Origin of the sequence: Pseudoteredinibacter isoporae, from assembly GCF_040372805.1 — a bacterium.
GTDB lineage: Bacteria > Pseudomonadota > Gammaproteobacteria > Pseudomonadales > Cellvibrionaceae > Pseudoteredinibacter > Pseudoteredinibacter isoporae_A.
In genome coordinates this window covers 1-57,671 of the sequence record NZ_BAABWJ010000002.1, presented here as the reverse complement: position 1 = coordinate 57,671, position 57,671 = coordinate 1, and the positions used below count along the sequence as shown (strand labels likewise).

The 57,671-nt window shown below is 50.6% G+C and carries 46 protein-coding genes (1 of these 46 running past the window's edge); 32 read left to right on the top strand and 14 right to left on the bottom strand.

What is annotated here, in order from left to right; genetic code table 11:
* Both udk and ABWW03_RS06625 read left to right on the top strand, forming a co-directional pair.
* Positions 1 to 47, top strand: partial view of a uridine kinase gene (gene udk, locus ABWW03_RS06630; protein ID WP_353407203.1) — the 3' portion only. 595 nt of this gene lie to the left of the window's left edge; the window shows 47 of its 642 coding nt (coding positions 596–642); the start codon falls outside the window, past its left edge; its stop codon occupies positions 45 to 47.
* 43 nt (positions 48 to 90) lie between these two features.
* Positions 91 to 1,320: a NupC/NupG family nucleoside CNT transporter gene (locus ABWW03_RS06625; RefSeq protein WP_353407202.1), complete on the top strand. Its 1,230-nt coding sequence runs from the start codon at positions 91 to 93 to the stop codon at positions 1,318 to 1,320.
* 157 nt (positions 1,321 to 1,477) lie between these two features.
* Here ABWW03_RS06625 and ABWW03_RS06620 read toward each other — a convergent pair whose 3' ends face one another.
* From ABWW03_RS06620 to ABWW03_RS06600, 5 genes are all read right to left on the bottom strand, one after another.
* A complete protein-coding gene (locus tag ABWW03_RS06620; RefSeq protein WP_353407201.1) occupies positions 1,478 to 3,025 on the bottom strand; it encodes an AMP-binding protein in 1,548 nt (515 codons plus the stop codon).
* A 259-nt stretch (positions 3,026 to 3,284) separates the two neighbouring features.
* Positions 3,285 to 5,168: an MFS transporter gene (locus ABWW03_RS06615; RefSeq protein WP_353407200.1), complete on the bottom strand. Its 1,884-nt coding sequence runs from the start codon at positions 5,166 to 5,168 to the stop codon at positions 3,285 to 3,287.
* Between the two features lie 36 nt (positions 5,169 to 5,204).
* Positions 5,205 to 5,963 (bottom strand): helix-turn-helix domain-containing protein, encoded by a 759-nt coding sequence (locus tag ABWW03_RS06610; protein WP_353407199.1) that lies wholly within the window; start codon positions 5,961 to 5,963, stop codon positions 5,205 to 5,207.
* A 157-nt stretch (positions 5,964 to 6,120) separates the two neighbouring features.
* Positions 6,121 to 8,439: a YgiQ family radical SAM protein gene (locus tag ABWW03_RS06605; protein WP_353407197.1), complete on the bottom strand. Its 2,319-nt coding sequence runs from the start codon at positions 8,437 to 8,439 to the stop codon at positions 6,121 to 6,123.
* A gap of 86 nt (positions 8,440 to 8,525) precedes the next feature.
* Positions 8,526 to 10,763, bottom strand: coding sequence for a putative bifunctional diguanylate cyclase/phosphodiesterase (locus ABWW03_RS06600; protein WP_353407196.1), 2,238 nt, complete (start codon positions 10,761 to 10,763; stop codon positions 8,526 to 8,528).
* 364 nt (positions 10,764 to 11,127) lie between these two features.
* Between ABWW03_RS06600 and ABWW03_RS06595 the strand changes: the two genes are divergently transcribed.
* The 4 genes from ABWW03_RS06595 to ABWW03_RS06580 all read left to right on the top strand — a co-directional run bounded on the left by ABWW03_RS06595 (position 11,128) and on the right by ABWW03_RS06580 (position 15,568).
* Positions 11,128 to 12,597, top strand: coding sequence for a Ppx/GppA phosphatase family protein (locus ABWW03_RS06595; RefSeq protein ID WP_353407195.1), 1,470 nt, complete (start codon positions 11,128 to 11,130; stop codon positions 12,595 to 12,597).
* A gap of 197 nt (positions 12,598 to 12,794) precedes the next feature.
* Positions 12,795 to 14,735: a sensor domain-containing diguanylate cyclase gene (locus ABWW03_RS06590; protein WP_353407193.1), complete on the top strand. Its 1,941-nt coding sequence runs from the start codon at positions 12,795 to 12,797 to the stop codon at positions 14,733 to 14,735.
* Positions 14,736 to 14,841: 106 nt separating this feature from the next.
* Entirely contained in the window at positions 14,842 to 15,315 is a 474-nt protein-coding gene (locus ABWW03_RS06585) for a hypothetical protein (RefSeq protein WP_353407190.1), read from the top strand.
* Entirely contained in the window at positions 15,305 to 15,568 is a 264-nt protein-coding gene (locus ABWW03_RS06580) for a GIY-YIG nuclease family protein (protein ID WP_353407189.1), read from the top strand. The genes ABWW03_RS06585 and ABWW03_RS06580 overlap by 11 nt, the downstream gene beginning before the upstream one ends.
* A 5-nt stretch (positions 15,569 to 15,573) precedes the next feature.
* Here ABWW03_RS06580 and ABWW03_RS06575 read toward each other — a convergent pair whose 3' ends face one another.
* Positions 15,574 to 16,353, bottom strand: a complete 780-nt coding sequence (locus ABWW03_RS06575; protein WP_353407187.1) for a DUF599 domain-containing protein — start codon at positions 16,351 to 16,353, stop codon at positions 15,574 to 15,576.
* Positions 16,354 to 16,447: 94 nt separating this feature from the next.
* On the opposite strand from ABWW03_RS06575, the gene ABWW03_RS06570 reads away from it, so the two are divergent.
* Together ABWW03_RS06570 and ABWW03_RS06565 are read left to right on the top strand one after the other, a co-directional pair.
* Positions 16,448 to 17,083 (top strand): tRNA-uridine aminocarboxypropyltransferase, encoded by a 636-nt coding sequence (locus ABWW03_RS06570; RefSeq protein WP_353407186.1) that lies wholly within the window; start codon positions 16,448 to 16,450, stop codon positions 17,081 to 17,083.
* 437 nt (positions 17,084 to 17,520) lie between these two features.
* Positions 17,521 to 18,279, top strand: a complete 759-nt coding sequence (locus ABWW03_RS06565) for a class I SAM-dependent methyltransferase (protein WP_353407185.1) — start codon at positions 17,521 to 17,523, stop codon at positions 18,277 to 18,279.
* A gap of 65 nt (positions 18,280 to 18,344) precedes the next feature.
* On the opposite strand, the gene ABWW03_RS06560 is transcribed toward ABWW03_RS06565, so the two are convergent.
* The 3 genes from ABWW03_RS06560 to ABWW03_RS06550 all read right to left on the bottom strand — a co-directional run bounded on the left by ABWW03_RS06560 (position 18,345) and on the right by ABWW03_RS06550 (position 22,918).
* Entirely contained in the window at positions 18,345 to 18,536 is a 192-nt protein-coding gene (locus tag ABWW03_RS06560; RefSeq protein WP_353407184.1) for a DUF3604 domain-containing protein, read from the bottom strand.
* A 271-nt stretch (positions 18,537 to 18,807) separates the two neighbouring features.
* On the bottom strand, positions 18,808 to 20,583 hold the full coding sequence (locus ABWW03_RS06555) for an amidohydrolase (protein ID WP_353407183.1): 1,776 nt from the start codon (positions 20,581 to 20,583) through the stop codon (positions 18,808 to 18,810).
* 19 nt (positions 20,584 to 20,602) lie between these two features.
* A complete protein-coding gene (locus tag ABWW03_RS06550) occupies positions 20,603 to 22,918 on the bottom strand; it encodes a TonB-dependent receptor (protein WP_353407182.1) in 2,316 nt (771 codons plus the stop codon).
* A gap of 230 nt (positions 22,919 to 23,148) precedes the next feature.
* Here ABWW03_RS06550 and ABWW03_RS06545 point away from each other — a divergent pair, with 230 nt between their 5' ends.
* Positions 23,149 to 23,775: a TetR/AcrR family transcriptional regulator gene (locus ABWW03_RS06545; RefSeq protein WP_353407180.1), complete on the top strand. Its 627-nt coding sequence runs from the start codon at positions 23,149 to 23,151 to the stop codon at positions 23,773 to 23,775.
* 7 nt (positions 23,776 to 23,782) lie between these two features.
* Here ABWW03_RS06545 and ABWW03_RS06540 read toward each other — a convergent pair whose 3' ends face one another.
* Positions 23,783 to 25,417 carry a phytoene desaturase family protein gene (locus ABWW03_RS06540; RefSeq protein ID WP_353407179.1) on the bottom strand — a complete coding sequence of 545 codons (1,635 nt, stop codon included), beginning with the start codon at positions 25,415 to 25,417 and terminating at the stop codon, positions 23,783 to 23,785.
* Between the two features lie 187 nt (positions 25,418 to 25,604).
* Between ABWW03_RS06540 and ABWW03_RS06535 the strand changes: the two genes are divergently transcribed.
* Genes ABWW03_RS06535 through ABWW03_RS06525 form a run of 3 tightly spaced genes read left to right on the top strand, consistent with a single transcriptional unit; the run spans position 25,605 to position 27,237 of the window.
* Positions 25,605 to 26,156, top strand: a complete 552-nt coding sequence (locus ABWW03_RS06535) for a PadR family transcriptional regulator (RefSeq protein WP_353407177.1) — start codon at positions 25,605 to 25,607, stop codon at positions 26,154 to 26,156.
* Positions 26,156 to 26,281, top strand: coding sequence for a hypothetical protein (locus ABWW03_RS06530; RefSeq protein ID WP_353407175.1), 126 nt, complete (start codon positions 26,156 to 26,158; stop codon positions 26,279 to 26,281). The genes ABWW03_RS06535 and ABWW03_RS06530 overlap by 1 nt, the downstream gene beginning before the upstream one ends.
* 14 nt (positions 26,282 to 26,295) lie before the next feature.
* Complete coding sequence (locus ABWW03_RS06525) at positions 26,296 to 27,237, top strand: MBL fold metallo-hydrolase (protein WP_353407174.1); 942 nt, start codon at positions 26,296 to 26,298, stop codon at positions 27,235 to 27,237.
* 77 nt (positions 27,238 to 27,314) lie between these two features.
* On the opposite strand, the gene ABWW03_RS06520 is transcribed toward ABWW03_RS06525, so the two are convergent.
* Positions 27,315 to 28,322, bottom strand: coding sequence for an AraC family transcriptional regulator (locus ABWW03_RS06520; protein ID WP_353407172.1), 1,008 nt, complete (start codon positions 28,320 to 28,322; stop codon positions 27,315 to 27,317).
* Between the two features lie 80 nt (positions 28,323 to 28,402).
* Between ABWW03_RS06520 and ABWW03_RS06515 the strand changes: the two genes are divergently transcribed.
* The 16 genes from ABWW03_RS06515 (at position 28,403) to ABWW03_RS06440 (ending at position 48,620) form a co-directional block, all read left to right on the top strand.
* The gene (locus tag ABWW03_RS06515; protein WP_353407170.1) at positions 28,403 to 30,010 is read left to right on the top strand and encodes an FAD-binding protein; all 1,608 of its coding nucleotides are present in this window, start codon (positions 28,403 to 28,405) and stop codon (positions 30,008 to 30,010) included.
* A gap of 58 nt (positions 30,011 to 30,068) precedes the next feature.
* Complete coding sequence (locus ABWW03_RS06510; protein WP_353407168.1) at positions 30,069 to 31,727, top strand: acetolactate synthase large subunit; 1,659 nt, start codon at positions 30,069 to 30,071, stop codon at positions 31,725 to 31,727.
* 689 nt (positions 31,728 to 32,416) lie between these two features.
* Entirely contained in the window at positions 32,417 to 33,169 is a 753-nt protein-coding gene (locus ABWW03_RS06505) for an alpha/beta fold hydrolase (protein ID WP_353407167.1), read from the top strand.
* Between the two features lie 308 nt (positions 33,170 to 33,477).
* Positions 33,478 to 34,413, top strand: coding sequence for a lysophospholipid acyltransferase family protein (locus tag ABWW03_RS06500; protein WP_353407166.1), 936 nt, complete (start codon positions 33,478 to 33,480; stop codon positions 34,411 to 34,413).
* Positions 34,364 to 34,615, top strand: a complete 252-nt coding sequence (locus ABWW03_RS06495) for an acyl carrier protein (RefSeq protein ID WP_353407165.1) — start codon at positions 34,364 to 34,366, stop codon at positions 34,613 to 34,615. Before ABWW03_RS06500 ends, ABWW03_RS06495 begins: the two co-directional genes overlap by 50 nt.
* A 2-nt stretch (positions 34,616 to 34,617) precedes the next feature.
* Positions 34,618 to 36,027: an AMP-binding protein gene (locus ABWW03_RS06490; RefSeq protein ID WP_353407163.1), complete on the top strand. Its 1,410-nt coding sequence runs from the start codon at positions 34,618 to 34,620 to the stop codon at positions 36,025 to 36,027.
* Entirely contained in the window at positions 36,024 to 36,872 is an 849-nt protein-coding gene (locus tag ABWW03_RS06485; RefSeq protein WP_353407161.1) for a lysophospholipid acyltransferase family protein, read from the top strand. Before ABWW03_RS06490 ends, ABWW03_RS06485 begins: the two co-directional genes overlap by 4 nt.
* A 122-nt stretch (positions 36,873 to 36,994) precedes the next feature.
* A complete protein-coding gene (locus ABWW03_RS06480; protein WP_353407160.1) occupies positions 36,995 to 37,654 on the top strand; it encodes a response regulator transcription factor in 660 nt (219 codons plus the stop codon).
* A 4-nt stretch (positions 37,655 to 37,658) separates the two neighbouring features.
* Positions 37,659 to 38,990, top strand: coding sequence for a sensor histidine kinase (locus ABWW03_RS06475; protein WP_353407159.1), 1,332 nt, complete (start codon positions 37,659 to 37,661; stop codon positions 38,988 to 38,990).
* A 335-nt stretch (positions 38,991 to 39,325) separates the two neighbouring features.
* On the top strand, positions 39,326 to 40,213 hold the full coding sequence (locus ABWW03_RS06470; RefSeq protein WP_353407158.1) for a LysR substrate-binding domain-containing protein: 888 nt from the start codon (positions 39,326 to 39,328) through the stop codon (positions 40,211 to 40,213).
* A 162-nt stretch (positions 40,214 to 40,375) separates the two neighbouring features.
* Entirely contained in the window at positions 40,376 to 41,353 is a 978-nt protein-coding gene (locus ABWW03_RS06465) for an ornithine cyclodeaminase family protein (RefSeq protein WP_353407157.1), read from the top strand.
* Positions 41,354 to 41,362: 9 nt separating this feature from the next.
* Positions 41,363 to 42,748 (top strand): amidohydrolase family protein, encoded by a 1,386-nt coding sequence (locus ABWW03_RS06460; protein ID WP_353407156.1) that lies wholly within the window; start codon positions 41,363 to 41,365, stop codon positions 42,746 to 42,748.
* A gap of 24 nt (positions 42,749 to 42,772) precedes the next feature.
* The gene (locus ABWW03_RS06455; RefSeq protein WP_353407155.1) at positions 42,773 to 44,956 is read left to right on the top strand and encodes a TonB-dependent receptor; all 2,184 of its coding nucleotides are present in this window, start codon (positions 42,773 to 42,775) and stop codon (positions 44,954 to 44,956) included.
* Positions 44,957 to 44,966: 10 nt separating this feature from the next.
* Positions 44,967 to 46,142, top strand: coding sequence for a dipeptidase (locus tag ABWW03_RS06450; protein WP_353407154.1), 1,176 nt, complete (start codon positions 44,967 to 44,969; stop codon positions 46,140 to 46,142).
* A gap of 24 nt (positions 46,143 to 46,166) precedes the next feature.
* Positions 46,167 to 47,615, top strand: coding sequence for an amidohydrolase family protein (locus ABWW03_RS06445; RefSeq protein WP_353407152.1), 1,449 nt, complete (start codon positions 46,167 to 46,169; stop codon positions 47,613 to 47,615).
* Positions 47,616 to 47,759: 144 nt separating this feature from the next.
* Positions 47,760 to 48,620: a bile acid:sodium symporter family protein gene (locus ABWW03_RS06440; protein WP_353407150.1), complete on the top strand. Its 861-nt coding sequence runs from the start codon at positions 47,760 to 47,762 to the stop codon at positions 48,618 to 48,620.
* Positions 48,621 to 48,700: 80 nt separating this feature from the next.
* Here ABWW03_RS06440 and ABWW03_RS06435 read toward each other — a convergent pair whose 3' ends face one another.
* The 3 genes from ABWW03_RS06435 to ABWW03_RS06425 form a co-directional block, all read right to left on the bottom strand.
* Positions 48,701 to 51,058 (bottom strand): penicillin acylase family protein, encoded by a 2,358-nt coding sequence (locus ABWW03_RS06435; RefSeq protein WP_353407149.1) that lies wholly within the window; start codon positions 51,056 to 51,058, stop codon positions 48,701 to 48,703.
* A gap of 54 nt (positions 51,059 to 51,112) precedes the next feature.
* Positions 51,113 to 53,716, bottom strand: coding sequence for a TonB-dependent receptor (locus ABWW03_RS06430; RefSeq protein ID WP_353407148.1), 2,604 nt, complete (start codon positions 53,714 to 53,716; stop codon positions 51,113 to 51,115).
* 111 nt (positions 53,717 to 53,827) lie between these two features.
* Positions 53,828 to 54,667, bottom strand: a complete 840-nt coding sequence (locus ABWW03_RS06425) for an AraC family transcriptional regulator (RefSeq protein ID WP_353407146.1) — start codon at positions 54,665 to 54,667, stop codon at positions 53,828 to 53,830.
* A 554-nt stretch (positions 54,668 to 55,221) separates the two neighbouring features.
* Between ABWW03_RS06425 and ABWW03_RS06420 the strand changes: the two genes are divergently transcribed.
* The 4 genes from ABWW03_RS06420 to ABWW03_RS06405 form a co-directional block, all read left to right on the top strand.
* Complete coding sequence (locus tag ABWW03_RS06420; protein WP_353407145.1) at positions 55,222 to 55,695, top strand: hypothetical protein; 474 nt, start codon at positions 55,222 to 55,224, stop codon at positions 55,693 to 55,695.
* Between the two features lie 123 nt (positions 55,696 to 55,818).
* Entirely contained in the window at positions 55,819 to 56,469 is a 651-nt protein-coding gene (locus ABWW03_RS06415) for a tyrosine-type recombinase/integrase (protein ID WP_353407143.1), read from the top strand.
* 5 nt (positions 56,470 to 56,474) lie between these two features.
* The gene (locus tag ABWW03_RS06410; protein ID WP_353407142.1) at positions 56,475 to 57,224 is read left to right on the top strand and encodes a hypothetical protein; all 750 of its coding nucleotides are present in this window, start codon (positions 56,475 to 56,477) and stop codon (positions 57,222 to 57,224) included.
* Between the two features lie 174 nt (positions 57,225 to 57,398).
* Positions 57,399 to 57,671 (top strand): hypothetical protein (locus ABWW03_RS06405; protein WP_353407141.1); only part of this gene is annotated, 273 nt, incomplete at its 3' end.

The window sequence follows — 57,671 nt, the reverse complement described above, 5'->3', positions numbered from 1 at the left end:
TTCGTGACCACCTCGCTACCGTGGTTGGCACACAGGCATCGAGCTAACAAGGCTCACTCATAAGATCAAATAACAGCCAAGGAGCGTCCTTTGACTTCTTTGATACCTCTGGTAGGCATGCTATGCCTGCTGGCCGTTGCTTTTGCATTTTCGAAAAACCGCCGCTCTATCAGCTGGCGTACGGTAATCGCTGCCTTTCTCACCCAGATCGCCTTAGGCGCGTTGGTGCTTTACGTCCCTTTTGGTCAAACCATGTTGGCCAGCTTGTCTGAAACCGTTTCCAGTGTGTTGAACTACGCTCAGGATGGCATTAAGTTTTTGTTCGGCGATATTGGCCGCATGAAGATGGGCTTCATTTTTGCTTTCCACGTCTTGCCAGTGGTGATTTTCTTCTCTGCCCTGGTTGCGGTGCTGTATCACTGGGGGGTGATGATTTGGGTCATCCGCATTATCGGGGGTGGTCTGCGCAAGCTACTGGGCACCAGCCGTACAGAATCCATGGTGGCCGCGGCGAATATCTTTATCGGTCAGGCCGAAGCCCCACTAACGATCAAGCCCTACATCCCAACCTTGAGTCGCTCTCAGTTGTTTGCGGTCATGGTGGGCGGCACCGCCACCGTTGCCGGATCAGTGTTGGCCGGTTACGTAGGCCTCGGCGTCGAGCTGAAGTATCTTCTGGCGGCCAGTTTTATGGCCGCACCGGGTGCCCTGTTAATGGCCAAGATGCTGGAGCCGGAAACCGAAGAGCTGGATGCCGCGTCCGAAGAAGGCGAAATCTATAAAGAAAGCTACGTCAACGTCATTGATGCCGCCGCGAGCGGAACCTCGCAAGGCCTGATTCTGGCGGCGAATATCGGTGCTATGCTGATCGCCTTCATCGCTTTGATTGCAATGCTTAATGGTATTTTGGGTGCCGTCGGCGGCTGGATTGGTTTGGAGCAGCTGTCTCTGGAATGGATCCTCGGCCATGTGTTCCGAATTGTTGCCGTGCTAATGGGTGTGCCTTGGGAGGAATCCATTACCGCAGGCAGTTTGATTGGCCAAAAGCTGGTACTGAACGAGTTTATTGCCTACGCGAACTTCGCGGAGATTAAAGATCAGTTGAGCCCATACAGTCAGGCCGTGATCACGTTTGCACTCTGTGGTTTTGCAAACTTTTCTTCGATCGGTATTTTGTTGGGTGGCTTCGGTACGATTGCCCCGGAACGTCGCCAGGACGTTGCCAAGTTGGGCCTGAAAGCCGTTATCGGTGGCTTTATGGCGAACTTGATGAGCGCCTGTATTGCGGGCTTCTTTTTGTCTTTTACCTTAGCCGCCTAACTTTATTTGCAGCTGCTTACCTTCTGGTAAGGAGCTGCACCACTCTATTTGGCACCGCCCCTGACACTGACTTCAGCAAAGCATCGACCCTACTCGACTTCACACACGGCGTTCTGCCAACGAAACTCTCAAAGCAGAAACGCAGTTCTCGTTGCCATTAAATCTGACGTCCTGCACCTTCCCAATAAGGGTCTTTTAGACGCTTCTTAAAGATTTTACCGCTATCCTCTCTCGGCAGGGCATCGTGGATATCCAGCTTTCGAGGCATTTTAAAACGCGCCAGATGACCTTCCAGAGCATCTTGCAGTTCCTGCAGGTTCAGACTCTGATCGACTTGCAACTGAACAGCAGCAATGATTTTTTCCCCAAACTCTTCGTCAGGTGCCCCGAATACGGCACAATCGAGAACCTGGGGTAAACGCAATATTTCAGCCTCAATCTCGGAAGGAAAAATATTGGCGCCGCCGGAAATGATCATTTCCTTTTTTCGGTCGCTGATAAACAAAAAACCTTCGTCATCGAGGTAACCCACATCCCCTACCGTTGCAAAGCCACCCAGCTCCTGATCGCTTAAATCGCCTTCACTATTGGTATAGCCAAAGCCTGAGGCCAGCATGGAGTGAATATAGATAGTGCCGGTTTCTCCAGGCCCAAGCTCCTGCAACTCATCATTGAGGATTTTGATGGCCGTTCCTTCTCGGGCACGACCCACTGAACCGGGTTTTTCCTGAGCTTCAGTCGCACTGATCAGCGTCATAAACCCTAATTCACTGGCGCCATAGCTTTCATAGAAAATGGGTCCAAACCAATCGATCATGGCTTGCTTAACCTCCACGGGACATGGCGAGCCGGTAGACACTGAATAACGCAAACTGCTGACGTCATATCGGTCGCGCACTTCCTGAGGCAGTTTCAGCATTCGAATCATCATCGTCGGCACAATATAGGCGTGAGTGATTCCCTCTCGTTCGACGGCTTTTAGAAAACCTTCCGGATCAAACTGAGACTCAATATAGATATCCACACCCTCCGCTGACAAAGCCGATAAGCTCAGGGTATTCGGTGCGCTGTGATACATCGGCGCGGACATGAAAAATTTGTCTCCAGGCTGCAGGAACATAAACCCTTGAGCCAACATTTGGTACATCATGTAACGATCTGGCGCGTCAGGGTTACTGGGCCGCACAATGCCTTTCGGGCGGCCGGTGCTGCCTGAGGTGTAAGCGAACAGGCCGCGTACCTTCAGTGGCGCCGAAGCAATCTCGTCGATATCAGCAATCGCCGCACGTAAATCGGGATATTCTTCCTTTACAGCAACGGCTTCCAGCGGGTATTGGTCAGCAATGGATTCCGGGGTTGCTAATGAGAACACCGCAACGCTTTCCGCTTGATGTCGGAACACGGCATGGCCACTTAATGCCTGCAACAAATCCCCGTGCCCCAACAACACCTTTGCTTTGGAATCTTCCAAAATATGAGCGATTTCTGCCGCGGAGCCATGCCAGTTCAAGGCGACATACCGAGCCCCTACATATCGGCATGCTTCAATAACTTGCAAATACATGGGTTCATTGCGCATCAATATAGCGATGGCATCATCAGGCTCAACGCCCTTGGCTGCTAATACTGAAGCAATTCTTTTGACATTGCTTTGAAAGGCACCTTCTGACAATGCCTGGCCGGCAAAGACGATATGGGATGGCATAGTGAACTCTCTCTGCTGAATAATTCGAGACCGTATTTACCATCCTAGCCTCTCATTATTGCTTTTGGGTAACTAGGGTTAAAGGCGACATCCGAGACGTAGAAAATGAAACTGGGGAATCAATTTGACGCGAATCCGGATACGTGAGACCAGCTTAATTTACTGTGTGAAATTAAACCGGCCTCATGTGGCTCCAACTCCCCGCAGAGGACAGAGTTGTTGGGCCAATGCACCAAAAGACAAGACTCGACGAAGCGTACTAAGCCGCGTTCCCTCGCAAACCTTTCACTGTATCCTCCAGTCGCTCCGCACTCGCCTGTTCAGCCGCAACGGCGCCTCCAGCAACCACCTCAACCCTCGACCAGAAACGGCGCGGCCAGGACAACATAGCTTGACCATTTTTATGGCTGAAGAAACTGCCCCACAGTCCTTTCAATGCCATCGGCGCAACAGGCACAGGGTTACGCTCCAAAATACGTTCTATGCCGGTTTTGAATTCATTGACGGCACCGGTTTCTGTCAACTTACCTTCCGGGAAGATACACAATAAGTCGCCAGCCTCCAGACCTTCAGAAATTTCATCAAAGGCGCGCTCATAGGCTTCTTTATCGACATGCTGGGAAATAATTGGAATCGTGCGCCCGGTGCGGAAGATAAAATTCAATACAGGCAGATCGTAAATCGGTTTAAACATGATAAAGCGAATCGGGCGACGCACCGCCCCAGCCAGTAACAAGGCATCCATATAGCTCACATGGTTACACACGATTATGGCCGCGCCCTTCTCCGGAATATTGTCCAGATCTTTATGTTTAACGCGATACATAGTGTGGCTGAGAATCCAAACCAGAAATCGCATCGTAAACTCAGGTACTTGATAGAAGATAAACAGAGCGATACCGATGTTCATCAAAGCAATGGTCAGTAAGAAATACGGAATGCTCAAATCCAGCACCGCCAGAAAGACAACGCCCATCAACGCCGAGCCCACCATGAATAAAGCATTCATTATGTTATTCACGGAGATCATCTGAGCTCGGGTTTTCTCTTCTGAGCGAATCTGAATCACGGCATACAGTGGTACAATATAAAAACCACCAAACACACCGATCATCATCAAGTCCAGAATGACTGGGAAGCTGCCCAGCGCCATCAGAAATTGCAGGAAATCACCATTATCCAAGGGGGTGAACCCCATAGCAGCAAAATAGCTGTGAATCCCAAATAAACTGATGCCTCCTGCGCCGAACGGCACCAAACCCATTTCAACCTTGTGGCCAGACATTCTTTCACACAGCAGCGAACCCAAGGCCACCCCCACAGTGAAAACACAGAGCAGGAACGTCACTACAGTAGGGTCACACCCCAATACATCTTTGGTGAATACCGGTAGCTGAGTCAGGTAGGCCGCCCCGATAAACCAAAACCAGGAAATGCCCAGAATCGACAGAAACACCACCGGATTCCCACGAGCCATTTTAATAACACGCAAAGTTTGACTCAGGGGGTTCCAGTTAAACTGCAACTCCGGGTTTGATGCGGGTACCTTGGGAATAAACAGGCTACTTAAAAAACCGATTCCCGCCACAACCACAACGGCCATGGAAACCCACAAGGTCGCCTGCTCGCTGTTTGCCAATATTCCCCCGAGCACCGTGCCCAATAAAATCGCACTGAAGGTGCCCATTTCAATTTGAGCATTGCCACCCACCAATTCGGTTTCGTGAAGCGCCTGGGGCAAAATGGCGTACTTCACCGGGCCGAACATGGCCGATTGAAAACCTAACATAAACAAGACGCTCATCATGGCCGGCACACTGTTTTGCCACATGGCCCAAGCGGCGAAGCCCATGATCACCACTTCGAATGCTTTGATCCAGCGAATTAAGGTCGCCTTGTTGAATTTATCCGCCAATTGACCGGCCGATGAAGAAAACAGGAAGAAAGGCAGAATGAATAAACCGGCTGCTAAATTACTGAGTACGGCCATTTGCTCGCTGTTCTGTCCAATGCTAAACACTAAAAGAACAATCAGGGCATTCTTAAACACATTGTCGTTAAAGGCCCCAAAAAACTGGGTAAGAAATAGGGGCAAAAACCGTTTTTGCCCTAAAAGTTGAAACTGACTGCTGTGGCTCGACATGCTAGCTCCTTGTTTCATGGTTTCGCTGAGGTGGCCTCAGGCAGTGGGAAATTGTTTGTCGGTACCCGGACGGCGCAAACGCTGAAAACTCTGCACTTCCCAGGGTCTGATGGCCAACATCAAACTGCTGCCAAAGCGTTCATCCAATGGCAAATTTTTATCTTCTTCAGCAAGCTGATTAAACTCACGTGCCAGGCTTTCTATTTTACGCTGCATAATCGCATTGGCGCTGGGTGACAACATGGCATTTTGAAACAACATCAACTCACCTGCCCCATCAAAGTCTGCTGCAAAATAATCGGACTGAATCTGTTGACGAAAATACTGTTGAATCGGGCCATTTGGCAACCAGCGAAATCCCCGATCCACCAATAATTTAATACGATTATTCGGCAACAATTCAATCAAGCGTAAACGATCAAGTTTAGCCAACAGCTGAACGCATTCGGCGCCGCTCAACTGATAGGTGCCAACAATTTCGTGGAACTGCCAACGATTCAATGCACATACGGCCACGAGCAATAATTTGGGCTGATCCACCAACTGCTGTTCCTGCTCTTGGCTAAGCTGGCTGATCGCCTGCTGCCCCTGAGCCTTATTGGCCAGTTCAGCAACGGTCATTCCCAACAGTTCGCACAAACTGTCCAGGCGATGCAAGGAAAGGTTGGCTGAAGAGAACAGGCGCTTCACGCTGGCTTCGCTGAGATCCAGGGTCTTTGCGACATGGGCATAGGTTTTCCCCTGGGCTTTTAATTCACGCTTCAGGCTATCAACAATGGCTTGAGTCTGGGACATAGCTACCTCGATTCATTCAATGTGATGAACAACTGGGTGCTAAGATTGGAGAAAGGTTGCAGGTTGTGCAACCTTTAAAGATAAAAGTGGCAAATTCCAGCCTCAATGGTATCAAATTAAGATACCCAGGGACTGAAACCTCCACCTTCAGCAAGTTCTAGCGTTTGCCCGGGCGAGGCTTAGCCGGCCTGGAGCCTGGCTTGGAACCTGGTTTAGCCCCGGGCTTATGACGATTCTGGGTACCCGACGCGTGTCGAGAAGCGGGCTTCGAACCACCGGCCCCCGATGATTTGCGCTGTCCTGTGGGGCGCTTGTCCCACTGTCCACCACGAGCCTTCTGGTATTGCCCCCGACGTTGCTGGGAACGGGCACCATCCCGAGTCGGAATGAGATGTTCCGGGCCATTGCCAATGACGTCTTCACGTCCCATCTCTTTGGCCGCTTCACGCAGCAGATCCCAGTTCTTGGCATCATGGTAACGCAGCAGGGCTTTTTGCAAACGACGCTGCTTATAGTCTTTTGGCACGTAGAGCTTGCGCCCTTTGTAACTGAGTTTTTTCAGCGGATCACGTTCGGCGTAATACATCGCCGTGGCCAATGCCATAGGCGATGGGTAGAAGGTCTGCACCTGATCCACACGGAATTTATTGCGTTTTAACCACAGAGACAAATTCAACATATCTTCATCTTCACAACCGGGGTGAGCGGCAATGAAATAAGGAATCAAATACTGCTTTTTCCCCGCTTCTTTCGAGAACTTGTCGAACATTCTCTTGAACGCATCATAGGTTCCAATGCCCGGCTTCATCATCTGATTAAGCGGCCCGTCTTCGGTATGTTCCGGTGCAATTTTCAGGTAGCCCCCCACATGGTGGGTAACCAACTCTTTCACATACTCTGGATCTTCCACGGCCAAGTCATAACGCAAACCGGAGGCAATCGCCACTTTCTTAATGCCCGGAATAGCGCGAGCTTTGCGATACAACTCGGTGGTTTGCTTGTGTGAGGTTTTCAGGTTTTTACAGATGCCCGGAAACACACAGGACAAACGACGACAGCTCGCCTGAATCTCGTCACTCTTGCAGTTCAGATGGTACATATTGGCCGTTGGGCCACCGAGATCTGAAATCTGTCCGGTAAAGCCCGGTACCTTGTCGCGAATATCTTCCAATTCACGAATGACCGATTCCTGGGAGCGACTTTGAATAACACGGCCTTCGTGCTCGGTGATGGAACAGAAGCTGCAACCGCCAAAGCAGCCACGCATGATGTTCACCGAGGTTTTAATCATTTCGTACGCGGGAATATTGGCGTCGCCATACACAGGGTGTGGGCGGCGCTGGAAAAACAACCCAAAAACCGCATCCATTTCTTCAGTGCTAAGCGGAATCGGTGGAGGATTGACCCACAATTCCTGCTTGCCATGACGCTGCACCAAAACCCGAGCATTATGTGGATTGGCTTCCTGGTGTAACACGCGTGAAGCGTGGGCATAGAGCGCTGAATCGGATTTTACTTTTTCAAATGACGGCAGGCGGATGTAAGAAGGTTTATCGCTCTCACGTGCTTCGGCTTGCAAAGGCATCGGAATGATTCGAATCGGCTCAGCTTTATCAGCAGATGCCGTTGAGGCAGCTTCGCCGTTTTTTCTCACCGCACATTCGCCTGGCTCTTCATAGTCGTACGGACTCTTGCCGTAAGCTTCTGCCAGACTCTCAATATTTTTGGGCCAATCGATGCGCGTTGAATCGATTTCCAACCACCCTTCAGGCAATTGTTTTTGTATGACCGCCGTACCCCGGACATCGTCTAACTGAGATACCGGTTCGCCGGCCGACAAGCGATGAGCCACCTCAGCAAGGGCACGCTCAGCGTTACCGTATAGCAAAATGTCACCAGCCGCGTCGAACAGTACAGAACGGCGAACTTCATCACTCCAGTAGTCGTACTGGGCGATACGGCGCAAACTGGCTTCAATTCCACCCAATACCAAAGGCACATCGCTGTATGCTTCTTTGCATCGTTGGCTGTAGACGATGACCGCACGATCCGGACGCTTGTCCGGCTCCGCATCAGGTGTATAGGCGTCATCATTGCGAACTTTCAGATCCGCCGTATAACGGTTGATCATGGAATCCATATTCCCACCGGTAATGCCGAAAAACAGATTCGGTTTACCGAGGGCCTTAAAAGGCTCCGCTGAAGTCCAATCCGGTTGGGAAATGATGCCAACCCGAAAACCCTGGGATTCCAGGAAACGACCAATAACGGCCATACCAAAACTGGGGTGATCGACATAGGCGTCGCCGGTCACAATGATGATGTCGCAGCTGTCCCAGCCCAATTCATCCATCTCGGCGCGAGACATAGGTAAATAAGGCGCGGTGCCATAGCACTCGGCCCAGTATTTGGGATAAGAGAAAAGTCCAGGAGCCGCAATAGGGCCTGGCGAATTGCTGGAAATAGGTACAGTCATTGTGAGGGTATATCAGGCTAGTTGAGGCCTATTGTCCCAAAAAACGGGGCGCTGGCAAAGCCTAAAGTGATGCCTGGCGATCAGGCCTAGGCGAAGCAATCGGAAGACGGGGCCTCTTCGCCATCGGGAGAATCATCCACCAGAACGGACTGCATATTGCTGTGTGCACTCAGCTGCAATAATTGCCCGGCTTGTTTGTGTAACACATCCGGAGACATAGGACGGGCATAGAAAAAACCCTGGGCCTGGGAGCAGCCGGATTCAAGCAACAGATTAAATTGCTCGCGCTCCTCGACACCTTCGGCCACCACATCAAGTTGTAGCTGGCTGGCCATGGCGACAATGGCACTGCAAAGCGCTGCATCGGCGGGGTTATGAGCCACCTCATGAACAAAGCTGCGATCAATTTTGACACCGTCAACCGAAAAGCGTCTCAGATAACCCAAGGAAGAATAACCCGTGCCGAAATCGTCAATCCACACCTTCACTCCCAGACGGCGAATGGCCGTAAGATCCCGGCCAATTTTATCTTCCTGGCTGGCAATGGTGGTCTCGGTCACCTCCATTTGCAGCAGTGCCGGATCAAGCTGGTAACGATGCAAACTGTCCCGCAAATCCCCCACCACATCGCGCAACTGGAATTCAGCCGCAGAAATATTTAATGCCACGGACAGATTGCCCAAATCACTGCCTTGCCACTCACTGAGTTGCCGACACACTTCATGGGTCACCCACCGTCCAATCTGGGCAATCAACGCTGTTTGCTCGGCAACGTCCAGAAAATAGTCCGGTCCAATTAAACCACGCTGAGGATGCTGCCAACGTAACAGCGCCTCACTGCCAACCATCTGGCGACGACGCACATCGAACTTGGGCTGATAAAACAAGCGCAGCTCTTTATTGTCGAAGGCGTGTTGCAATTCCACCTCAACATTCAATCGCTTGATAGCCGACAGGCTCATAAACTCTGCAAAGAACTGGAAATTATTCGGTCCTGCCGCCTTGGCCTGGTACATCGCCATTTCGGCATTTTTTAATAACAGTTCGGGTGTTTTACCGTCTTCCGGGCAGAGGCAAATACCGATGCTCGCGCCCAGATGCAAGACGTGTTCGCCATTGTGCAACGGCTCCAGCATCGCGGCTTGAATACGTTGGGCCAACAGGATCGCATCGTGCCCGCCATCAATTTTCGGCAATAGAATACCGAACTCATCGCCACTGAACCGCGCCAGATAGGCCAGTTCATCTTCAGCACAATCGCGATGAAAGCTGGTAATTACCTGTCGCAAACGTCCAGCGATTTCCAAGAGAATTTCATCGCCAATTTCATGTCCGAGGGAATCGTTGACGCGCTTGAATTGATCGAGATCGATAATCAACAGAGCGAATGGCTGGCCGCTGACCTGATTATGTTTTAGCTGCTCCGCCAGCCATTTGAAAAACTGATGCCGGTTCGCCAAGCCCGTCAAACTGTCGCGGTAACTCAAGCGAATTAATCGACGTTGTTGCTCATGCAGGTGCTCGCCGATTTTTTGCAGGGCCGAAGCCATATCACTCAACGGGTCGCGATTGTTGAGTTTTAGAGTTGAAAAATAGTCCCCCTTGGCCAAGGTTTGAGCGTAGCGGCGCAAGGTATTCAATGAGGCGTGCTCACCGCGGGATAATACCCAGGAAAAATAAGCCACCGCGGCCAGACACATGGCAAACATAATCAGCAGCACCCACCAGGTCAAACTGAGTTCCGGCGGACTCTTAATATCCACGCCATTCCCAGGTAGATGACTCAAATCCAATTCGATCGCCAGATTGAACAAGCCCTGCCCCAGCTTATCGACATTCTGCAACAATAAACGGTGCTCGGCGTCTTTCGCAAACTGCTGGCCATTGTCCAGAGTCAGCAAGGTGGAATATTGCCCTTGCAGTAAATTATCGAGCTCCTTCCCGGCGTCTGTTTGCGGCAGCAAAATCGATTGTTTCTGGTCGATTAAAAAAACCCCTCGCACCACGTCAAGTTGATTTAATTGGGACAACACGCGCTGATATTGAAGCGTGATGGGAGCAGAGGTTTTATTCGATAAAAAAGGGTGCCGAGGTGAAGATTGCAGTGACAGTGCGGCCATTTGCGCCAGCTGCTTAACCTGCTTGATGGCAGACTGTCGCTCCTGCTGTTGCAGAGCATCGACCGTAGCCTGCTGATGATCTTGACTGTGTGTTTTAAAGGCATTGTGACTGAGCAGGGTCAACAAAAGAGCCAGGCAAATAATAACACTGCCTAGGGTAAGCGATAGTACTGCAGTTGATCGCTTTTGCGAAAGCTCAGCCAAGAGAACTCCAATAAACTGCTATCCCACCATTATAAAATGGCTGCTTTTTCATCGCTGCAGGTGGGCTATTAACTATTTTGTTTTTTGCACAATTCACGCCTTGTGCAACGCTAACTCTACGTCTAGCGAGCCGTAGAGTACCACAATTAGTTGTATTGACTAGGACATTTTTCCGAGTAATTCCCGGTAAATTTCCGTTTTTTCCAACTGAAATCTCCAACGTAAACCCATCACCCCGACATGACGCATAAATTTCAATCGACGAACCCACTCCCCCCACAGCTTTCCCTACCGCCCTCAGCATAGCCAAATGCCACGAGGCAAAGTATCCTTACCACTTTCTCAGGGATACAAACAACGCCGTATGACAGACACACCTCGCTATTATGCCGCCATTGATCTGGGCTCCAACAGTTTTCATATGATCATCGCCCAAGAGCAGGATGGCAGTTTGACGGTGATTGATCGTGTGAAAGAGATGGTTCAAATCGCACGAGGTATCAGCAGCGATGGCGATCTTGCGGAAGATGCAAAAGCACGGGCCTTGGATTGCCTGGCCTGTTTTCGCGAACGTTTGGCCGAATTCCCCGCATCCAGTGTCCGTGCTGTGGGCACCAAAGCTCTTCGCAGTGCAGACAACAGTGAGTTCTTAAAAATCGCTCAGGATGCACTCGGACACCCCATCGAAACCATTTCTGGTTATGAAGAAGCCCGCTTGGTGTATCAGGGAGTCAGCCACTCTATCCCCCAACAACAAGGCCAAACTCTGGTGGTGGACATCGGTGGCGGCAGTACAGAGTTTATTGTCGGACACCTGCAAACGCCGTTACTTCTCGAAAGCTTGAGCCTCGGTTGCGTCACTTTCAGCCAACGCTATTTTTCCGACGGTTGCTCGGCAAAGGCCATGAATAATGCCTACCTGGCCGCCTGTGCAGAACTGGAAGTAATCAGCCGTAACTACCGTCAATGCGGCTGGGATATTTGCTTCGGTGCCTCTGGTACCGTAAAAGCGGTAGCCAACTATATTAGTGACGGAAACAATGCCTACATAGACCGGGAGCGCTTGAGCGCTTTGTATTTGGATGTGAGCGTCAACGGCATTAATGCCAGCGGTGAACTCGCCAAATTGCGCCGAGAGGTGTTGCCCGCTGGCGTTGCAATTTTGAAAGCCATTTTCGACCAGTTGCACATCGACAGCATGCACGTCTCGGATGCCGCCCTGAAAGAAGGGTTAATCTACGATATTGTCGGGCGGATGAGCGAGCGGGATATTCGCGATCAGACAATCGCTAAAATGACCAAACAATACCGAGTCGATCTCGCCCAGGCTGAACGCATCAGTGCCTTTTCTCAAGCTCTCCTCAAAGAACTGCCCCTCGAAGAGGAATACCATAAACTCATTCGCCCTGCACAACTGCTGCACTGGGCAGCCATGGTTCACGAAATTGGTTTAACCATTGCTCATAACGATTACCACCTGCACGGTCACTATCTGATTCGCCACAGCGATATGGCCGGTTTCAGCCGCCTGGAGCAACACTGGATTGCCCAACTGCTGCGCCTGCAACGCAAAAAGCTCCCGCTGACCTTGGCCGACAATCTGCCGAATAATCTAAGCGCCTGCCTGCTGTGTCTGCGCCTGGCCATACTGCTGCATCGTAAACGTCAGGATCTGTCTTTGGGCGTTCATCTGAAAAGAAACGGTGACACCATTACATTGTGGGTTGAAAACCTGGACGAGCACCCCCTTACGAGTAAAAACCTGAAGCAGGAACAAGAGCAACTGGCCGCATTGGGATTGAATCTGGAACTGAGTTCAGACAAACCCGACTAGATGCTCGAACGTCTTCAAAAATCTCAAATACCGCGAAGTTAGGGCCCACTGACGCTTATTATCACCAAAGGATAAGCTGCCTCCTATGTGACACAGTGCACACTTCAATCTTGTATAGTCATGCCCGACATGCCAAGATGCGCTCCTGTTTAAATAATCACCACACCCATCAGAGCGACATACGGATAATTAGCGTAATGATCAGGGACCTTTGGCCATTAATGGTTGCCATCATTATCGCGCTGCTGGCTACTTTGCAACCTTACGCCAAGGTTCGTTCCTCTGAATCCTTTCCCATTACCGCACCGTTTCAGGAACTCGATCTCAGCGAATGGGATTTTCAAGCCATTAAACTGGATCAGCATTGGCGCTGGTATCCGAATCAATTGCTGGAACCCGGCGTAACTCATGAGCGCTCGTCCCAAGAAACTGTCAGCCTGCCCCACTATTTTGCCGGCCAGCAACAGCTTCGTGGCACGCGTCAAAATCTGGGCAGTTATCGCCTGCGCTTGAAGCTTCCTGAAGAGAGCTTTCGACAAAACCTGAGTCTTAGCCTGCGCTATGTCTGTAATAGTGCCAAGGTGTACTTTTATCCTCTCGGACAGGAAAACCAGCAATTCGACCCGATTCTGGAAGTGGGTAAGGTATCATCTGATCCCCAGAATTACCGCGCTGAACTTGGGCAGTTCCACACGCACCTCAATATCAAACCCGGCCCGAGTCACTACGAATTAATGATTCAAAGTGCCGGTTTCAGCAGCCCCACTCCCGGACTCTGCCAACCCCCTATTCTGGGCCACAGCAAATCACTGCAAGGAATCGAGCAACTGCAGCTTCTCTGTCAGGGATTCATTGTCGCCATCATTTTTAGCTTTGGCCTTTACGCCATTGGCACCTCGGTATCGGGCAGTCGTAACCGTTCCTACCTTTGGATAGGCAGTGCCGCAGTATTGATCGCCTTGAGTAAAGCCGCGCTGGATAATTTTTTTATCAATATAGACAACAGCAACAGTGATACCGGCTACCGACTCGCCTTCAGTTTGCTGCACAGTACTATCATGATCGGTGGCGCCTTAGCGGTGGGGTTCGTGCACAACAGTTTCCGCCAACACTTTTTCACGCACCGCTTTGTAAAAAGCAATCTCGTCATTGCCATTGTTCTCAGCCTGCCCTTCTTTTTACTGCCGGCCGAATACAGCCGCGAGTGGATTATCGCTCTGGTATTTTTCTCTGGGCTGCAGTATCTATTGGTGCTGTATCTTCTGTATAAAGTCCTGAGTAACCGTCTGATGTACGCGCGCCGTATCGCCCTGTATGTCGCTCCGTTGTTGATTTCCGTGCATATTGAACTGGCAGAGTATCTGGGTTGGGTTGCCAACAATCAGTTTTTTCTCGCCTCTCTGGTCTTCTTGGTGATTGCCCAGGGGCTTACCCAGAGCCAGAAACTCGCCCGCGCCAGTAAGGTGGCCTCTCGATTGTCCCAGGGACTGAGTGATGAAGTTCAAAAACGCGTCTCTGATCTGCACCTGAAAAATCAAGAACTGTTGCTCACCCAGCAAGAATTGACCCGAGCAAATCGGGAGCTGCGAGACCTCTCGGTCACTGACGGTTTAACCTCGGTCTTTAATCGGATGTACTTTGACCGGCAGTTTATTTCTGAATGGCAGCGCTCGCGACGAGATCAAAAGAATCTCTGCCTGATGTTGATCGACGTCGATCACTTCAAGTTGATCAATGATCAACACGGTCATTCTGCAGGCGATGAAATTTTACGCCGCATTGCCAATTCCCTGCTGACGCATTTTAAACGGGGGAGCGATATCGTTTGCCGCTACGGCGGCGAAGAATTCATTATTATTTTGAGTGACAGCAGCAGCCAACAGGCTTCCCGTCTTGCCGAGCAATTACGGCAGAATGTCGAGGATGATGACCTGTGGTATCAGGATACTGAACTGTCGATCACCATCAGCATCGGGGTCTGCGGCCTGACACCCGGGCCTGACCATCAACCCCTCGATCTCCTCAATGCCGCCGACCAGGCGCTGTATCAAGCCAAGCGTGAAGGGCGAAATTGCGTACGCACCGCCAAACCACCCGCCCCCAATAAACATCGCCAAAACGAGCCAGAACCAAGTTAGTAAGACACCGAGCCAGAGGGCGCGAAGGTTCTACCCCTAGTTTTTAGCGAACCGATCGGGCAGAATTTAGACCTGATCCCGCTTGAACTTAGGAACATCACCCTCCATGGCAAAACTCATTATTTTAGTGGCCCTGATTTTTTTGGCCTGGTATCTGCGCAATCGTTTTATCAGTACCCCCAAGCCTGAGCGTAAGCGTCTGGTCACAGGCTGGTTGCTGTGGGCAACGGTTGCTGCCGTTGTGGCGATGGCTCTAACCGGAAGGCTGCACTGGATCGGCGGCCTGCTGGCACTGAGTGTGCCGTTTCTCCGCCAGTTCGGCTTGTGGTTCATGCAACGAAAACTCAATCAGATGGATCAATCCCAACCAAACCAGCCCCAAACCGATACTCAGATCGATCGACAGCAGGCCCTGCAAATCCTGAATCTTTCCGGCGAGCCGAATCGCGACGACATCGTCCAGGCCCATCGCAAATTGATGCAGAAGAACCACCCGGATCAAGGCGGCAGTGATTATTTAGCCGCCATGCTAAATCAGGCTAAAGACCTCTTGCTGGAAGAGCTGGACGATGCCAACTGAGGACGCTTGGTGGGTGTACATCATCGAGTGCGAGGACGGTAGCTTGTATACCGGCATTAGCAATCATTTACTGCGTCGCTGGCAACAACACTCGAGTGGAAAAGGCGCAAAGTACTTTCGCACACGCCGGCCGTTGAAAATAGTTTGGATGGAATACCCGCACGACAAACGCAGCGCGGCTCAGCGGGAATACGCGATCAAGCAGCTTAAACGCCCCGAAAAGCTCGCCTTGATTCAAGGGCTCGCCGCCTGATGGCTTTAACCCCGATTGACGTTCTTGCTGACCGCTTCCACATTTTCGCGCTCGCCCTCAAAACCTTCATCAATGTTGAGCATGGCACTCAAACTGCTGGAGCGAAACTCGCGAATATACAATACGATAATGACGACCGTGACCGAGAACGCCATTAAACGCGCATCGATAAACCAGGCCATGCTGGCCAGCGCAAAATAGTAAGACCGCAAACCGTAGTTAAAGCTGTGACCGGCCTGGTCCAGAACTTTCGCCGTGTATTTCGCATAGCGCCGGATTGCAGCGGGGTTTTCACTGTCGTCATCCAGTTGGGGAGCAGCCCCCAATAACACCGACACGAATCCAAACTGACGCAGGGACCAGGTAAAGGTGAAGAAGGCATAGATAAAAATGCTGATCAGAATCAGAAACTTCAATTCAAGCTCTTGAGTACTCACCGATGAGGCAAACGGCAACAATTCAAGGGTTAGCTGCACTTTATCGGCGGCGGCCAAGGCCGTTACCAAACCCGCGAGAACCAACAACGTTGTCGAAGCGAAAAAACTCACATTGCGTTCAATATTGGCCAATAGAGCTGCATCTGCCACACGTTGTTCTCGACTGAGCAGGCGCTCCATCCAATCGACCCGATAGCGATGCAACACGGAAGCCAAGCAGTCTGTGGTCTTGGCTTTTCTCTTGGCAAAACGGGTGTAGGCAAACCAGCCTCCCAGTAACCACATCAATGCCAGTACATCATGGAGTTTGATAAATGCGAGGATTTCCATAGAGAACCGTAAACTCATTACCTTGCCAGAACACTGGAACGTCTTTGCTCCAGCCTGAGCTATGTTAGCATACTGCCTTCACATAAAGCGCTACCACTGAGAATTCCCCCCGATGACTGAAGCCCATCACACACGCATCCGCTGCTCGCAATGCCAGCGCCCGCAGCGTAGCTGTTTGTGCGATCTGATCACGCCAGTTAACAATGTAGTGCACGTTCATTTGTTGCAACACCCGAAAGAAAGCCAACACCCAAAAGGTAGCGCTATTCTGTTACAACTGAGTTTACAGAGAATGTCGACGTGGGTCGGGGAAGACTTCCCTTTGCTGGAACAAACACTCAGTAACCACGGTTATCAAGATATCTTGCTCTACCCAAGCGATGATGTATCCGAGCCGCACAATGTTCCCTCGACTGAAACCTCAAGAGAGTTCACATCGTCCGATGACAATACTGACATGCAGCCTATCCGCCTCTGGGTACTGGATGGTACTTGGCGTAAAACCTACAAAATGCTTCAGTTGAACCCGGCTTTATTGCAGCTACCCCGTTTTACAGCACGTGCTCATGAAATTGGTCAATACCGCATTCGTAAAGCCCCTAAAGAGGGCCAGCTTTCTACCTTGGAAGCCTGTTGCCACGCCCTCGCTGAGCTTGAACAATCAGCAGAAAAATACCGGGCCCTTTTGACAGCTTTTGAGGAATTCAACCAACGTTGGATGCACTTTGCTCAGAAACCTACGGCCTGACTTGTCAGACGCGATTATCGCAGCTCCAATGCCATCTTGAGTCGAATTTGCACATCAACCGCTTTACGGTCGGCGCGAACCAGTTCAAAACGCCAGTCATCAACCGCCCCTGCCGTATGATTAAAGAACGCACGGTGACAGGAATCACATCCTGAATATCTTCCACAGTCCCCAGTCTTGTGACCGTCAATGACACCGTAGAAACTCCGGTGTGCCTGGCCATCAAACGCTGGGCAGGACAGATCGGAGATTTACTCGAAAAAACCCAAGACATTCACCCTTCATATCACTCAACTTACCGCATTAAAGTTCGCCGTCTATCTTTACTGGATAAAACGAGGTGGTAGGATTCCAAGTTGCTTTTTTACCTGTGGAATGTCTCCACTTGAAACGGCTGGATATAACGAACGATAACTCGAATACATTAGGAATTGACTATGCGATTGACTTCAGCACTCTTGATTACCGCTACAGCCTTCAGCGCCAGCGTATTGGCCGACAGTTTCGATGCCACAAAAGCTAAAATCCAGTCTGCTATGCAGGCCGAAATTCGCACCGAAAAAGAAACCGCGCGCGACCGCAATCGTATGCCCGTCGAAACGCTGGAATTCTTCGGTTTACGTGATGATATGAAAGTGGTTGAGTTTATTCCCGGTGGTGGTTGGTACACCAAGCTGTTGGTTCCCGTCATGGCCGAAAACGGTGAGTATCACGCTGCACTTGGCACCAGCCGCATCAGCAAATCTCTGAGCGGAAAAGCCGGCTTTGAAAAAATGAACATTGCCAAAAACGACGCCAAATTCAGTCGTGAAGAAGGTGCCCGATTTTCTGATTTGAACTTTACCGACATCGGTGTAAAAGGAGCTGATATCGTTTTTACCTTCCGTAACTACCACAACCTGACCGAGGGTGGACGGACGGCCATGAACAAAGCCGCCTGGCAAGCCCTGAAACCTGGCGGTGTCTACGCCGTGGTCGATCACACTGCGCGTCACATGGAGCCTGGCACCAACAGCAACCGCCGTCGCTTTGACCCAGTTAAAGCCATTAAGGAGATTCAGGCCCAAGGATTTGTTTTCGAAGATTACAGCGAGCTGCATTATCGCGAGGACGATGAACTGCGCTATGAAGTTGGTGTGAAGTCAGTGACCGGCAATTCAGACCGCTGGACATTAAAGTTCCGCAAGCCTAAGTAACCCCTCTAAACCTGAGGCTGCCTTAGGCAGCCCCAGGCCAATGCTTGTTCACAGGCAAGACCAATTTACGATTCTGGAGTTAGCCAGATAGGCGAGGAATACGCTCTTTCCTGGATCAGTGCTGGCTCATTATTGGCTTTTGATCGCCTCATAGCGAGAGCATCAAACTGCGAATGCCTCATGGTGGGTGCTTCAAGAACGCGCACATAGTAAAAAGCTTTCTCTTTGGAATTAAAATTCGGATCCTTCCATTTCACAAAAAACTCGTCACTTTTCCGCCTGGGAGTGACTGGCAACAAAAGAGATGGCCGCACAGAGCGCCGTGGTGAAGATACCTGGTTTCATCGAATCAACCTTATCCAATAGATAGGTCAAAACAATAAACTAGTTATAACTAACTTTTCAAGAAATCTGCAAAAAAACCATGTACCCCAAATGAGCCATCGAAGGGCATTCAATGGCCTGGAATGCCAAAGCCCTCTATTGGGAGGGCCTGATCTACGGTTAATTCAAAGATGAGTGACGGCGTTACAAACCCAATGCGGCTTCCAGCTTTTCCGCTTCCGAGCCACGCTGATAAACCGTTTTGCCGTTCAATATTGTGCGTTCGACCTTGGCGGTGTGAATCTTCTGAGGTGCCAAGGTGAATACGTTATCACGCATCACAATCAAATCCGCTTTCTTACCCACCTCAATAGAACCCAATTCATGGTCACGATTGATTTGGTAAGCGGCGTCGATGGTGTAGCCTCGCAACATCGCGTCCAAACTGAAAGCCGATTCCGCTCGCGGTTGCGCTGCGTTCGGACTCGCGCCAGGCAGTGCACGCGTCATGCCCGATTCGATCTGACTCATGGCGACCAATCCCGGTAATCCGCCGCTCACGGGAAAGTCACTGCCGAACGTAATTTTACCGCCACTGCGGTAAATATCCGCAAAACTGTACAAACGATCGGCACGCTCTTTGCCCAAAACACGGCTTGAGTGGCCTCTCTCCATGCCAAACCACAATGGCGTGGTCTGCGCCACAACATCCAGCTTGGCAAAACGAGCATGATCTTCTGGGCGCACCAACTCGGTATGAGCGGTGGAAAAGCGGTTTTGACGTTCCGGGTTCTGTTTACGTGCCACCGCAAACGCGTCCAGAGCTTCCTTAATGGCTCGATCACCAATGGAATGAATGTGAATATTGAATCCTGCCTTATCCACCGCCGAAACCAGAGTCGACAGCGCTTTACCTTCCAAAATTAAACCGCCGACGTTTTTCGAATCATTCAGATACGGGGTCATTTGGGCCGCCGTTTCCGCTTCTGTTGTGCCGTCGTTATGGATCTTTAGCGTGGTCGGCCAGATCAATTCGCTCTGATACTGTTTACGAAGAGACTGTAAATCCTTAACCGTATTTTTGGCCTTGTCCGGATCGAGCAAACTCAGGGAAGTCATCATGCGGGTATTCAACTCCCCGGACTTCTCCAATGACGTCAATACTTGATGGCCCACCTCCGTCAAACTGAGCATACCGGCATCAAATACCGTGGTGTAACCCAACATCGGAAACATCGGCATTAGCTGTTGCAGTTGCGTACGAACATTGTCAGACGCATAAATACCCATAGCTTCGACCAAGGGCTCTACCGCTTGAGTTTCCAAAGCGTAGCCGGTCGGCTCGCCATTTTTGTCGCGTCGATAAAAGTGCACCCCAGGGACAGGATCAGGTGTATTGCGGTTCACACCCGCCAACGCCAATGCTTTTGAATTCGCCCAGGCGCTGTGGCCGCCATCGTCCAGAAAAACAATGGGTCGTTCGCTGTCCAGCTCGTCCAGTATCTCTTTTCGAGGCCCGGCCTTGCCGAAGCTATCGGCATAAAAACCAAAACCGAAAATCACATCATCATTGGGATGCTCTTTCAGATAGGCCTGTACCTGCGCGACATAAGATTCGACCGTGCTCTCTTCAACATCGAACACCAAGCCTGAAGCCAACACCGAACCGAAGACCGGATGAGCGTGCGTTTCAATCAAACCAGGAAGCATAAGCTTGCCTGCGAGATCGACATGCTCAGCGCCTTCTCTTACATAGGATTCTGCACCAGCCGCATCCCCTACGTAGACAATCTTGTCTTCATCGACAACGACTGACTCTGCCCAGGGCTGGGCCGGATTCATGGTATAAATTTGGCCATTGCTGTACACCACCGCGGAAAAAACCTGTGCGCTAAAAAATCCGGCCGCTAGGCCGGCAAGAGCTTTCCAACGCACACTATCCGATGAGCACACAACCGACTTCAATACATTGCGAAACATGCTGTTTATCTCCACCCATTTACCATTCATAGCTCAATTCCAACGTCCAGCTGCGCGGACGCCCTTGAACACGATTGAAGCTGCCTAGATCATCCGCACTGCGGTTCAAACTGTACGCTTCGTTAGTGACATTATCGAGCAATAGAGCCACCTTCCAATCAGCCGCTGTTGGCAACAATTCAAAACGCATACCGAGAAGCTGATAAGATTCAATTCCAAACAAGGCGCGATCAAGATTGGTGCCATAGGCATCGTCCGCATTGATATCATCCCGCCAGCTGTAATTGAGTGAGCTGTTCAATTGATAATGCTCATTTAAATCCGTTTGATGTTCAAGCTGGAAGCCGAAACTGTATTCGGGTGCAAAAGCTCGACGCAACCCCTGCAAGGGCACCTGCACCCCGTCAGGATCTAAACCGATTGTTGCGGATTCAGAAATTTTTGCGCTCAGATAATTCGCCTGCAAAGACAACTGCAGATTATCGATAAATTCCGGCAGGTAGGTCAGCTCAATTTCTACGCCCTTATGCTCAGCGTCGCCAAGATTCCCCAACTTGGTGAGCACGCCATCGATCTGCTGGTTGAATTCCTGAGTAAAACCCTGCACATCCTGATAGTCGTAATAGTACACGGCACCGTTAAAACGCAAACGACGGTCCAACAAGTCGGTTTTCCAGCCCAGCTCATAAGACCAAATCAATTCTTCATCATAGGCGGCAAGCTCGGCAGCACTGAAAGCAAAACCGCCGAAGAAGCCGCCCGATTTAAATCCACGCGTGGCTTTTGCGTACATCAACACTTCATCATTGGGTGTCCAATCCAAACCAATGTGGCCTGAAAAGTGGCTGTCCAAATCGGCTTTTTGATTGACACCATCAAGCCAAAAAAACGGCTGCAGTTGGCCATCGCCATTGAGATCAACGCCATTGCCCTCGGATTCAAAAAAGCGATAGTTGATCAGATCTTTATCTTCTTTGGTATAACGCAAGGAGCCGTGAATTTTCCAGGCCTCATGGAACTCCCATTCCAGCTGGCCATAGGCGGCAGCAGAGGTGGTTTCCTGCGTGAAAGAGCGGAAACCTAAACTGGGGAAATCAACCAGTTGAGACAGATCCGAATCTCGATGAGCCAAGACTTCTTCATCACTGTAGCTGGCCCCCAAAAGCCAGTACACGCTATCGGACAACTCGCCCTGCCAGCGAAACTCCTGCGACCAGGCGCTGAGTTCACTACGACTGCGCTCGTGGAACAAGGTTAAATGCGACGCATCAAAATCGTAATTTTGCTTGAAGTTGTAATCCATCGCGGTAGTGATGGACGTAAACTGAATATTGTCGCCTTCCCACTGCCACCGCATGTTCGCGCTACGCCAGTCATTGTCGAGTTCATTAATGGGATTCGAGCTTGTACGGCGCCCCTGATCATCTTGATCAGTCGCCAGTGGTCCGGTACCTGTGCCGAACACAAAGTTGGACAAAATATTCGCCAAAGTGAAACAGCTTTCATTTGCGGCACCACCGGCGGCCACCGCTGGGCAACGGCCCGAACCATCTGCAAGAAAACTTGCCTGACCCTGTGCCAGATACGTTTCTGAGTTATCCCGTCCGTAATCGATTTTCAACAACACATCTGTTTTTTCATTAAGCTGCCAAGCGAGCTGAGCGCGCAGAGCCGTAAAACCCTGATCACCAAACTCATCATCGCCTTCGGTTGCCAGGCTGTCTTGCCATCCGCCACCTTGACTGCTGACAGCAGCCAAACGAACGGCGGCATTGTCACCGATATCAAACCCAGTTGCGGCTTCCAGGCGGCTTTTGTTCCAGCGTCCCAAGCTGCCACGCACATAACCGTTACTCTCTTCTCCCACTTTGGCGCGTCGGGAATTCACACGCACGGCACCACCGCTGGTATTGCGGCCATACAAACCACCCTGGGGACCTTTCAGCACTTCCACCTGTTCAATATCGAACAGGCCGATGCCACCCAACACATTCGAGAACATATAGGCTTCATCATAAAAAATGGCGGCGGTGGGCGTATTGTTCGGATTGAAATCTGCCAAGCCTACTCCACGAATCACCCAAGTTGGCTGACCGGAACCACGATCATCAAAAATCTCGGCGCCTGCCACATTGGCAGCAAGTTCCTGCAGGCCGGTATTGCCGAGTTTAGAAATTTGTTCGGCGCTGAAAGCGCTGACTGAGATGGGGATATCCTGGCTGCTCTGATCACGTTTTTGGGCTGTGACGACAACCTCCTCCAGTGTTTGAGCTTTCACGGCCATTGGCAGGCAGGCCACTGCAAAAGCCGCTATACCGATTGCTTGGCGATTCATAATCCACTCCGATTAATTATTATATGAATGTTTATTCACATTCATCATGCAACAGGAGTAATATAGACGTCAATAAATGTGAATGTTTATTCACATAACCCTTTTGGGGTAGCCTGATACCAGACAACTGGTAAGCCAAGGGCGGTTTGCTGATATACTTTGACGCTAAGCCTTTGATTGCCCTAAAGAACCTTTAGAGTAAAACCCGACTGAGCTCAGACAAAGCCCCTATGAATAACAGCCTTAAAAAGCAGCCCAGCCAAAAACGCTCGCAGGAACGAGTGAACACGATTTTGCGCAGCTGCAATAAACTACTGAAAGAGGAAGGCTTGCAGGGGCTAACAATGCCTAAATTAGCTAAAGCCGCTGAGGTGTCGGTGGGTTCCCTATACCAGTACTTTGAAAACAAGCAGGCCGTATTGCAGGCCTTGTATGAGGACTACCTCAAAGCACTTCGCCATCTGATTACCGAATTTCTGCAGAATATTGATCAACATCCGGACTGGAAAGATGGCTTTCGTTATCTCTTGGGAAATCTGCTCAAAGCTGAACAAGAAGGCGGTCCCATGGCTGAAATCAATCAAGCGCTGCAACTTTATCCGGAGTTGGAAGCGCTGGATGACCGACACAGTGAGGAAGTCAGTGAATTACTGATTCAAGCTTTGAAACACTACCAGTTTCCAGGCACCCGAAATCAGCTCAAGCAACTGGTGTATTTTTCCTACTCTATCAATATTGGCACATGGTCTTATCGTGCGCGGTACAACACCCCCAAACAGTTAAAGCAGTGTAATCACTGGGAGCTGTGTGCCAACATTGCGGTGATGGAAGACTATCTATCGAGCATCAAGGGCTGAAAAAGCCTTAGCTTGCTTCCACATAGTTCTTAAACAGCTTCATGACGTCTCCGCTTTTGCGTAAACCCAGTATACGCATCGTACACATGACTCCCCCCATCAGCCCGCCACCGACACCTGCCGTCATCACATCGGCGCCTGTCATATAGAGGTTTTGAATATCGGTTTGTGGGTGCATGCAAGACTGTTCAAAACGGTCCACCCAATGATCAACACCGTAAATTTCACCGGCCGTATTGTGTTGATAAAACTGTGTCGACAGTGGCGTGCCCAGTTCGTAGTAATCCAGTGCGTCGCGCAGCTGAGGTTTGCGTTCAAAGAGCTTTTCCAACAGCTCCTGAGAAAGTTTTTCTTTGCGCGCCTCGTAATCATCGCCACGTTTTCGCCAATAGGTATCTTCCCAGGGTTGGTAGTCTTCGAAGTTAGCAATGGTCACAATTTCAACGGTGCTTTTACCTGGAAAACGTTCTGACCATGTCGGATCTTTTGTGCTTGGAAACGACATATACAATAGAGGAAAATCACTGTGCGTTCCCTCGCGAAACGCATCTACATTGGCTTCGTGGTCACCATTGGGGTATATCCAAAGATTGGTTGTGTCCAGCCCCAGCTCTTTGCTTTCTCCTTTAAACCCTGCGTACAAACAGTATGACGCACTGGAATGGTTCAGCACCTCATTCCCCAAGGTGGCAGCCACATTGTGTTGCACCCGACTTGCTTCGGGATACAGTTTGCCCAGGGTTTTATGAATACCGATATTACTGATCACCACATCCGCATGGATTTCATCGCCTTTCGCCATTTTAACGCCGTAGGCTTTATTGTCTTTCACCAGAACCTCAGCAACTTCGGCGTAGGTAAACACCTCACCGCCGCTTTGCTGAATGGTGGGAATAATAGAACGTGCCATCTCACTGGCGCCCCCCACCGGATAGGCTCCACCCGCCAGATAATGCTTGGCGATCAATGCGTGCATTAGGAAGGCGGCGTCCCGCGGCGGTTGACCATAATCACCCCATTGCCCGGTTAGCACACTGATCAGTTCCTGATTCTGAGTAATGCCTTCGAGAACCTCACGAGTCGATTGGAAAAATTCCTTCCGTACCAGAAATGGGCGCAATCGGCGGTATATCGACGACATCCACTTTGGCATCGCCTGACCTGCGAAAAATTTGGGGGTTTGGCTGGACATCTCGCGAATCAGCGCAACGTAACGTTCGATGCTGTCACGTTCATCGGGGAACTGCTCGCTCAGCGAGGCAATAAAGTTTTCCCGCCCTGCAACAAAGTCGAATTCTTTACCACCAATGATAATGCGATCGTATACCGGGTCCATCGCCTGCCACTTCAGGCGCCCCTGGCTTAATACATCAAACATACGCTTCATCGTCGATGGCTTGTGCACCTCACCGATATAGTGAACCCCCACATCCCACTCATAACCTTCGCGCTCATAAGCGTGGGTATAGCCACCGGCGGTGTAGTGTTGCTCCAGCACACAGACTTTTTTGCCCAATAGAGACAGCAAAGCGGCCGTCGTTAAGCCCCCAATTCCAGAGCCCACAACGATGGCATCGTAGTGCTCCGCCAAGTGTTTCTTACGATAGCGGATCCCGGTGCGAACTTTCACTTTCTCAGACATGTGACAAGCCTCCTATCAGTCTTATTATCAGCGGGCCATGCCAGCTCACCGCCATAACAGTGAGCCAAGCAACGCTATGCAATTTTTTGCATATGACTTCGGGCCAGTATACGCCTCAAGATCCAATATGCAAACTTTTGCATAGTGACTGTCCAAGGTATACTCCCCTTTCGTTCAGCAATGCCAAATGCCCATGTCCCTGAAACACGCTATTCTTACCCTGCTGGAAACCGAGGAAAGCTCGGGCTACGACCTTCTCAAGCAGTTCCAGTCTCGCCTGGGCTATTTCTGGAACGCCAGCCACCAGCAGATTTACGCCCAATTGAAAACCATGCACGCCGATGGGTTGATTGATTTTCACATCGAAGCTCAGGACAATAAGCCCGATAAGAAAATTTATACTCTGACAAACGCTGGTCGTGACGCCTTATCGGATTGGGTCAGGCATCCCTTGAAATTAGGCAAAGTTAACGACGCATTACTCGTCAAACTTTACGCCGGCCATCTAGCAGATCAATCCCAACTGTTGGAAGAGATGAAAGACTACCGTGATAATCATCAGCGCATGCTCAATACCTTTCGCGCGATCGAAGATGAATACCGAAGCAGCACCAAGAAAGAACAGGAAAACCTGGCCCTGCCCTATTTGACCTTGCGAAGAGGCATTATTGGGGAACAGGCCTGTTTGGATTGGGCTGACGAGGTGATTCGTTTTTTAAAAGGCGCACGAAGCCGTTAATGTTGTCCGTTGAAAAACTTATCATGACGATATCCCCCAATGCGCCGACCGACATTATTCCCTACAATACCTCTTTGGGAAAAATGTATCAGTTTGCCCAGAATTTATTTATTCAGTTTTACTGAGCCATACCATCAATATGAAACGATTCATCCGTCCGCTGTTGTATACCCTTGTTATTGTGATCGGCCTGTTGTCTCTGGGCGTCTATAAATATAGCCCCTATCTGCTGATGGAACTGCACGCCAGCCGTCACACTCCGCCTCCCATTGACCCTAAAATGAGCGAGGAAGACTACTGGACCATCAAGGATCTGGGTAACTCCGTTTACGCCATTGGCGAACTGTCCTGGTATCAGAAGAACTGGCACTACCTCATTGTGGGTGAAGAAAAAGCCGTACTGTTTGACAGTGGCACTGGACGTTATCCAATTCGAAATACCGTCGAGAAGCTGACCGACAAACCGATCATCGCCATTCCCTCCCACCTTCATTATGATCATGTAGGCAACCTCAGTGAGTTTGAAGACGTTCGTATTATCGACCTTCTCTCCGTTCGGAAGTTGGCCGACGAAAACACACTCCACCTGAGCCGTTATGCGCATCTGGGGTTTATTGATCGGTTGGACATTGAACCGATAAAAATTCACAAATGGGTGATGGATTTGGGGAAAATTGATATTGGGGGGCGAGAGTTAAGCATCACTTCAATTCCCGGACACACCGATGACTCGATCGCACTTTACGATCCGCTGGGCAATTATCTGTTTACAGGCGACACCATTTACAAGGGTGCCATTATGACCATGTTGCCAGGCTCCAGTCGTTCCGACTATGTCAGAAGCATGAAAAAGCTCATTAATCTGTACGGCGCCCGACGTCCCACGCTGCTCGGTGGTCATTCACGTGAAGCCGATGGTGATCAGGTGCCCAGTATGGATTGGGGGCTGGTGAATCTGTTGAATTCCAAAATCAAACGCGCTGAAAGCGACAAAACCCTGTACCAGGGCACGCTGCCGCGAGTCCTGTCCATCAGCGATGAAGTGGAATTTTATACCGGCTTTGAATGGAGCAATAAGTAATTTAGCCAAGCCACTGAGCGAACAACAGAAAAAACAACAAAAAGATTCGGAAGTAGCCCGCCCCCGTGCTGCCGACATTAAGTATTGTGATGCTTATGCCAGCGCGCTGGCGGCATGCCTGTCCAACGACGGAACGCACGATAAAAAGTACTGGCTTCCGCGAAGCCCAGAGACTGGGCAATGTCCGCCAGGGGTTGCCGGGATTCTCTCACGGCATCCAGCGCCAATGACTTTCGCGCGTCATCCAGTAAGCCTTTAAAGGTGCAGCCCTCGGCATCAAGGCGTCGGGCAAGCGTCCGCTCACTCATACCCAGCGCCCGTGCAGCATCGCTTCTCCGAGGCAGCGTTTCACCAACCCTCGACTTAATCCATTCGGCCAGATCCGGTAAGGAAATTGATTCCTGTTCCAATTCAATCAAACGGTCAGAGCTGTATTGCTCATGGAGCTGCGCCAAAACTGGATCAGCCTGGGGCAAAGGCTTGTCTAAAACCTCATTGCTGACCAGCAAGCCACTGAAAGCCTGTTCAAATTCAATCGGGCAGGAAAATACCTGTCGGTAGGTCGCCAAAGCACCGAGTTGAGACTGGCTGAACTGAACTCGCGTTGGCTGCACACGCGAGCCAAGCAACCAGCTATTCAATCCCACAACCGTCGCCAATACTGCCTCAATCTGATGGGGGCTGAAGGCCAGGCGTCCCTGGCAAGGGTGATAAACGATCCAGGTGTCCTGCTCCCCTGGTAACATCTGGAAGCGGCCGCCATCGGAAATCAATCGCTGATATTTCTGCACCAGGGTAAAGGATTCTCGCAGGGTCGCCGCACTCTGGAGCGCAATGCCCAACACATCAATATTGACAGGGCGGGCCTCTGAACCGGTTTTTAAACCAAAACCCGGATCGTGGGTACAACGTTCAGCGGCGTGCCAAAGCCGAGTAATAAAATCGATAGGCCAGCGCTCCCAATTCAGGGCTTCCAGAGGCAACTCAGCATCCGCGAGCAACACTTCCGGCTCGACGCCCAGTTTCCGGGCGGTCTGCACAACGTTGTTTACCCAAGCGATGGATGCACTGGCTTCTAAAGTCAATTTTATGGCCTTCAAGGTCAATCGATGTTTGATTATAGCGGTATACAGTCTGTGAAAACACAATAATATGGAAACACACCATGCCACATACGATTCGCTCAGAGGTACTGATTGCAGGCGGCGGCCTCGCGGGTATTGTTACTGCACTGGAAGCGCTTCGGGCCGGAAAGCGCGTCACCATCATTGACCGCGATACCCCCGACCGCTTTGGTGGTTTGGCGTTCTGGGCTTTCGGGGGCATGGCATTGGTCGATACTGCCCTGCAGCGCCGAATGAACATTCCCGACTCTCCCGAGCTTGCCCTGCAAGACTGGCTGAGCTTTGGCGAGCTCGATCCCAAGGATGAGTGGCCCATGCGCTGGGCACAGTATTATGTCGAGCACTCAGCCTCGGAAGTTTACGATTGGCTAATTGCCGAAGGGCTTAAATTTATGCCCTCGGTAAACTGGGTGGAGCGCGGTCGGCTGGGCGAAGGGAACAGCGTGCCGCGCTACCATATTGTTTGGGGAACGTCTCGTGAACTGGTACGCCATCTGTCCGGCGCTATGGAAAGTGCGTCAGGCCAACTGAACATCTACCACCAACATCGCGTTGTCGCTTTGGATCAGCAAGCCGGGAAAATCTGCGGCGCATTGGCTATTGATGAAAGCAACGGCCAAGAAGTACGTTTTGAATCCGACAATGTAGTGCTGGCCATGGGCGGCATCAATGGCAGTCATCAGGAATGCAAAGCCAACTGGCCCGCCCAACGTGGCATGCCCGATACCATGTTGAATGGAGCCCATCCATTTTCAGACGGTAAATTGCATCACTGGGCAGAGGATCACCTTGGCGCTCGCATCACCCATGCCGGCGAAATGTGGAACTACGCCGCCGGTTTCCCCCACCCTTTTCCGCATTTTCCTGGGCACGGTTTGTCGACGATTCCCTGCAAATCCGCCTTGTGGTTAAACCATCGTGGTGAACGCATTGGCCCGGAACCGTTGGTGACCGGTTTTGATACCCATTGGCTGTGCCAACAGGTGGCCGCCCAGGAAAAACCCTGGACCTGGCAGTTGATGAACCGGCGTATCGTACTGAAAGAATTTGCCGTATCCGGTGCCGAACACAATGCTCATATTCTGAATAAGCAGTTCCCTTTGTTTTTAAAGGATGTCCTGCTCGGCAACAAAGCACTCTTCAATCAAATGAAAAACGAAAGCCGACATTTTTTGGTGGATGACACCATGGAAGGTCTGGCGGAAAAAATGAATGCCCTGACCTGTTCTCACGATGTCGATGTGAATGTCCTGCAAGCAACGGCAGACGCCTTTGATGCAAACTTCGCCAACGGCGATAAACTCAACAACGACCCTCAAATTCGAATGATTCGACATGCACGACAATGGGGCCCGGACAAACTGCGCACCTGCAAACCCGCTCCGCTTCAAAAACCCAGTGCCGGCCCTTTTGTTGCCATACACACTCAGCTGACCACTCGAAAAAGTTTGGGCGGCTTACAAACCGATTTACAAAGTCGTGTTTTAGGCGCTGATGGTCAAGCGATTCCCGGTCTTTATTGCGTGGGTGAAGCCGCCGGCTTTGGCGGTGGAGGCAGCAATGGTAAGCGCTCGCTTGAAGGCACCTTTTTGCCCGGCTGCATTCTTACCGCCAAGGCAGCCGCACGATCCATTAATACCGGAAGCTGATCAACACAGCTATTCATTCAGAACAACACAATATAAAAATGTCAGCAGGAGAAACCCAATGCCCAATGGCGCCCAAGCTCTTATGAAAACTCTGGTAGACTCCGGTATCGAGGTTTGTTTCAGCAACCCGGGTACCAGTGAAATGCATTTTGTCGCGGCCTTGGACAATGAGCCCAAGATGCGTGCCGTTCTCGCATTGTTTGAAGGTGTTGCGACCGGTGCGGCAGACGGCTATGCCCGAATGGCCGGCAAACCCGCAGCGACACTTCTGCATCTGGGCTGCGGCCTGGGGAATGGCCTTGCCAATTTGCACAATGCTCGCAAAGGCAAATCCCCTATGCTGAATATTGTTGGCGATCATGCGACTTACCATGTGAAGTACGACGCACAACTGCAATCCGATATCGAGACTGTCGCCCGCAATATCTCGCCTAACTTTGTACGCACTTCACAACGTACCGAAGATCTTTGCCAGGATGCGGTCGAAGCAATTGCCGCCGCACGAGGTTTACCGGGCCAGGTATCGACCTTAATTTTGCCAGCTGATGTGTCGTGGGGCGAAGGTGCTCAAGCGTGTACGCTTCCACCACCAGCACCCGTCGCCGGAGCTACGAGCGAGCAGATCAATAACGCCAGTGCTGCCATCAACAGCGGCAAAAAAACCGCTATGCTCCTGGGCGGCCAGGCCTTGAGGGAAAACACCTTGCTCGCCGCCGCAAAGATTGCGGCCCATGCAGGCGTGACCTTGTTCGCCGAAACCTTTCCATCACGGATTGAACGAGGTGCGGGCCTACCTGCCGTAGAACGCATTGCGTATCTGGCGGAAATGGCAAGCCTGCAACTTTCCGAATTTGACCATTTAATTTTGGTCGACGCCAAAGCCCCCGTGTCTTTCTTTGCGTATCCTGGAAAACAGAGTTATCTGGTGCCCGACCACTGCACGGTTCATACACTCAGCAGTGAAGAACAAGATGCGGAAACCAGTTTAAACGCGCTGATCGAGTCACTGGGCGCCAGCAGCGCACAAGCTCCTTTACAAAACGCAAAAAGGCCTGGCCGCCCGAAAGGTAAACTCAGCGCTGATAAAGTCTGTCGCGCCGTGGGCGAACTCATGTCCGAGAACAGCATCATTGTCGATGAAGCCATTACCTCCGGTTTAATGCTCAATGCCATGACGGCCGGCGCACCGCGACATGACATGATCACACTCACAGGCGGTGCCATTGGCCAGGGATTGCCCAGCGCTATCGGTGCGGCCATTGCCTGCCCAGACCGTCCGGTTCTAGCCTTGATCGGTGATGGCACCGCCATGTACACCAACCAGGCTTTATGGACCATGGCACGAGAGCATCTGAACATCACCACCATTATTTTCAACAATGCGTCCTATTCCGTATTAAACGTTGAATTGGAACGTGTAGGTGCAGAAGAAGTTGGGGAAAAAGCAAAATCTCAACTTGATCTCAGTGGCCCGGTTACCAACTTTGCGTTATTGGCCCAGAGCATGGGAGTACATGGCAGCCGGGTGCACACGTCCGAAGAATTATTAAAAGCAATGGAATACGCGCTTAGCAAACCGGGACCTCATCTGATTGAGGCCGTGGTACCAGAATCACTCAATGGCATTAAGCGTAAAATTCTGCCGTATCTTCTGAAATCCATGCCGAGCTTACCCGCGCCACTGAGCAAAGCCCTGAAAAACAAAATTGCCCCCTAATTTTTCTCGTCGCTGGATTCACACCGACATTTAACATATGAAAAACACCGTGTCGCCTGAAAACCTCAGGTGACGCGAATGTCATGTTGAAAGACCCTCTTTAACAACATCATGAAAAACCGAAACCCACCCAAAGAAAAACAGATAATCCTGATCAGATATGCCGACGTATTTTTCCTACGACAGTTAAAAAATATCCGCTTAAGCAAATGAAAACCGTAAATTCAAACCACTTAAGTAATGATACTTAGGCTTTTGTCCAGCCGAAGAAAGAATATGTCCTGAAATATCAACACACTTCTCAATCTATAATCTATCATGCATTAGTGGACACATAAACATCAGCACAAGCACTTTACACACGATCGAATTTTCCAAATTCTAATGTCTAAGCGTGATTGTTTAAAAGGCGTTTGTTGAACACCGCGTGTTTTCAACGCTTTTATTTTTAGCATTCAACACTCCGCCGATCCGATGTGGTGCGGCACGACAACTCTGTTAGAAAACAATTCATCGACTCAGGAAGAGTCACCAGCAATCCGGGCCAACGGCAATCCTTCAAAGGCACTACCGCCCAGCTTAATCCTGTCCGCAAGGGAATGTAGACACTGTATGACCGAGATCAGCGTCGATCTTATTACACAAAGATTCTGACGCCTCCCGAGCGAGCACAACAACAGGAAAACAAGATGAAGGTTTTTATTCACGGCAACCCGGAAACCGCTGTCATCTGGGAAAACTTAATTCAGATTCTTAATGGTCAGGGTGTTGATGACATCATGATACTGAGCCCACCGGGCTTTGGTTCAGAACTCCCCATCGGATTTCAGTCCACGCGCTTGGCGTATATCGATTGGATGATCAAAAAACTGGAGCCCTTTAAGGGCGATATCCACCTCCTAGGGCATGACTGGGGCGCCTTGCATGTTTATGGTCTGCTGGATCAACGCCCTGATTTCATAAAATCATGGGCCGCAGACTGTGCAGGTATGTTGCACCCAAACTACCACTGGCACGCTCAGGCACAGGCTTGGCAAACGGAAGGCCTCGGCGAAGAATTAATGTACGCGAATCTTCAGCTGTCTAACGAGGAACGTGCCGAAGTGCTGCAAGCCAGCGGCATGCCCGCATTGATTGCCAGTAAAATTGCCCCGTCCCTCAGCGATGACATGGGCGAAAGCATATTAAAACTGTATCGCTCCGCCGTTCAACCCACTATGCAACTGCTCGGAGAACGCCTTGTGCGCGCCGATTTGCCTCCGGGCTTGGTTTTTGTCCCGGAAAACGATCCCTTCGCCGGCACCATGGATATGTGTTATGAAATGGCAGAGAAATTAAGAATTCACTACTGCCTGGGACTGCCTGCCCAGGGGCATTGGTGGATGTGCAACGGTGGCGCCGAGAAAGCAGCAGAGGCCCTTCTCAAACACTGGCGAGATTAAAAACGCTTTAACCTTGCCTTTGGGCTCTATCGGGACGTGCGGATTACTGCCCCAATCCGCAAGGCAAGGCTTGAGTCCTCTTTTATCTCTTTGCTCTCTTAACTTTCTTAACTTTCTTAACTTTCTCAAATCTCGCTGTTCACTGCACGCCTGCTGTTCTCCTCACGTACTTTTTTCCGCGTATTTCCTTCGCCTTCCTCCCCGCCGTTAATGCCTTGTTAATGTTGAATTAAGAAGACATTAATTCCGCCTTGATAGCCTATTACAACACTGATTATTTACCTAGCATTCACCAGCGGACTCTTACCATGCCTTCGACTCTAAAACGGAATTTGATTTTGCAGGCCTGTAAGATGCTGTACGTCATTGGAGACAAAAACCGATCTCGCCTGAGCCGCATAACCAGTCGCCTTTTTAAAGCCCTGCTTAAAAGGCGGAGCCGGATCATTGATCGAAATCTGCGAGCCTGTTTCCCCACGCTGAATCAAGAACAACGACAGGCGCTGGCCGAAAAAAATACCGTAAATACCCTTTCCGGATATCTGGAAACGTTTACGTCCTGGGTCAGCCCCCTACATTACTACCGACGCCATAGCCGTATTGTGAATGCTTGTGTACTCGAGCGGGCACAGGAAAAACCCAAGGGTGTCATTTTGATGGGAGGACATTTCACCAGCCTGGATATCGCGGGCATCGTCGCTACCGCAAAGCAGGATATCTACATTAGCTATCAACCTCATAAGCATTCATTGATGGACGCCCTGATCAATCAAGGGCGCCTGCGATGGGCCAAGGGTATCGTCAGCACAAAAGATGTGCGCGCCATGATCAGAATTTTGAAAGAAGGCGGCATACTCTGGATTGCACCAGATCAGGACCTTGGCCTAAAAGGCAGCTTGTTCACAGATTTTTTCGGCATTAAGACCGCCAGCAGCACGTCGGTTTTTCGGCTGGCGCAAATCACTCAGGCTACGGTCATTCCTACTGATTTTTACGCCGGAGACAGCCCCCGCTCGGTGACACTGCGCTACCACACCCCTCTGCCATTAACGAACGAACGAGATTTCCTGGAGCGTTATCACCGCTTTCTCGAAACCTCGATTACCTACCAACCAGATCAGTATTTATGGGCACATCGTCGGTTCAAAACCCGCCCAGAAGGCGAGATGGATTTTTATCAAGGAGATTACGACCATGTCCCAAGCCAGGGAAATCAAGGACTACATCAGTTTGCAAATCGGTAAAGCCATCGAGTCAGAAACGCCCCTGTTGGAAAGTGGCCTTCTGGATTCCATTGCGATAGTCGAACTGCTGATATTCATCGAAGAACGGTATGACGTAAGACTATCAGCCGAAGATATTAACCATGTTGAGTTTGGCAATGTTCTCAGCATCTGCCGTCTTATCGCCCGGAAAACGCTTGAGCCCCAGAACGCCCTTGGATAATCATGTTTGATATCAATGCCCTGCCTAAAGGCGATCAGCCTGCAATCATATATGCAGATCAGCAACTCAGCTGGTCTGAGTTTCACGCCACTTACAACTCGATTCGAAACACGGTCGAAAAACAACTGAAAGACAAACACCGAGCGATCATTCTTCTCCACGATCAGCAAGCCGAGCAAACGCCGCATATGGCGATTTACATCCTGCTTGCACTCAGCTTGAACATTCCCTTCGTGCCCCTGGACAGAAACCTGCCCCAGGAACGCAGGCGATACATTGTCAGCATGATCGCCTGCGGCCTGCATGTGGACTGCATTGACGGAACGATCAAAGCTTTCGACCGAAAACCCGCGACACCGCCGCCTATTCCAAGTGAAACGGCGTATATTATTTTTACCTCGGGAACCACGGGTAAACCCAAAGGCGTCATGATCGACCGTCATTCCATTACGGAGTTTTGCCACTGGTTCAACCAAGATTTCCCCCCACTGGAAGCCCCGGTGTTCAGCCTGTCAGCCTCATACAGTTTTGATTTATCCCTGATGAGCATCTTTCCATTTCTTGCGCAAGGACATAGTCTCTGGATTAACAGCCAAAGCGACCGGCTTGCGAGTATAGAGCTTCCTATGTCCATCAGAGGGCGAAACATTCATTGGGTTTCGACGCCGTCCTATATCATATTGCAGTTACTGAACCGTGACTTTAACGGAGAGACCATGGATGAGCTGAAAGTGTTTAACTTCTGTGGCGAACCATTGGAACAAAACCTGGTCGCCACCCTTCAGCAACGTTTTCCCAGGGCGCGAATATTCAACAGCTATGGCCCGACGGAAGCCACCATTGCGGTATCGACTGTCGAAATTACCAACATAGAATCACAGTCTCATCGAGAACGCTTACCCATCGGCGAACACAAACCCCCTCTAAGCATTGCGGGCGATGCGTCTGAAGGCGAACTGATCATCAACAGTGCCCAAGTAATGTCCGGGTATATTGGCAACGAGCCGACACAGGAAGCGCCCGTGCAACGCCGCTATGCGAGTGGTGATGTGGTGACCTGCGCAGGCGACTACTTGTATTTGCTCGATCGTATCGACGCTCAAATCAAATACCGTGGTTACCGCATTGATCTGGCTGAAATTAACGGGCTTCTTTGCCATCATCCCCATGTGCAGTTTGCCAAAACCGTTGCCATCACCCGGCAGGGGAGTGTTGTGAGAATTGTAAGTTTCTGTGTGAGTGATCCGGCCTACAACTTTTCCGAGAACCGTTTGAAAACCCGGCTTTCAAAGTACTTACCTCATTACGCCGTTCCCAGCGAAATCAGAAGGGTCGACACTCTACCAATGACCCAACGGCACAAGTTGGACACCTCAGCTCTACTTCAACTTTCCCAAGAGCCAGCCCAATGAAAGACCAATCAAAAGACGCCTTCTTAGCCAAGAGCGTGTGGATACTTCTGAATAGCCCCAGGAGTTTCAGAATCATCTTTGGAAAACTCATGTCCGCGCTGATTTACAAGAAACGCGTCAAAACCATGAGCCAATCCATTCAACAGAGTTTTGTCCACGTTGAGCAAGACGAAGCACGATGTATCGCCAAACAAAGTGTCGAGTATCAGGCATCGGGTATTGTTCATTGCCTGGATATTCCTGATATGAAATACGAGCTGGTCAACAGCACACGTTACTTTGATTTGGCCGAACATTTACGCGAACGCCCCGCTATTTTTGTCTCGCTTCATATGGGGTTCGCTGATATGCCCACCTATATTTTGAACAAAATGGGTATCCCGACGGCCACCTTGATTGGCCGCGGCGAAAATACCCCGGCATTCAACGTCCTTGGCTGCAAGATCCTGGAGCGGCTTGATATTCCCTACATCAAACGGGGCAACAACACCATGGTGCAACTTCTGGAAGAAGTGTCCAATGGACAATCCCTGATCATCCACAGCGATTTACGAGAACGGGGTCAGCAAGTATCGTTTCTGAACCGGGATACCACTGTACCCACCACCGCAGCGGCGCTGGCTGTTTTCTCAGATGCCCCTCTCTATTTCTGTTACACCATTAAAGAGTCGGCGAACTCGACACGCTGTCAGTTCTATCTGTCGGAAATCGAACGTCCGACAGGCCAAGGGCTCAGCCGAAAAGACATCATTGCTACCTTAACCGAAACCATCACCCGCAAGATGCAATCAACAATCCATTTGCACCCGGAGCAATGGTTTTGGTCATATAACCGCTTCAAGTAACGTGATAATCGTATGCCCCCAATCACAAGCGGTATTGCTACGTCTTTGCCTGGAGGTTTAAATAACTCCAACGTACTCTTCTCAGCAAACCATCGGATGCTGGAGATCATTCAGGACTGCCCATGCTTATTCTTATTGTGGAAGACGACCGCGACCTCTCTGCCAATATTGCGGCTTATCTCGAAATGCACGAGATGGAATGCGACTTTGCCTACAACGGTGTCGCTGCCCTGCAACTGTGCGAAGAAAACTCTTACGACTTAATTATTCTCGACATCATGATGCCGAGAATGGATGGCTATACGGTTTGCCAGACGCTGCAGGACCGAGGCATTGATACTCCGATCCTCATTCTCACCGCCTGCGACGATGATCAGGAGCAACTGCGTGGTTTTTCGGCCGGTGCCGATGACTATGTGTCCAAACCCTGCTCCTTAGCTGTACTGAAAGCGCGCATCGATGCCATCAAAAAGCGGCAATTGCAATCCGGCCGCAAACTGTCCATCCATGACATGGTGATTGATGTCACAGCTCGCACGGTAGAACGTCAGGGCCAAGCTATCAAGTTATCGCCCACCGCCTTCAAATTGCTGACCTATCTGGCTCAACGCAGCCCTAAAGTGGTTTCCCGGGAAGAGCTGCACGACCACCTCTGGCCGGATAAAGAAGTGAAGGCCTCCAATCTTAACGTCCATGTCCACGCCATTCGTACCGCACTGGACAAACCTTTTGATTGCCCACTGCTGCACACAGAAATTGGAACGGGCCTGGCCATTAGGTAATGTTATGACACGCACTCCTCACACCCGTCAGGCTCAAAAGCTCTCCAATATCATCATCCGCCATATTATCGGCTTAGGCTTGGCCTCTTTTGCCGCGGTCTTCCTGTTTGCCCTGATCATTCTTAACACTTCCGTGGATGCTACCGTATCGACCCTCGCCCGTCTGGAGCATGACAGTGTTCTTCGCCAGCTGAAGTCTGGCGAAGAACACTCTTACGGTTCAAACCTGAAGGTCTATCGCGATTGGGCGGCATTGCCCAACGTGATTAAAAATGAGTACAGCAAATCGGAACTCAGTGCTCAACCTCAAGAAGTCCTGGTCACCGAGACCCATAGCAACGAACAAGGCCACCCGTTGATCTACAGTGTCCAATACAGTTTTGAAGCGAGCATTGGTGAGGTATATCTGGTCAGCACTTACTCAAAACAGGTCTACGATGATTTGGTCTACAGAATCACCAACGACTTAATCATCAACTCAACCCTCATCTCCATCGTCTTTCTACTGATTGTGTGGCTGCTGATATCCTGGATTTATTTCAGAACCACTAAACCCCTTCGGGAACTGAGCGATTGGGCTCAATCGCTGTCTTCGTCGACTGAAGACACGCGCCAACATCGATTTAATATCATCGAACTGAACGATATCGCCGAAAAACTCCTGTTGGGTTTGGCTTCCGAGAAAAAATATTATGACCGTGAAACCATGTTCCTAAAGCAAGCCAGCCATGAACTTCGCTCACCTCTGTTCATTATGCAATCGAGCCTGGAAGTCCTAAAAACCACCGTCGATGGAAACGCCGGCCGCTTTGTGGGACGCGCGCTTCGTGCCAGCGAGCGAATGAGTTTATTGGTCGGCTCCCTGCTCTGGCTTGCCCGGGATTCCAGCAGTCCACTGGAGCGCCAGACGCTGAGTGTGAAAACGCTGATTGAACCCCTGATTAATGAGCTGAGCTTTCTAAAAGAGGAAAAGGCCATTGAATTGGATATCCAGCTCTATGAAGGCGACATCATTATCCAGCAACCTCTGCTCCAGATGGCACTTGGTAATCTACTGCGCAACGCTTTTGAACACAGCTGTGGTGGCACAATCAGCATACGGTCCGACGCCTGCTCTGTTACTGTCATCAATTCGATCAAAGATCAGGAATCCGGACATGGAAGTGGCGGCTTTGGCTTGGGACTGAAACTGAGCAAACGTATTTGCGACAAAGTGGGGTGGGACTTGCGGATTAACAATCGAGATGAGCACTTTATCGCCACCTTGTCTTGGGGCCAGCAGGAGCACCTCAACACCGAAGAACAGAACGCTCACGGGATTAAAGTTAAGGGTTAAGGTTAGAAATTAAGATAAGGAGTTAAGTTTAGACGTTAAGATCTCAGGGCGTGAGAGCTGAGAGGTCTATATCTATGAGTCCATTGGAAAAACTGGGCCGCCTGTTACAACGGCCGAATTGGTCATCCCTGACCGAGGACACCCCTGCCCTTATTGCTTTTCTCTGATCTACGGGAACGAATTTTACGAAAATCCGGCACAACAAACATTACGAATGATTACCCGCCGATGCCCCACGCCAGGAAACGCCCAACGGGGTTTGATTTTCACCCATTTGACCCCGCCCCCGATTTTAGTGATAAGCTAACCGTCCCGAAACCAGACTCGTTTCACCCATGGAATTACGTCACCTTCGCTATTTTGTCGCCGTTGCCCAAGAGCTGCATTTTGGTCGTGCGGCCGTGCGCTTGAACATTTCTCAACCGCCGCTCACTCAACAGATTCATAATCTGGAAGAAGAGCTTGGGGTAAGCTTGTTCGACCGGAGCAATCGCAAAGTCAGCTTAACAACCGAAGGCGAGATTTTTCGAAAGCGTGCTGAAAGCATTCTGCACCAGGTGGAAAAAGCGACCACCGAAGTGCGAAAGTCTGCCCTGGGTGAAATGGACACGCTGGTGATCGGCTATATGGGCTCGACAATCCTGCGAGAGATTATTGCCAATGTCCGGCGCTTTCGTGAAGATTACCCCATGGTGAAACTGGACTTCGTCATCATGCGCTCGGATGAGCAATATGAGGCTCTGCTGGATGGCAAAATCGACGCAGGTTTTGTCGATTTATCCGTACAACCCATGTCCGATCGCTTTGCCAGCCACCATGTGGATTTTGATTTGGTGGTGCATGAAAAGCTCTGTGTAGCCATGCAGCCCAATCACCCCTTAGCCACACGTGAAAGCATCGACATCGCTGACTTAAAAAGCGAAAACTTTGTCACTCTGCAACGGCATCTGTTCCCTTCCAACTACGACAAAGTGGTCAGCCAATGTGAACAGGCCGGTTTCAGCCCAAACATTGTCGCCATGTCTGAACAGACCGATGTGCTGCTAGCCTATGTCGCCACGGGCGTGGGCATTGCCTTGGTGCCCAGTTGCACTCAAAACTCCTGGGCCAATGAAGTCGCCTTTGTGCCTCTGAGTCAAACCGCCTATGTCGATGTGCATCTGATCAGCAGCGCCGACAATCAATCAAAAAGCTTGCAGGCACTGCGCCGTTATTTCTCATAGACAATGATTTAAGTCCTTCATTTTCCAGTCAGTTTTATCTCAATCCTTAACAAACCCCGCGATTGATACGTTTTACGTATCAATCCAATACAAATACAGTATTGGACGCTTTTAGCCTCTCCTCACTACCATCTTCCCCATTATCAATGAGTGGAAGAGTTCATGCTTGTTATCAATCGACAGGATATTCACCAGCTGATCGACGTGGCCAGTTGTATCGAGATTATGCGCCAGGCCATGGTGCAAGTCAGTCAGGGCAAAACGCGTTTGCCTCTGCGCTGGGGATTACAAATGCCCAATCAGGACTTGATGGGTATGATGCCCGGCTATCTGGCTGAGCCGGAATGTTTCGGGCTGAAGGTCGTCAATATGATGCAAGCCAATCGTGGTGGCATAAACTCCTCACACCTCGGTTGCATGATGTTGTTTGAAGCCGAACACGGTAAACCGTTGGCCCTGATCGATGCCGGCGAAATTACCGCCATGCGCACAGCCGCCGCCAGCGCCATGGCCACAGATTTTTTGGCCCGAAAAAATGCCAGCCGCCTGGCCGTGATCGGTTCAGGTGAACAAGCCATCTCCCATATTCACGCTATCGATGAGGTCAGGGATCTCGATTCTATTCACGTCTGGTTTCGCAACCCGGAAAAAGCAGACGATTTCATCGCTCAGTTCCCGGCCGACAGATGGCCACCGATCTTTGCCCATCATCGCGTCGACGAATGCCTGCAAGGTGCCGACATTGTCTGCACCGTGAGCGCGGCGCAACACCCCATCGTCTTTGAACCCATGCTGGAAGCGGGTATGCACTTGAATGTCGTGGGTTCCAGCATCAAGGAACACCAGGAACTGGATTGCCAGGCACTGCTGCACTGCCGTTATTTTGTGGATTATCTCGAATCCGCCAATCACCAGGCCGGCGAACTCATACACGCACGCGAACAACGCTTGATTGGTGAAGATTATGTGCAGGGCGAAATTGGCCAACTGATTAATGGCGAAATCGAAGGACGCCACAAAGAATCCGACATCACGGTATACCGCTCCCTGGGTGTTGCCGCGCAAGACCTCGCCCTGGCCCATTACCTCTATCAACAGGCGGTCGAAAAAAGCCTGGGCACATCAGTGGACTTTTTGTAGGAGCAAGCCATGAAAAAAATCACCATCACCAGTTTGATCACAAGTGCTTGTTTTTTGGCGGCCTGTAGCAACCTTTCTGATCAGGCCCAAACTGCAGGTCCGATAGAACCGGAAACCCCTAGCGCGACGCTCTACCACAACACCACTTTAATTGATGGCAGCGGTTCAGCAGCGCAATTGAATAAATCCATTCTGGTTGAGGGCGACCGCATCACCGGAATCTATGCCAGTGATCAACTGCCCAAGCTGGATAAAAACATTCAACACATTGACGCCAGCAGTTGGTATGCCCTGCCTGGCTTGATCGACACCCATGTGCATATGGCAACATTGCCCAACGACAAAGCCGCCAAAGCGCTGCTCCGCCGGCAAATTTACAGTGGTGTAACCTCTGTTCGCGATATGGCCGGTGACGGCCGCGCCCTCGCCAATCTGGCACGTCGCTCGCGCCTGCAGGAAATACCTGCGCCCGACCTCTATTACTCCGCCCTGATGGCCGGCCCAAGTTTCTTCTCCGACCCTCGTCCCGGTATGTCCGCACGAGGAGAGACGCCAGGCCAAGTGCCCTGGATGCAGGCCATCACTGAAGACAGCGATATGATCGAGGCCGTCGCCCTGGCCAAAGGCAGTTGGGCGACGGGGATCAAGATTTACGCCAACCTTGAAACCAGAGAAGTCGAGCGCATTGCCGCCGAAGCGAAAAAGCAAGGCATCCAGGTTTGGGCACACAGTATGGTGTTCCCTGCGCTGCCCAATGAAGTCGTCACGGCCGATGTCGATGTTATATCCCATGTATGCCGCTTGACGTTTGAAATTTCCAAACAAAAACCAAAGCAGTATCACCATAAAGTAGTACCCGATTACGCCACATTGAATCCGGCCCACCCCACAATTGTGGCCATCTTTAAAAAGATGGCTGAGAAAAACATTCAACTGGATGCCACCGTTTGGCTCTATGAGGAATTAGCCAGAATGCGCCGTGAAAACCCGGCGGCCAAAACCATTCCTGTGAAATGCCCCGTCGATTTTGCGGCACGCCTAACGCAAGTTGCCTATGAGCAGGGCGTTGAGATTTCCACCGGCACCGACGGCATGACCGCCGCCAGCGAGCCATTCCCGGCCCTGTTCAAAGAACTGGAAACCCTGGCCAGCAAAACACAGATTCCCAACGCCCAACTGATCCGTGCTGCCACGCTGAATGGCGCCAAGGTGCTGGGCAAAGAAAAAGAGTTTGGCAGCATCGAGGTTGGTAAAAAAGCCAACCTGATGTTCACCACCAAGGACCCACTGCAGAACATTGAACACCTGCGCACAGTTGAGCTGACCGTGAAATCCGGCACAGCTTACCCACGCTCTGCGTTCAAAACTCTGAGTCAGTCCGAATTAACACCTTAAAATAATAAATGAGCAGAGTTGATCATGAATAATAAACTCCCTGGTAATACGCTACGCAAACAGACACCCAACGCTAAGCTGATGTATCTGGCCCCTTTGTGCGCCGCTATCAGTTTCGGACAATCCAGTCACGCCGAGATTGAAGAGGTGGTGGTCACCGCTTCAAAGCGCGGAGCCAGTAACATTCAGGATATGGCCACCAATATCTCCGCCCTGGGTTCCGATTCCCTCAAGAAAATTGGTGCGAATGGCTTCCGTGATTTCGCCAAACACATCGCCGGCTTGAGTTCGATTGATAATGGCCCCGGTAATCAGCAAATTATTATCCGCGGTCTCGCTTCCAGTACTGGTGCGGCACAGGTAGGCACTTACTTTGATGAAATTCCCGCTTCCGGTTCCGGTGGCACCAACGTGCGCCAGACGGATTTGCAACTGTACGATCTGGAACGCGTGGAAGTTTTGCGTGGCCCCCAAGGCACTCTGTACGGCGGCGGCTCACAGGGCGGAACGATTCGCTATATCACCAATAAGCCCAATTTCGACCAAGTAGAAGGCAGCGTGCAAATGGACGCCGCCACCCGCTCCCGCAGTGGCGGTGAGGTGTACCAGCTCAACGCTATGATCAATGCGCCGCTTATTGAAGACACGCTCGCCTTGCGCGGTGTGGTCTTTTATCGCGATAGTGACGGCTACGCCAACCTTCCTGATCTGAATCAGCGCGGCACTGACACTGAGGAAACCCGTGGTGGCCGCCTGATGGCCAGTTGGCAAATCAGCGACAAAACCAAACTGGATGCTTCGGTCTGGTACCAGAATATGGAAGTCGGCGATCGTCCTCAAGTCACCCTTGCGAGCGACTCCCGCAGTGGCAGCGTAAAAACCCCGTTTACTGATAAGCTGAATATGGCCAACGTGACACTGGAACACCGTTTCGATTCGGCCACCTTGACGCTCACCCACAGCGACTACAATCGCGATGCGCTTTACGCCTTTGATGTCTCTCAGTTTGTGCCGGGTTCCGGCGGAGTCTTCCAAACCCGCGACACACAATTGCAGAGCAGTGAAATTCGCCTGGCATCGAATCTGGACGGTGATATCCAATACATTGTGGGTGCCTTTTACCAGCAGCGTCAGGCCGACAGTATATCCGCCGGTTTCTTTGTGGATGATGACACGGGCAATATCGTCGCGGAACAAACCAAGTTTTTCGATACTCGAACAGACGCAGAATTCAGTAACAAAGCCATATTCGGTGAGCTGACTTACCAAGCCACTGAGCAACTGGAATTACTGGCGGGCTTTCGCAGTTTTAAAATCACGACCGATTCCCAGGCCAATGAATTGCTCACCCCCTTTGGGCCACCGTCCGGATTGGCCGACCCACTGCATTCTGAATCCGACGACACTATTTTCAAACTGCAAGCTTCCTACGACATTAACGAAGACGCCCTCGCTTACCTTGTGTTCTCCGAAGGCTTCCGCGAAGGGGGGGCGAACAATATCAATCTGTTGACCAGCGGAGGCAATCCGGCGCCGGCGTCTTTCGATCCGGATTTCGTGAAGAACCTGGAGCTGGGCTGGAAAACCCAGTTTCTGGAAAAGCAGTTAACGGTCAACGGCGCCGTTTATTATATGCAGTGGGACGATATTCAAGTCGGCCTGCTGGATCAAAACCAGGCTTTTGGCTACACCGATAACGCAGGCAAAGCCAGCCTGAAAGGTATCGAACTGGAAACCCGTATCACCCCGGATGCCCTCCCCGGCTTTAGCGCCAGTGTGAACTTTAACTATTCTGAGCAACAGCTGGATGAAAACACCATTCAGTTTGATAACGGTGATAACACCGCTGGCAGAGACGGTGATGATTTGCCCAATACTTCGCCGGTTTCCGCAGGCCTGATTCTGGAACAACGGTTCGAGCTGGCCGGTCATCAAGCTTTCGTGAACTTCAGCACATCCTACACCGGCAAGGCCCTCACCACGTTTTCCTTCCGTGACCCCAGTGCCCGCAGAACCGGTGACTATGTCTTGGCCGTCGCGCGTTTCGGTTTGGACACCGAAAACTGGTCGGCTTCACTCTACGTCAACAATCTATTTGACGAACGCAAACCCGTAAACTGGACGGTCGAAGCGCGCCCAGGTATTCCGGATCGCATTCTCACCACCCAACCTCGCGCCATCGGCGTCAATCTGGAATTCCATTTCTAAGGTTTTGATTATGAGCATTACACGTCGAGATTTACTGAAATATTCTGCAGCCGCCAGTACCGCGAGTGCTTTGTTCAACAGTTCCGCCCTGGCCCAAGATAAGCCCTGGCCGAATTTAAAACAAAGCATTGTGATTAACAATCTGGGCGGCATCGACAATCCCAACAGCTGGTTGAAGGCCGATGCCAAACACCAATCCAAAGACCCGGTGCGCAGTCGTTTGCGCTCACTGGACGAACGTGCCCTGAACGATATGCATAATTCAGGCACCACTGCGGTCAACCTCACCATCGGCTACGTTGCCGGGCCGATGGACCCGTTTGAGCACAGTGTTAAAGACATTGCTCATTGGAATCAGGTCATTCAGCAATATCCGAATGACCTGCTAAAAGTTGAATCCGTCGCGGATATTCTGCAGGCCAAAAAAAGTGGGCGTGTGGGTATTATTCTGGGTTTCCAAAACGCAGCGATGATGGGCGATAACGCCGAGCGCGTCGATATTTTTGCGGGTCTGGGCGTCAAAGTCATCCAGCTTACCTATAACGTGGCCAATCAAATTGGCAGTGGCTCCATGGCGCCTGATAACGGCGGCCTGACACCGTTTGGGCACGAAGTACTGGAACGACTGAACGCAAGTCGCACCTTGGTCGACTTAAGCCACAGCGGTGAAAAAACCTGCCTGGACGCCATTCGAGCATCCCAGAGCCCCATCGCCATTACCCATACCGGTTGTCGTGCGCTGTCTAATCTACCACGCAATAAAACCGATCAGGAATTGAAGCGACTCGCCGATAAAGGTGGCTGCGTCGGCATTTATTTCATGCCGTTTCTAAAAGAAGACAGCTTCCCTAATGCTCTCGATGTTGTGAGCCACATTGAACATGCGATTAAGGTCTGCGGTGAAGACCATGTTGGTATCGGCACCGATGGTGGCACAACGCGTATCGACGATATGGCGGCCTACCACACCGCTATTGATGCCGAAATCGAGCGTCGCCAGAAGGCCGGCATTTCAGCCAAAGGCGAGAAAAAAGGCGTTGTGCCCTTTATTCCCGATTTACAGGGCCCGGAGCAGTTTCAAAAACTGGCCGACATGTTGTACAGCCGAGGGCATTCTTCCAGTCGAATTGAAAAAATCCTGGGTGGGAACTTCCTGCGTTTGAAAAAAGAAGTCTGGGGCGCATAAGCCCCACAGCAAGAGAACATCAGAATGAAAAAAACACTGCTCACATTTTCCATCAGCCTACTGATCGCTCAACTGGCTAGCGCCACCGAAGCGACAATGCCCGCAGATAAGGCGAAGTCTGATACCACGATTTATCAAAACGTTAACGTCATCGACAGCATCAGCGACGATCTGCAAAAGAATATGGCCATCGTCGTCAACGGCGAAACCATCCGCGCCCTTTTGCCGATGTCTCAACTTAAGCAGGACAGCTACCCCAATGCCACAATAGTGGACGCGCAGTCTTGGTACGCAACTCCAGGCTTGATTGAAACCCATACCCACGTGGCCACTCAGCCCAATCGACAATACGCCGAATTTATTTTGAACCGCCAACTCTATGGCGGTATTACTACTGCCCGTGACCTCGCTGGAGACTCCCGAGCACTGGCCGATCTCAGCCGTGCGGCGCTGGTCAAAGAAATTCCTGCACCCGATTTAAAATACGTCGCCCTGATGGCGGGCCCGGAATTTTTCAGTGATCCTCGCACCGTGTCTTCCGGCCTGGGCGAAGTCCCCGGAAAAATTTCCTGGATGCAGGCTGTCGACGAAAACACGGATATGAAAACTGCCGTCGCCCTGTCCCGAGGTACTTGGGCCAGCGCAATCAAAACCTATGCCAAGCTCAACGACAAAGCCATGAAACGCATTGGCGACGAAGCCCGTAAACAAGGTATTCCCGTCTGGTCCCACGCCCACGTCGGCCCAGCACGCCCCATGGCCGTCGCCAAAGCTCGAGTGCATTCCATGTCCCATGCCTGCGATATGGCCGCGGCGGCCTTTACGGAGGAGCAACTCGCCAAAGCCGAATCGGGTGAACTGAACGGCCGAGTGCCCGTCGATTTGAAGAGCGCAAAAATCGATGCGGTGTTTGAGGAAATGAAAACGCACAATACTGTGTTCGATCCAACCTTACGTGTAGAAGAGTGGGTAGCCAACAACGCTGAAAAATTGAAAGCCCAGAGAGAAAAAATGGCTCGGGAAATGAACAAAAACCCGAACGCCAAAGGCAAGGCCTCCACCAAGAAAAAGGGCATCCGCGCCCAATGCGGATTCGAGGATGCCGTTGACCTGGTACGTAGAGCCTACAAAGCCGGCGTCAAGATTTCTACCGGTACCGATGGCTCGACAGGCAATAAAGACCGCTACCCTGCCCTCTACGATGAACTGCGTCTGCTCAACGAAAAAGTGGGTATACCGATGATGGATGTCATCAAAGCCGCCACCATTAATGGCGCTTTCAGTATCGGGCTGGAAAATAAAATCGGTACCCTTGAAGCCGGCAAGCAAGCCAATATCAGCTTCTTCGAGCAAAACCCTCTGGATGGTTCCGAGCATTTGCGTTCCGTAGTATTGACCGTAAAACGCGGCAGCCCGTATTACCGCAAGGATTTTGTACTGGGTGAATCCGGGATACCCGATGAAGACGGTTAAGAAAAACCCTAAACCGTAGAAACAACAGTCCGTCAGCCGTTCAACACACGCTGGCGGCGCAACACCCTGTTTCTCTCCTCTTCGGTATGTCTCTTGCCTATAATGACTCGCGGGCAAAAGGCATACTGTTTTTTGGATTAAACTATGAGCGATGAATTAATTTCGATCTTTAACACTCAGGTCATTCCTCTGGGCCTGATGGCCATCATGTTCAGCTTGGGGCTGTCCCTCCAGATTGCCGACTTTGGGCGCCTGTTGGCACGCCCGAAATCCGCAGGCATTGGCTTATGTGGTCAATTGATTCTACTGCCCGCTCTGGCCTTTTTGCTGGTCAGTGTTTTTCAACTGCCTGCGGCCATGGCAGTGGGTTTATTGATTCTCGCCGCCTGTCCGGGAGGCGTCACCTCCAACGCCTTAGTCTTTGCTGCCCGAGGCGATGTCGCACTCTCGGTGACACTCACGGCTTGCTCCAGCTTGCTGACGATCATCAGCACACCATTAATTATCGGCTTCGGTATTCACCACTTCTACCCAGAAGGTGACGCCCCGCAACTCGATGTAGTCATGACCGTCAAGAAGCTCCTTCAGATGGCCATCATTCCTATCGCACTGGGTATGATCCTCAGGCATTTCAACACCCAACTGGCTGAAAAACTGGTGGGCTACCTGCGCCCTACTTCCATGCTGGTGCTGGTGCTGGTGATTGGTTTCTCGGTTTTCGTTAGTCTTGATTTGGTGCTCGACAACCTCCGCCAAGCCGGCCCCGTAGCTTACCTTCTGAACCTGCTTGCCATGGCCATGGGGCTCGGCCTCGCGCTGCTGTTCCAACTCAATAAAGGCGAACAATTTACCCTCGCGGTTGAAGTTGGTGTACAAAACGCCACAATGGCTACCTTCTTGAGCTTGTCCGTATTAAATGATTGGAACCTGGCCATCGTACCGACAATATACGGCGTGATTATGCTGCTGAACGCGAGTATTTTGATGCGCTGGTTGAAACGCTAAAACCTCAATAAAGGAACGTCCAATGCAACTCACACACTGGAAGTTCCTCTATTGCTTCAAGCGTGGTTCAACCACTGAAGCTAAGGCGTTGGCAGCAGCGTAATTGTCGATACGATATTTCGTGGAACCAAATACCCGCCCTTCCCGGCGACCCAATCTGCGTGGCCTTTTTTAAACCAAGGTGAGATCAGATTCGCGCTCTGGCCACCCGGCATACTGAATAGAGCTTCCGATTCTCTGCCAGGGGAAACAACCATGCGTTGTGATGCTCCCCCTGTGGGGCTCTGCACTCTGGGCACATGAATGTCGCCTTCCAATTCATCTTTCGGCATTGAATAGAAACGCCCCAATATCGGGAGCTTGCTCATCAAGGGGTGCTTAATGTTTGCGGAGTTCTGTTTGCCCCAGCGCTGCTCAGACAAACGAGAACCATCTCGCCCCATCGCTAGGAGTGCGTCTTTCAAAGCGGCCGCTTTAAGCTCGCCCCAACTCGTAAATTTTGGGTTCAGCAAATGGCCGGGCTCTTTGTCCGCCAGATGCCATATGGGGTATTCCGTTGGGCGTTTAATCGCATTGTATTCGAAACTCGGGTCCACACTTTTCAGCTTTGCAACAAAGGGCTGCAAAGCCAGATTCGCAAACTGGATTCTGAAATTTCTCACCAGACGATAGGACACCGATGTCGCATTCGCTCTGCCCTGCCATTTGCCTAGCTCATTGAGAATGTCTTCTCTTTTTCCCGGCAGATCGTCATCTCGAATTTCCGCCAAACTGTCCAACGCCACACGATGCCAGCGATCCAATAACAGATTTCGGTCATCCAGCTGAAGCGCAAGAAAATCGGACTCAGTAAAGGCTTCTTTCTCAAACAACTTCATCTCAATTCGTTTTTGCCGAACCCCCAACTTCAAACCCGCATTGCCCAACAGCGCCCAGGCATCCCCGCTCAGTACCCGTGAATTCGCTGTCCAGAGTCGTCCCGACTCCGGGTTGTAAATGTACGGGTGTTCTTCCTGCAGATACCCCTGCCAGGTTTTGTCGCCCAAGGCCCAGCTTTCTGCGTATTTACCGCTAAGCCCGATTCTTTTTGGAATGGGCCCGGCTATGGTCCAGGCAATATTCCCCTGGCGGTCACCACAAACCAGATTCTGCGCGGGCATTCCAACGCTTTGCCGCAATTCCAACATCGCTTCCACTGACTCGACGCGTTCGAATTCAAGCGAATTCATATTGGCGCCCTCGGCATCGTGAGCGACCCATCGCATGGCCAACTTTCGGCCTCGATGATCGTTGCCCAGCACCGGTCCCCAAATCGTGTTTTTCACACGCAGGCTGACCGGCTCTTCGCCTTTGACCTCAATTAATTCTCGGTAGATCTCATAAGGCCTGGGCCCCGTCGGCGTCTGGTAGTACTCACCGTCCGGCACTTCGTCAACAAGCACCAGATCGGCCCAATCCCCAAAAGAGTTGGTAAACCCCCAAGCTACCTCGCCGTTGCTGCCAACCACCATCGCCGGCCAACCGGGTAAGGTGGCTCCTGAGACCGTTCTATCTTGCGATACAGGCCAAGACGCTCGATACCAAATATTCGGCACGGAATGATCCAAATGCATATCGTCGGCCACCATAGCCCCACCATGAGGGGTTAGGCGCCCACTGACCGCCCAATTGTTACTGCCCCCCAATGCCCGACTTACCTCAACCTCCAACTCTCCGATGGCGTTAATAAGAGTCTTGTCTATGGATAAGTCCGCCAAGCTCGTTGTGGGCAAAGCGGCGTTATCAATCGGGCCACCGTCCAATGGGCTATCCCACTCCCCCCCCTCGGGATGCAGGAAACGAGACACATCCTTAGGGAACACCTCTTTCAGGAGACTCACAGACCGCTCGTAGTTTGCTTGCGCGTCCTGCTGACTGATGTACATGGAGTACATCACCAAAAAACTGTCCTCTTCTTGCCATTCTTCAGGGCTCGAATGTAAGACCAGATACTCAATAGGCTTTACCGCTAAATCGGCGATTCCGGCATTGACGCCCAGCGTGTATTTCTTGAGGATCGCGCGATAGTGCTCCGGGAGTTCTTTTACCCGTTGTTTGGCCAGGGCTCGAAAGCGATGCACCCGTACCGCTCGATCGTGTTGCAGCATTTTTTTTCCGATAAGCTGGGACAATTCGCCAGCGGAATTTCTACGCATGATGTCCATTTGGAACAGGCGGTGCTGTGCGTGCAAAAAACCCAAAGCGAAAGCGCTGTCTGAGCGAGAAGCCGATTGGATATCAGGCACCCCATGATCATCAAAGTTAATCGTCACGGTCTGATCGACACCATCAAGATGGAGAGAACCGGATGAGCGTTCGACGCTGAATAGAAGATAAAAGTAAACCGCAGCGACAGGCAGAAAGAGAAATACGAGGGTATATACAAGAGGTCTAATCATAGCTCATTTCAGTAAAAAGCTGGCCGAAGCCAGCACAAGGGTTGCCCCAGAGTCTTAAAAGTTTACGCTGACATCGATGCCGAAGGTGCGCGGAGGAAGGCGCCAAATAGTGTGTGACCCAATGGCGCTCGCTGGGCCGGAATATTCACCCAGCACATCTTCGTCGCTCAGGTTATTGGACCAAAGTGACACACTCCAGGCGCCCGACTCGTCCAGAAAACTCACGCGAGCATTGAGCAGCTCATACGCCGGCACATTTTCGCCTGCCAAACCGCCCACACGATCATCCGTCCAGTTGTAGTCACCGCGAACCACTAAGTCACCCAAGTCGGCCAGATTCCAACGATATTCCATCATCAGGTTTACCTTGTTCTCCGGTGTCATGGCTCTTGGTTCGCCAGTTCGGTCGTCTGCTTCTGTTTCTCCAGCACTGAAAAGAACCGGGTATTCGGTGTACTCCGTATCCAAATAACTGTAGTTACCGGCAATGACCAGGTTGTCAGTAGGTGCCCAAAACACTTCCAAATCCAGGCCCTGCCCTTCGGCTTTCGCAGAACGGAGGTTGTACGTTGGAATCGGCGATCCGACCAACGCCAACTCTTGCAAGTTGTCATAGTCGTAGAAATAAGCGGCGCTGTTGACACGAAGGCGGTTATCGAAAAAGTCGGCCTTCATGCCCACTTCGTAGTTAATGACTTCTTCTTGGCTGAACGTCGGTTCAATGCCCGGGCCGAAACTTAAACTGTTAAAGCCGCCGGCTTTGAAACCCGTCGCTACACTGGCATACAACATGGCACTGTCGTTGATGATGTAATCCAGAACCAGTCGCCCGGAAACCGCTTCCCAGTCATTTGCCAATGCCTGAATCTCACCGTTGCCGTTAATGCCGTTGTTATAGAACGCAACACCGATCGGCAGACTGCCGCCGCCCAAAGCATCACTCAAACTGAAAAAGTAATTGTTCGGATCGTAGGCGGTTTGAATGGTGAAGGTTTTATCGTCGTAGGTGTAACGCAAACCCGCCGACAGATTCAATTGCTCTGTCAGGGCATAGGTGATATCACCGTATACCGCATAGCTCTGATATTCGCCGGTATTGCGAACCGACTCCTGCCACAAATTACTGCCAAGGCGGGACTGAATTTGCGGCAACACCGAACAGCCTACCGCGCCATTAATACCCACCACTGCCGCCGCACTTCCAATGGAATCGTAGGGGCCGCCAGGGCAAAAACCGGAAGAAGCAATCGCCTGTAGCGCCCCAAAGGGACTGCCACTGCCTGTAGGGTCGGCTTGTGCGGCATAAAGCGAGGTCACGAAACTGCTCAGGGCAATGCCGTTCAGTCCCAGGCCGCTTAGGCCCTGCCGCAACTGATTCACCACCTCGGCAATATCCTGATCACTGGAACCGGCATGTAAACCCAAAGCATCGGCCCCCAAACCAAAGGCAGAAAATGCATCAACATTTCCCAGCAAGCCGCTGTAGATCGCAAAGTTTTCCAGAGTGTCGTAATTAAACTCAGCAACGGTGGTGTGATCCACATGCTCTTTGCTGTAGGTTAATCCCGCGGTCCAAAACAAACGATCTGATTGACCGCTAAAGCGAAACTCCTGACTGAAATTATCTTGATCATCGGTATTGATCGACACAAAGTGATGCATCGGGTCGGCACTGCCGTCTTGATCGCTGATAAAATCAACGTTCATGGCCCGGTAAGCGGTAATGGATTTAAAGGAGAAATGTTCAAACTCATGATCCAGCTCTAAAGAAACCCCCGATAACTCGCGGCGCTCATTCGGAGACACATCGCTGGTCACATCACCAAATGGATCGAACGCGACATCGGTCGAGGCGCCATAGACACTTTTGGTTGTGGTATAAATACCCCCGGAGCTCTGATCCATTTTGCTGTATTCCGCGCGAAACAGCGCCGAGGTACTGTCACTAATATCCCAAAGCAAAGCCGCACGATAGGACTGATTGTCTGCACCATTAATATCCGGGCCAGACAAATTTTTCAGGTAGCCATCACGGCGGTTCACCGACGTGCTCACACGAAACGCCACATCATCACTTAAGGGGATATTCAACACCCCATCAATATCTTTCTTGCCAAAGTTGCCGGCACTGACCGTAATATTCCCTTCCAGCTGATCACTCGGCCGCTTACTGATGATATGAATGGCGCCCCCGGTGGCATTACGCCCGAACAAAGTACCCTGTGGCCCTTTTAGCACTTCCACACGCTCCACATCCGAAAGTGGAATTTCAGACCCGGCACCGCGCCCCGCATACACACCGTCGATATACAAAGCAACAGCGGGGTCTGAACCCACGGTAAAATCTGAAGTCTGAATACCACGAATATTGTAGGTAGGCTGAGTCGTATTATCGTTGTGCATTTCAACACCTGCCGTAAAACGACCGATATCACTCACATTTTCGACACCCATCTCTTTAAGGGTTTCACCATTAAAAGCCGAAATTGCGATAGGCACATCCTGCACATCCTGCTCACGCTTTTGCGCGGTGACGACCACTTCTTCCATGATGGAAGCCGCCGACAACTCCAAAGACATCGCCAAACACACGCCGAGGCATAAGGCGTTTTTTCTGAATTTTCTATGATTATTTTTATTCGGTTTATCGATAGCCATGATGACCCTCTATTGACACTTCGGAACGACAAAAATAGAGGGGCCATCATATTGAGTTGTTTATCGACGAAAAAGGGACATAACTCACCTAGTCTGGTACAAATCTTCCTTTTAACTTCTTTTCCCTAAGGCCTGCGACCGATACTCCCTTGGAGACACACCCACGTGCCGACGAAAGAACCGCGAAAAATAAGATGGGTCGCCAAAACCCAAACTGATCGCGATGGACTTAACACCATGGTCTCCAGCCATAATTCGCCGCTTCGCTTCAAGTATCAAATGATTTTGAATCAACTGAGAGACGGTATAGCCCGTGTTGTCTTTGGCAATACGATTGAGTTGTTTGCAAGACAAATTCATTTTTTCAGCGTAAAACTCAACACTGTGATCGACAGCATAATTGTCGGAAATAAGCCCCATCAGGCTCTCGACGCGAAAGGCATCCTGATTACGGGGCTTGCCACCGCCCACCATTTCAGAGATCACACAGAGATAAGCACAAAACATCGCTCTTTGGGTGCTTTGATGAGAAGCCTCATCGGCCAGCTCCTGCATTAATAGTGCTTGTAAGGTATCGACTTTATCGCCCTTACCCTGAGTGATATCGACATACTGCACCGCGTGCTCGGGGCTATACATCTTAATTCTCTCGATCAATATATCGCCGTACAGTTTCGACAACATATCGGCCGAAAATTCAGTATGCACCGCCTCAACCGAGCTTACGTCCAAATACTCCAACAACTGCCACGGCGTTACCAAAAATATACGCCCTGGGCATATCTCAAATTTCCGCTCATCAATCAGCAGAGCCCCCTCCCCAGCAACAATCCGGATCAACTGGTAACTGGGCACACGAAGCGGCGAGCCAACCAAACTGGGCGGAATGCAAATAGAGTCAAGCGACAGAAGGGGCTCACCCACCGTATCGTGGCTTACAAGATTCTTCATTACGAACAACGGCCTCAGTTCAGCGTTTCAGTAGATGCGAGCGCGGATAGATGAGCCGCCCTATACAGCCCTCCCACCCGGCAAATTACCCGATTATCCCAAGCTCACAAGCCCAATGTCCCTACAGTACAGCGAATTGTCCGAATTATCCTGTTATGTGGAGGCTGATTTGGCGGCAATCTCCTATCATTCTGTCTATAAAAGCAGCATCTAGAACACTTTACTGCTAAAGAAACACTGCAAAATTGGAAAAACACATGCCTATGTCGTTCAGGTTGAGTTTCTAACCTTACAGCGGCGACTAGTAGGGAACGCGTGCATATTCCTGATTAGAAGTCTGAATTTAGCTGTAATCATCCGCTTTCGATGGCATGATATACGCCACGACTTTGCAGCAGAGCAGGTGATAGAAACTGTGGTGCTAATTAGGGTATAAGCGCTGTGGACATGCTGATTTGAACACCAACTCACGCCATACTCCTTTAGCACCAAATTACAAAGTGGATGCTATTGCCTTGGTCAATTAAAATAACGTATCAATAAAAGGATTTTTTGTGCCCATCGTCAAAGTTTTATTTATTTCTATCTCAATAATTTTCGTCATTCTGAGTATATTACCAGTCTTATTTTATAAGTTTCTCAAAAAGCAGATCAACACATGGCCAGTGGTTGCGGCTAAAGTTACTTATAGCAAACTACTCAATCAGACCGGTGCACGAGGCGAAAGTTTGATTGAAGCAATTGTTCACTTTGAGTACGAATTTAGAGGCAAGACTTTTACTAGCCAGACTCCAACATTAAGCAGTTTTGACCTATTCCCCTCGCTGGATTATCAAAGGGAAATTTACAATAAATACACGAAAGGCGAATACTACAATGCTCGCGTGAGCCCCATTTCTGGCGAGCTGGCCTATTTTGAAGTGGCTCCACTAAGTATTATTTCCGCTGTACTTATGCCTTTTTTAGGGCTTGGATATCTGGCCATATTGTATTTATATATTGATTCCCTTGTAAGCCTCTTCTCATGAGTTTACATAATTATTGCAGTGACTTACTGAATCTGACCACCTTAGTAGAGGCGAAAGATTCACCACAACTAAACAGTTGTCATTGCTCTCCAAGGGAAAGTAGTCTTTTAGGCGAGCATAAAAATGACTAACAGACTGATATTGCTACCGGGGATGGATGGAAGTGGGCAGCTATTCGACTCATTTGTAAGCCAACTGAGACAGCTAAAACCTACAGTTATGGCACTTCCACAAAGCGGGCCCCAGAGCTATGAGCACCTAGCAACAATAATCAGCGACCAACTGCCAAGCGAGCCATACTATCTGCTAGCCGAATCGTTTTCTGGCGGGATAGTAGCTCAATTGAATAAAGAAGCTCTCAGTAACTGCAAAGCAATCATCTTTGTAGCGTCATTTTTACAATCACCATGCCCTACCGAAGAAACCTCAAAATCCCAAAAGACACGACATATTCCACTTAGCCCGACCGCTATAGATGTATTGAATAAATGGAGAAAGCAGGCTCCTACTCGCGGTGGCCGAGTATTCCCCGCCGATGACGGCGGAAAATTAGACAATGTTCGCAAATCATGGGCAACAATCCTAAAGTTAGCTGAAATCACCCGCTTTCGCTGGCATGATATGCGCCATGACTTTGCATCTAAGCTAGTGATGAAGGGGGTACCGCTGAATACAGTGCGAGAGCTGTGTGGTCACTCTGATTTGAATACAACATTACGCTATGCCCACTTAGCACCTGACCACAAAGCGGATGCTATCGCTTTGATAGGCTGATTGAAATGGATGATAAACAGCTACAATTTTTACTAGGTCGCAGAGCGCTCAACCAAGCGGCCACTAAAGATTATACGGACTGGGCTGAAGCCTTATTGTACAGCAACCCAAATTCTGAAAATGCTGAAATCCTAGCTAGCATGGGGTATGAGCGTGATCCTCTGACTGAAGAGATTGAAAAATATTTTTTAGCAACACTAAATGACCTGAAATTTAACATTCCCTCGAACGAACAGTGCATCGGCGATTATGTCCGCCTAGTTTGCACTCAAATTATCTCAGGTGAAATAGATGCAATTCGTGGTACCGAGCTACTCGAAATAACGTACGAGAAATCTGACTACACGGGCCTCTATTCAATTTGGTATGGGGCAACAGAAGACATTCGAAATGTTCGTGACTACGGCGAGGAAGTAGGTTTCTACAATACAGGTTTAACAAAGGATAACCTACCTTCCTACCTTAAAAGCATTGCGCAGCAATTCCTAACTCTACTGGACATAGAGTTACCCGGTGAATTTTTTAACCTAAGCATTTGTTTACAGTGTAAGCATGTATCTAAACCCAGTTTTGTTCGGCACGAGAAGCCATGGTTGCCCGCGGTAATTTATCGCCTAATTTACAATACTCAACCAGCAGTTAGGCCAGTATGCCCTAACTGCAATGCAGATTTCCCTGGAATGATGCAAGACTTTAAAGCTAGAGAAATGTATTTAAACACCTACCACAATACGACCCAAAAGCCTCCCCTATAACAGACGAAGTAATACTAGCCCGACCGAAACATTCAGGCCCGTTTTACAATACACAATAACTCACTCAAAAATGGTGCAACGAATAGCCCCTTGCCACCCCATCCGTTCTTCAGTCAATCCAGTAATCCGGCAACGCTCACGGACTGCTTAGACGCAATAGACAGAACCAATGCTGTGATTGAGATGATTAACAGCTTAGAGCTCGGTGAAGAGAATGGTGGTTTGTCCGAAAGGGCTTTATTTGGCTATTACTGGGTGAACTCATTGGTACAGAGTGCTTTAACGTTTGTAAACGTTCGCCTCAATGAACTTCAATTGGAATATAATCAACAGCTACAGTCCCAGTCATTCGCTACCGGGCTTCTTCAGGCTCTAGAATCTATGGATGAACCTCATCAGGATCAGCTTTTAAAGCCTGTTGCACATCACATGGGAATGGAGGTCTCA

What these genes read in the sequence shown, in the direction of transcription:
- ABWW03_RS06620 (WP_353407201.1), bottom strand. Translation starts at nt 3,025, where the DNA reads ATGCCATCCCATATCGTCTTTGCCGGCCAGGCATTGTCAGAAGGTGCC.
- ABWW03_RS06615 (WP_353407200.1), bottom strand. Translation starts at nt 5,168, where the DNA reads ATGTCGAGCCACAGCAGTCAGTTTCAACTTTTAGGGCAAAAACGGTTT.
- ABWW03_RS06610 (WP_353407199.1), bottom strand. Translation starts at nt 5,963, where the DNA reads ATGTCCCAGACTCAAGCCATTGTTGATAGCCTGAAGCGTGAATTAAAA.
- ABWW03_RS06605 (WP_353407197.1), bottom strand. Translation starts at nt 8,439, where the DNA reads ATGACTGTACCTATTTCCAGCAATTCGCCAGGCCCTATTGCGGCTCCT.
- ABWW03_RS06595 (WP_353407195.1), top strand. Translation starts at nt 11,128, where the DNA reads ATGACAGACACACCTCGCTATTATGCCGCCATTGATCTGGGCTCCAAC.
- ABWW03_RS06590 (WP_353407193.1), top strand. Translation starts at nt 12,795, where the DNA reads ATGATCAGGGACCTTTGGCCATTAATGGTTGCCATCATTATCGCGCTG.
- ABWW03_RS06585 (WP_353407190.1), top strand. Translation starts at nt 14,842, where the DNA reads ATGGCAAAACTCATTATTTTAGTGGCCCTGATTTTTTTGGCCTGGTAT.
- ABWW03_RS06580 (WP_353407189.1), top strand. Translation starts at nt 15,305, where the DNA reads ATGCCAACTGAGGACGCTTGGTGGGTGTACATCATCGAGTGCGAGGAC.
- ABWW03_RS06575 (WP_353407187.1), bottom strand. Translation starts at nt 16,353, where the DNA reads ATGAGTTTACGGTTCTCTATGGAAATCCTCGCATTTATCAAACTCCAT.
- ABWW03_RS06570 (WP_353407186.1), top strand. Translation starts at nt 16,448, where the DNA reads ATGACTGAAGCCCATCACACACGCATCCGCTGCTCGCAATGCCAGCGC.
- ABWW03_RS06565 (WP_353407185.1), top strand. Translation starts at nt 17,521, where the DNA reads ATGCGATTGACTTCAGCACTCTTGATTACCGCTACAGCCTTCAGCGCC.
- ABWW03_RS06555 (WP_353407183.1), bottom strand. Translation starts at nt 20,583, where the DNA reads ATGTTTCGCAATGTATTGAAGTCGGTTGTGTGCTCATCGGATAGTGTG.
- ABWW03_RS06550 (WP_353407182.1), bottom strand. Translation starts at nt 22,918, where the DNA reads ATGAATCGCCAAGCAATCGGTATAGCGGCTTTTGCAGTGGCCTGCCTG.
- ABWW03_RS06545 (WP_353407180.1), top strand. Translation starts at nt 23,149, where the DNA reads ATGAATAACAGCCTTAAAAAGCAGCCCAGCCAAAAACGCTCGCAGGAA.
- ABWW03_RS06540 (WP_353407179.1), bottom strand. Translation starts at nt 25,417, where the DNA reads ATGTCTGAGAAAGTGAAAGTTCGCACCGGGATCCGCTATCGTAAGAAA.
- ABWW03_RS06535 (WP_353407177.1), top strand. Translation starts at nt 25,605, where the DNA reads ATGCCCATGTCCCTGAAACACGCTATTCTTACCCTGCTGGAAACCGAG.
- ABWW03_RS06530 (WP_353407175.1), top strand. Translation starts at nt 26,156, where the DNA reads ATGTTGTCCGTTGAAAAACTTATCATGACGATATCCCCCAATGCGCCG.
- ABWW03_RS06525 (WP_353407174.1), top strand. Translation starts at nt 26,296, where the DNA reads ATGAAACGATTCATCCGTCCGCTGTTGTATACCCTTGTTATTGTGATC.
- ABWW03_RS06515 (WP_353407170.1), top strand. Translation starts at nt 28,403, where the DNA reads ATGCCACATACGATTCGCTCAGAGGTACTGATTGCAGGCGGCGGCCTC.
- ABWW03_RS06510 (WP_353407168.1), top strand. Translation starts at nt 30,069, where the DNA reads ATGCCCAATGGCGCCCAAGCTCTTATGAAAACTCTGGTAGACTCCGGT.
- ABWW03_RS06505 (WP_353407167.1), top strand. Translation starts at nt 32,417, where the DNA reads ATGAAGGTTTTTATTCACGGCAACCCGGAAACCGCTGTCATCTGGGAA.
- ABWW03_RS06500 (WP_353407166.1), top strand. Translation starts at nt 33,478, where the DNA reads ATGCCTTCGACTCTAAAACGGAATTTGATTTTGCAGGCCTGTAAGATG.
- ABWW03_RS06495 (WP_353407165.1), top strand. Translation starts at nt 34,364, where the DNA reads ATGTCCCAAGCCAGGGAAATCAAGGACTACATCAGTTTGCAAATCGGT.
- ABWW03_RS06490 (WP_353407163.1), top strand. Translation starts at nt 34,618, where the DNA reads ATGTTTGATATCAATGCCCTGCCTAAAGGCGATCAGCCTGCAATCATA.
- ABWW03_RS06485 (WP_353407161.1), top strand. Translation starts at nt 36,024, where the DNA reads ATGAAAGACCAATCAAAAGACGCCTTCTTAGCCAAGAGCGTGTGGATA.
- ABWW03_RS06480 (WP_353407160.1), top strand. Translation starts at nt 36,995, where the DNA reads ATGCTTATTCTTATTGTGGAAGACGACCGCGACCTCTCTGCCAATATT.
- ABWW03_RS06475 (WP_353407159.1), top strand. Translation starts at nt 37,659, where the DNA reads ATGACACGCACTCCTCACACCCGTCAGGCTCAAAAGCTCTCCAATATC.
- ABWW03_RS06470 (WP_353407158.1), top strand. Translation starts at nt 39,326, where the DNA reads ATGGAATTACGTCACCTTCGCTATTTTGTCGCCGTTGCCCAAGAGCTG.
- ABWW03_RS06465 (WP_353407157.1), top strand. Translation starts at nt 40,376, where the DNA reads ATGCTTGTTATCAATCGACAGGATATTCACCAGCTGATCGACGTGGCC.
- ABWW03_RS06460 (WP_353407156.1), top strand. Translation starts at nt 41,363, where the DNA reads ATGAAAAAAATCACCATCACCAGTTTGATCACAAGTGCTTGTTTTTTG.
- ABWW03_RS06455 (WP_353407155.1), top strand. Translation starts at nt 42,773, where the DNA reads ATGAATAATAAACTCCCTGGTAATACGCTACGCAAACAGACACCCAAC.
- ABWW03_RS06450 (WP_353407154.1), top strand. Translation starts at nt 44,967, where the DNA reads ATGAGCATTACACGTCGAGATTTACTGAAATATTCTGCAGCCGCCAGT.
- ABWW03_RS06445 (WP_353407152.1), top strand. Translation starts at nt 46,167, where the DNA reads ATGAAAAAAACACTGCTCACATTTTCCATCAGCCTACTGATCGCTCAA.
- ABWW03_RS06440 (WP_353407150.1), top strand. Translation starts at nt 47,760, where the DNA reads ATGAGCGATGAATTAATTTCGATCTTTAACACTCAGGTCATTCCTCTG.
- ABWW03_RS06435 (WP_353407149.1), bottom strand. Translation starts at nt 51,058, where the DNA reads ATGATTAGACCTCTTGTATATACCCTCGTATTTCTCTTTCTGCCTGTC.
- ABWW03_RS06430 (WP_353407148.1), bottom strand. Translation starts at nt 53,716, where the DNA reads ATGGCTATCGATAAACCGAATAAAAATAATCATAGAAAATTCAGAAAA.
- ABWW03_RS06425 (WP_353407146.1), bottom strand. Translation starts at nt 54,667, where the DNA reads ATGAAGAATCTTGTAAGCCACGATACGGTGGGTGAGCCCCTTCTGTCG.
- ABWW03_RS06415 (WP_353407143.1), top strand. Translation starts at nt 55,819, where the DNA reads ATGACTAACAGACTGATATTGCTACCGGGGATGGATGGAAGTGGGCAG.
- ABWW03_RS06410 (WP_353407142.1), top strand. Translation starts at nt 56,475, where the DNA reads ATGGATGATAAACAGCTACAATTTTTACTAGGTCGCAGAGCGCTCAAC.